The 55,697-nt window shown below is 64.5% G+C and carries 55 protein-coding genes (1 of these 55 running past the window's edge); 31 read left to right on the top strand and 24 right to left on the bottom strand.

Going from position 1 to position 55,697, the window contains the following annotated elements:
• Positions 1-790 carry the 5' portion of an EF-hand domain-containing protein gene (locus tag B5M41_RS14505; RefSeq protein ID WP_167718918.1) on the bottom strand. 170 nt of this gene lie to the left of the window's left edge, so only the first 790 of its 960 coding nucleotides appear in the window; it begins with the start codon at positions 788-790; its stop codon lies beyond the left edge, outside the window.
• A 138-nt stretch (positions 791-928) separates the two neighbouring features.
• Positions 929-1,624: a pyrimidine 5'-nucleotidase gene (locus B5M41_RS14500; protein ID WP_134647973.1), complete on the bottom strand. Its 696-nt coding sequence runs from the start codon at positions 1,622-1,624 to the stop codon at positions 929-931.
• Between the two features lie 101 nt (positions 1,625-1,725).
• Between B5M41_RS14500 and B5M41_RS14495 the strand changes: the two genes are divergently transcribed.
• Entirely contained in the window at positions 1,726-2,628 is a 903-nt protein-coding gene (locus B5M41_RS14495; RefSeq protein WP_134647971.1) for a DMT family transporter, read from the top strand.
• Positions 2,629-2,660: 32 nt separating this feature from the next.
• Here the strand turns inward: B5M41_RS14495 and argB are convergent, their stop codons facing one another.
• Positions 2,661-3,548, bottom strand: coding sequence for an acetylglutamate kinase (argB, locus tag B5M41_RS14490; protein WP_134647969.1), 888 nt, complete (start codon positions 3,546-3,548; stop codon positions 2,661-2,663).
• A 252-nt stretch (positions 3,549-3,800) separates the two neighbouring features.
• On the opposite strand from argB, the gene B5M41_RS14485 reads away from it, so the two are divergent.
• Positions 3,801-4,433 carry an anti-sigma factor gene (locus tag B5M41_RS14485; protein WP_134647967.1) on the top strand — a complete coding sequence of 211 codons (633 nt, stop codon included), beginning with the start codon at positions 3,801-3,803 and terminating at the stop codon, positions 4,431-4,433.
• Positions 4,434-4,460: 27 nt separating this feature from the next.
• Here B5M41_RS14485 and B5M41_RS14480 read toward each other — a convergent pair whose 3' ends face one another.
• On the bottom strand, positions 4,461-6,488 hold the full coding sequence (locus tag B5M41_RS14480; RefSeq protein WP_134647965.1) for a HAMP domain-containing methyl-accepting chemotaxis protein: 2,028 nt from the start codon (positions 6,486-6,488) through the stop codon (positions 4,461-4,463).
• A gap of 153 nt (positions 6,489-6,641) precedes the next feature.
• Here B5M41_RS14480 and B5M41_RS14470 point away from each other — a divergent pair, with 153 nt between their 5' ends.
• On the top strand, positions 6,642-7,370 hold the full coding sequence (locus B5M41_RS14470; protein ID WP_134647963.1) for a sulfate transporter family protein: 729 nt from the start codon (positions 6,642-6,644) through the stop codon (positions 7,368-7,370).
• A 54-nt stretch (positions 7,371-7,424) separates the two neighbouring features.
• On the opposite strand, the gene B5M41_RS14465 is transcribed toward B5M41_RS14470, so the two are convergent.
• Together B5M41_RS14465 and B5M41_RS14460 are read right to left on the bottom strand one after the other, a co-directional pair.
• On the bottom strand, positions 7,425-8,738 hold the full coding sequence (locus tag B5M41_RS14465) for a type I glutamate--ammonia ligase (protein WP_134647961.1): 1,314 nt from the start codon (positions 8,736-8,738) through the stop codon (positions 7,425-7,427).
• Positions 8,728-9,630, bottom strand: coding sequence for a MurR/RpiR family transcriptional regulator (locus B5M41_RS14460; protein WP_134647959.1), 903 nt, complete (start codon positions 9,628-9,630; stop codon positions 8,728-8,730). Before B5M41_RS14460 ends, B5M41_RS14465 begins: the two co-directional genes overlap by 11 nt.
• Positions 9,631-9,785: 155 nt before the next feature.
• Here B5M41_RS14460 and B5M41_RS14455 point away from each other — a divergent pair, with 155 nt between their 5' ends.
• The 9 genes from B5M41_RS14455 to B5M41_RS14415 all read left to right on the top strand — a co-directional run bounded on the left by B5M41_RS14455 (position 9,786) and on the right by B5M41_RS14415 (position 17,949).
• A complete protein-coding gene (locus tag B5M41_RS14455) occupies positions 9,786-10,601 on the top strand; it encodes an N-formylglutamate amidohydrolase (RefSeq protein WP_134647957.1) in 816 nt (271 codons plus the stop codon).
• The gene (locus tag B5M41_RS14450) at positions 10,591-11,241 is read left to right on the top strand and encodes a cysteine hydrolase family protein (protein ID WP_134647955.1); all 651 of its coding nucleotides are present in this window, start codon (positions 10,591-10,593) and stop codon (positions 11,239-11,241) included. Before B5M41_RS14455 ends, B5M41_RS14450 begins: the two co-directional genes overlap by 11 nt.
• Positions 11,242-11,364: 123 nt before the next feature.
• The gene (locus B5M41_RS14445; protein ID WP_134647953.1) at positions 11,365-12,534 is read left to right on the top strand and encodes an ABC transporter substrate-binding protein; all 1,170 of its coding nucleotides are present in this window, start codon (positions 11,365-11,367) and stop codon (positions 12,532-12,534) included.
• Between the two features lie 52 nt (positions 12,535-12,586).
• Positions 12,587-13,321, top strand: coding sequence for an ABC transporter ATP-binding protein (locus tag B5M41_RS14440; RefSeq protein ID WP_134647951.1), 735 nt, complete (start codon positions 12,587-12,589; stop codon positions 13,319-13,321).
• Complete coding sequence (locus B5M41_RS14435) at positions 13,314-14,021, top strand: ABC transporter ATP-binding protein (protein ID WP_134647949.1); 708 nt, start codon at positions 13,314-13,316, stop codon at positions 14,019-14,021. The genes B5M41_RS14440 and B5M41_RS14435 overlap by 8 nt, the downstream gene beginning before the upstream one ends.
• A gap of 3 nt (positions 14,022-14,024) precedes the next feature.
• Positions 14,025-14,915, top strand: coding sequence for a branched-chain amino acid ABC transporter permease (locus B5M41_RS14430; protein ID WP_134647947.1), 891 nt, complete (start codon positions 14,025-14,027; stop codon positions 14,913-14,915).
• 12 nt (positions 14,916-14,927) lie between these two features.
• Entirely contained in the window at positions 14,928-15,956 is a 1,029-nt protein-coding gene (locus B5M41_RS14425; RefSeq protein ID WP_134647945.1) for a branched-chain amino acid ABC transporter permease, read from the top strand.
• Positions 15,953-16,624, top strand: coding sequence for a cysteine hydrolase family protein (locus tag B5M41_RS14420; protein ID WP_134647943.1), 672 nt, complete (start codon positions 15,953-15,955; stop codon positions 16,622-16,624). The genes B5M41_RS14425 and B5M41_RS14420 overlap by 4 nt, the downstream gene beginning before the upstream one ends.
• A gap of 11 nt (positions 16,625-16,635) precedes the next feature.
• Complete coding sequence (locus B5M41_RS14415) at positions 16,636-17,949, top strand: aspartate aminotransferase family protein (RefSeq protein ID WP_134647941.1); 1,314 nt, start codon at positions 16,636-16,638, stop codon at positions 17,947-17,949.
• A gap of 9 nt (positions 17,950-17,958) precedes the next feature.
• On the opposite strand, the gene nth is transcribed toward B5M41_RS14415, so the two are convergent.
• On the bottom strand, positions 17,959-18,723 hold the full coding sequence (gene nth, locus B5M41_RS14410) for an endonuclease III (RefSeq protein WP_134647939.1): 765 nt from the start codon (positions 18,721-18,723) through the stop codon (positions 17,959-17,961).
• A gap of 22 nt (positions 18,724-18,745) precedes the next feature.
• On the opposite strand from nth, the gene B5M41_RS14405 reads away from it, so the two are divergent.
• The 3 genes from B5M41_RS14405 (at position 18,746) to B5M41_RS14395 (ending at position 20,980) form a co-directional block, all read left to right on the top strand.
• Positions 18,746-19,261 carry a DUF2244 domain-containing protein gene (locus tag B5M41_RS14405; RefSeq protein ID WP_134647937.1) on the top strand — a complete coding sequence of 172 codons (516 nt, stop codon included), beginning with the start codon at positions 18,746-18,748 and terminating at the stop codon, positions 19,259-19,261.
• A gap of 67 nt (positions 19,262-19,328) precedes the next feature.
• On the top strand, positions 19,329-20,201 hold the full coding sequence (locus B5M41_RS14400; RefSeq protein ID WP_134647935.1) for a methylated-DNA--[protein]-cysteine S-methyltransferase: 873 nt from the start codon (positions 19,329-19,331) through the stop codon (positions 20,199-20,201).
• A gap of 113 nt (positions 20,202-20,314) precedes the next feature.
• Positions 20,315-20,980: an OmpA family protein gene (locus B5M41_RS14395; RefSeq protein WP_134647933.1), complete on the top strand. Its 666-nt coding sequence runs from the start codon at positions 20,315-20,317 to the stop codon at positions 20,978-20,980.
• A gap of 6 nt (positions 20,981-20,986) precedes the next feature.
• On the opposite strand, the gene B5M41_RS14390 is transcribed toward B5M41_RS14395, so the two are convergent.
• Positions 20,987-21,454, bottom strand: coding sequence for a group III truncated hemoglobin (locus B5M41_RS14390; RefSeq protein WP_134647931.1), 468 nt, complete (start codon positions 21,452-21,454; stop codon positions 20,987-20,989).
• 58 nt (positions 21,455-21,512) lie between these two features.
• Positions 21,513-22,325: a C40 family peptidase gene (locus B5M41_RS14385; protein ID WP_134648218.1), complete on the bottom strand. Its 813-nt coding sequence runs from the start codon at positions 22,323-22,325 to the stop codon at positions 21,513-21,515.
• Positions 22,326-22,455: 130 nt separating this feature from the next.
• Here B5M41_RS14385 and mbfA point away from each other — a divergent pair, with 130 nt between their 5' ends.
• Positions 22,456-23,439: an iron exporter MbfA gene (gene mbfA / locus B5M41_RS14380; RefSeq protein WP_134647929.1), complete on the top strand. Its 984-nt coding sequence runs from the start codon at positions 22,456-22,458 to the stop codon at positions 23,437-23,439.
• 265 nt (positions 23,440-23,704) lie between these two features.
• Here the strand turns inward: mbfA and pheT are convergent, their stop codons facing one another.
• From pheT to infC, 6 genes are all read right to left on the bottom strand, one after another.
• The gene (pheT, locus tag B5M41_RS14375; RefSeq protein WP_134647927.1) at positions 23,705-26,131 is read right to left on the bottom strand and encodes a phenylalanine--tRNA ligase subunit beta; all 2,427 of its coding nucleotides are present in this window, start codon (positions 26,129-26,131) and stop codon (positions 23,705-23,707) included.
• Between the two features lie 22 nt (positions 26,132-26,153).
• Positions 26,154-27,239, bottom strand: coding sequence for a phenylalanine--tRNA ligase subunit alpha (gene pheS / locus B5M41_RS14370; RefSeq protein WP_134647925.1), 1,086 nt, complete (start codon positions 27,237-27,239; stop codon positions 26,154-26,156).
• Complete coding sequence (locus tag B5M41_RS14365) at positions 27,232-28,095, bottom strand: BUD32 family EKC/KEOPS complex subunit (protein WP_134647923.1); 864 nt, start codon at positions 28,093-28,095, stop codon at positions 27,232-27,234. The genes pheS and B5M41_RS14365 overlap by 8 nt, the downstream gene beginning before the upstream one ends.
• Before the next feature lie 87 nt (positions 28,096-28,182).
• On the bottom strand, positions 28,183-28,587 hold the full coding sequence (gene rplT / locus B5M41_RS14360) for a 50S ribosomal protein L20 (RefSeq protein ID WP_069060325.1): 405 nt from the start codon (positions 28,585-28,587) through the stop codon (positions 28,183-28,185).
• A 39-nt stretch (positions 28,588-28,626) separates the two neighbouring features.
• Positions 28,627-28,830 carry a 50S ribosomal protein L35 gene (rpmI, locus tag B5M41_RS14355; RefSeq protein WP_134647921.1) on the bottom strand — a complete coding sequence of 68 codons (204 nt, stop codon included), beginning with the start codon at positions 28,828-28,830 and terminating at the stop codon, positions 28,627-28,629.
• A gap of 228 nt (positions 28,831-29,058) precedes the next feature.
• On the bottom strand, positions 29,059-29,595 hold the full coding sequence (gene infC, locus B5M41_RS14350; RefSeq protein ID WP_134648216.1) for a translation initiation factor IF-3: 537 nt from the start codon (positions 29,593-29,595) through the stop codon (positions 29,059-29,061).
• Between the two features lie 236 nt (positions 29,596-29,831).
• On the opposite strand from infC, the gene B5M41_RS14345 reads away from it, so the two are divergent.
• Both B5M41_RS14345 and B5M41_RS14340 read left to right on the top strand, forming a co-directional pair.
• The gene (locus B5M41_RS14345) at positions 29,832-30,650 is read left to right on the top strand and encodes an alpha/beta hydrolase (RefSeq protein ID WP_134647919.1); all 819 of its coding nucleotides are present in this window, start codon (positions 29,832-29,834) and stop codon (positions 30,648-30,650) included.
• 116 nt (positions 30,651-30,766) lie between these two features.
• Positions 30,767-31,387, top strand: coding sequence for a transglutaminase-like cysteine peptidase (locus B5M41_RS14340; protein WP_134647917.1), 621 nt, complete (start codon positions 30,767-30,769; stop codon positions 31,385-31,387).
• 81 nt (positions 31,388-31,468) lie between these two features.
• Here the strand turns inward: B5M41_RS14340 and B5M41_RS14335 are convergent, their stop codons facing one another.
• Both B5M41_RS14335 and B5M41_RS14330 read right to left on the bottom strand, forming a co-directional pair.
• Complete coding sequence (locus B5M41_RS14335; RefSeq protein ID WP_134647915.1) at positions 31,469-32,128, bottom strand: peroxiredoxin; 660 nt, start codon at positions 32,126-32,128, stop codon at positions 31,469-31,471.
• Positions 32,129-32,386: 258 nt separating this feature from the next.
• A complete protein-coding gene (locus B5M41_RS14330; protein WP_230640090.1) occupies positions 32,387-32,968 on the bottom strand; it encodes an IMPACT family protein in 582 nt (193 codons plus the stop codon).
• A gap of 153 nt (positions 32,969-33,121) precedes the next feature.
• Between B5M41_RS14330 and B5M41_RS14325 the strand changes: the two genes are divergently transcribed.
• Positions 33,122-33,325 carry a hypothetical protein gene (locus tag B5M41_RS14325; protein WP_134647911.1) on the top strand — a complete coding sequence of 68 codons (204 nt, stop codon included), beginning with the start codon at positions 33,122-33,124 and terminating at the stop codon, positions 33,323-33,325.
• Between the two features lie 31 nt (positions 33,326-33,356).
• Here the strand turns inward: B5M41_RS14325 and B5M41_RS14320 are convergent, their stop codons facing one another.
• Positions 33,357-34,406, bottom strand: coding sequence for a glycoside hydrolase family 5 protein (locus B5M41_RS14320; RefSeq protein ID WP_134647909.1), 1,050 nt, complete (start codon positions 34,404-34,406; stop codon positions 33,357-33,359).
• Between the two features lie 169 nt (positions 34,407-34,575).
• Between B5M41_RS14320 and B5M41_RS14315 the strand changes: the two genes are divergently transcribed.
• Positions 34,576-36,384, top strand: coding sequence for an ABC transporter ATP-binding protein (locus tag B5M41_RS14315; RefSeq protein WP_134647907.1), 1,809 nt, complete (start codon positions 34,576-34,578; stop codon positions 36,382-36,384).
• A 7-nt stretch (positions 36,385-36,391) separates the two neighbouring features.
• On the opposite strand, the gene polA is transcribed toward B5M41_RS14315, so the two are convergent.
• Positions 36,392-39,379: a DNA polymerase I gene (polA, locus tag B5M41_RS14310; RefSeq protein WP_134647904.1), complete on the bottom strand. Its 2,988-nt coding sequence runs from the start codon at positions 39,377-39,379 to the stop codon at positions 36,392-36,394.
• 395 nt (positions 39,380-39,774) lie between these two features.
• On the opposite strand from polA, the gene B5M41_RS14305 reads away from it, so the two are divergent.
• The 5 genes from B5M41_RS14305 to B5M41_RS14285 all read left to right on the top strand — a co-directional run bounded on the left by B5M41_RS14305 (position 39,775) and on the right by B5M41_RS14285 (position 45,833).
• Positions 39,775-40,215: a MarR family winged helix-turn-helix transcriptional regulator gene (locus tag B5M41_RS14305; RefSeq protein ID WP_134647902.1), complete on the top strand. Its 441-nt coding sequence runs from the start codon at positions 39,775-39,777 to the stop codon at positions 40,213-40,215.
• Between the two features lie 132 nt (positions 40,216-40,347).
• Complete coding sequence (locus B5M41_RS14300; RefSeq protein ID WP_134647900.1) at positions 40,348-41,739, top strand: M20/M25/M40 family metallo-hydrolase; 1,392 nt, start codon at positions 40,348-40,350, stop codon at positions 41,737-41,739.
• Between the two features lie 191 nt (positions 41,740-41,930).
• Entirely contained in the window at positions 41,931-42,878 is a 948-nt protein-coding gene (locus B5M41_RS14295; RefSeq protein WP_134647898.1) for a lysylphosphatidylglycerol synthase domain-containing protein, read from the top strand.
• Between the two features lie 98 nt (positions 42,879-42,976).
• A complete protein-coding gene (locus B5M41_RS14290) occupies positions 42,977-43,450 on the top strand; it encodes a BA14K family protein (RefSeq protein WP_134647896.1) in 474 nt (157 codons plus the stop codon).
• Positions 43,451-43,607: 157 nt separating this feature from the next.
• Positions 43,608-45,833 carry a transglycosylase domain-containing protein gene (locus B5M41_RS14285; RefSeq protein ID WP_134647894.1) on the top strand — a complete coding sequence of 742 codons (2,226 nt, stop codon included), beginning with the start codon at positions 43,608-43,610 and terminating at the stop codon, positions 45,831-45,833.
• A gap of 33 nt (positions 45,834-45,866) precedes the next feature.
• Here B5M41_RS14285 and B5M41_RS14280 read toward each other — a convergent pair whose 3' ends face one another.
• Together B5M41_RS14280 and B5M41_RS14275 are read right to left on the bottom strand one after the other, a co-directional pair.
• Positions 45,867-46,235, bottom strand: coding sequence for a hypothetical protein (locus B5M41_RS14280; RefSeq protein ID WP_134647892.1), 369 nt, complete (start codon positions 46,233-46,235; stop codon positions 45,867-45,869).
• 1 nt (position 46,236) lies between these two features.
• Entirely contained in the window at positions 46,237-46,947 is a 711-nt protein-coding gene (locus B5M41_RS14275; protein ID WP_134647890.1) for a hypothetical protein, read from the bottom strand.
• 491 nt (positions 46,948-47,438) lie between these two features.
• Here B5M41_RS14275 and dnaK point away from each other — a divergent pair, with 491 nt between their 5' ends.
• Positions 47,439-49,340, top strand: a complete 1,902-nt coding sequence (gene dnaK / locus B5M41_RS14270) for a molecular chaperone DnaK (protein ID WP_134647888.1) — start codon at positions 47,439-47,441, stop codon at positions 49,338-49,340.
• Between the two features lie 241 nt (positions 49,341-49,581).
• Positions 49,582-50,718 (top strand): molecular chaperone DnaJ, encoded by a 1,137-nt coding sequence (dnaJ, locus tag B5M41_RS14265; RefSeq protein WP_134647886.1) that lies wholly within the window; start codon positions 49,582-49,584, stop codon positions 50,716-50,718.
• Between the two features lie 52 nt (positions 50,719-50,770).
• Here dnaJ and B5M41_RS14260 read toward each other — a convergent pair whose 3' ends face one another.
• Positions 50,771-51,007 (bottom strand): hypothetical protein, encoded by a 237-nt coding sequence (locus B5M41_RS14260; RefSeq protein WP_134647884.1) that lies wholly within the window; start codon positions 51,005-51,007, stop codon positions 50,771-50,773.
• Between the two features lie 97 nt (positions 51,008-51,104).
• Between B5M41_RS14260 and B5M41_RS14255 the strand changes: the two genes are divergently transcribed.
• Entirely contained in the window at positions 51,105-51,716 is a 612-nt protein-coding gene (locus B5M41_RS14255) for a TetR/AcrR family transcriptional regulator (RefSeq protein ID WP_134647882.1), read from the top strand.
• Between the two features lie 4 nt (positions 51,717-51,720).
• On the opposite strand, the gene B5M41_RS14250 is transcribed toward B5M41_RS14255, so the two are convergent.
• Positions 51,721-52,395 carry an HAD-IA family hydrolase gene (locus B5M41_RS14250; RefSeq protein WP_268998348.1) on the bottom strand — a complete coding sequence of 225 codons (675 nt, stop codon included), beginning with the start codon at positions 52,393-52,395 and terminating at the stop codon, positions 51,721-51,723.
• On the opposite strand from B5M41_RS14250, the gene B5M41_RS14245 reads away from it, so the two are divergent.
• The 3 genes from B5M41_RS14245 to B5M41_RS14235 are packed head-to-tail and all read left to right on the top strand — an operon-like array spanning position 52,382 to position 54,483.
• A complete protein-coding gene (locus B5M41_RS14245) occupies positions 52,382-52,561 on the top strand; it encodes a hypothetical protein (RefSeq protein ID WP_167722493.1) in 180 nt (59 codons plus the stop codon). The two genes, B5M41_RS14250 and B5M41_RS14245, sit on opposite strands and share 14 nt — an antisense overlap.
• A 36-nt stretch (positions 52,562-52,597) precedes the next feature.
• The gene (gene recF / locus B5M41_RS14240; RefSeq protein ID WP_134647880.1) at positions 52,598-53,722 is read left to right on the top strand and encodes a DNA replication/repair protein RecF; all 1,125 of its coding nucleotides are present in this window, start codon (positions 52,598-52,600) and stop codon (positions 53,720-53,722) included.
• A complete protein-coding gene (locus tag B5M41_RS14235) occupies positions 53,719-54,483 on the top strand; it encodes a molybdopterin-synthase adenylyltransferase MoeB (protein ID WP_134647878.1) in 765 nt (254 codons plus the stop codon). The genes recF and B5M41_RS14235 overlap by 4 nt, the downstream gene beginning before the upstream one ends.
• 22 nt (positions 54,484-54,505) lie before the next feature.
• Here B5M41_RS14235 and B5M41_RS14230 read toward each other — a convergent pair whose 3' ends face one another.
• Positions 54,506-55,510: a 2-hydroxyacid dehydrogenase gene (locus B5M41_RS14230; protein WP_134647876.1), complete on the bottom strand. Its 1,005-nt coding sequence runs from the start codon at positions 55,508-55,510 to the stop codon at positions 54,506-54,508.
• Between the last annotated feature and the right edge of the window lie 187 nt (positions 55,511-55,697).

Raw genomic sequence — 55,697 nt, 5'->3', positions numbered from 1 at the left:
TACGCGCGTCACGCATCGCCTGGCGCGCGGCGTCCTTCGCCTCGCCGTCAGTCGCCTTCACCGCCTGGAACGCCTTGCGGGCATCCCGGAACGCTTCGCGCCTGGCGTCCACTTCCGCCTTGGTCACTTCGCCGTTCCTGTCCGTATCGAACCGCTCGAAGGTCGTCGTGGCATAGGCGAGCATCTCGGCCTGCGAGATCTTGCCGTCCTTGTCGGTGTCGGCGCGCTCCAGCATGCGCTGCGCACGCTCTTCGCTCTTCTTGCCGTGCCACTTGCCCTTGCCGCCGGCATCGGCCACGTCGATGGCGCCATCCTTGTTGGTGTCGCGACGTTCGAAGATCCTTTCGGCGGCAGCCATGACCTCGGCTTCCGAGAGCGTGCCGTTTTTATCGGTATCGGCGCGGTCGAACATCTTGCCCGCACCCGGCAGCATGTAGGGGCCACCGGCGCGCAGTGTCTCGCGGGCCTTGTCCTTGTCCGCATCGGCGGCGGCGCGGATGGCCTTGCGGGCATCCCTGAACGCGGCGTGGCGCGCCTTGATCTCGTCCTTCGTCACCTGCCCGTCGCCATTGGCGTCGAAGGTCTTGAAGGCGGTGGCCGCATTGGCCTTGAATTCGGCAAGCGTCACCTTGCCGTCCTTGTCCGTATCCAGCCGTTCGATCATCGCGGCATGGCGGGCATGGTGCTTGCCGTGCTTGCCTTCGTGTTTGGCGGCGAAGGCCGGGGCGGCGAGGCCCGAGAAGATAAGGCTGGCGGCAACGGCGCCGAGAAGGAGTTCCTTTTTAGCCATGGTCGTTCCTGTCATCCATTGTCGTCCCTTGGGAGCGAAGGATAAAGGGAAAGACGGCCGTGGCCAGTTACAAATTGGTAATTGAACCCTTTGACGGGAAAGGGTTTTTTCCGTGTCAGGAATGTGGCCGGCCGAATGTCAGAGAAGCGCGTTCAGAAAGGCCGTGAGGTCGGAGGTCGCATAATCGATATGCTCGTCCTCTTCCGAACGCTTCTCCCAGGCATCCACGAATTCGTGGTTCTCGTTTTGCGGAATGAGCAGCACCGTCTTCATGCCGAGCGCCTTCGGCACGAGAAGATTGCGCGGCAGGTCCTCGAACATCACCGCCTGCTGCGTCTCGATGCGGTGCAGCGCCATGAACTTGTCATAGGTCGCGCCCGCCGGCTTGGGCATGTATTCGGCCGCCACGATGTCGAAGACGTCGTCGAAATGGTCGAGGATGCCGAGCGCCTTTGCGGCCATCTCGGCATGTTTGACGCTGCCATTGGTGAAGATGAACTTGCGGCCCGGCAGTGCCCGGATCGCCTCGCCCAGCGACAGGTCCGGCGACAGCACGCCGTAGTCGATGGCATGCGCCTTTTCCAGGAAGTCCAGCGGGTCGATGTCGTGGTGGATCATCAGGCCCTTCAGCGTCGTGCCGTGGTCGTAGTAATATTGCTTCTGCAGGGCGCGCGCGTCCTCGCGCGACAGGCCGAGCAGCGCCGAGACATAGGCCGTCATGTTCTTGTCGATCTGGGCGAAGAGATCGACGTGGTGCGGATAGAGCGTGTTGTCGAGGTCGAAGACCCAGTCACGCACATGGGCGAAGTCGGCTTTGTTCGGAAGATCGGTCATGGCCGCCTTATGCCATGGGCCCGCGCGGCGGCAAACGGAAATTTAAGGCGCCGCTTTGGCTGCCGATGGATTTGCGCAAACCGGCGTGCTAGCGGCAGTGCATGGAACTCTGGATCCCCATCACCATCGCCGCCGCCTTCCTGCAGAACCTGCGCTCGGCCCTGCAGAAGCATCTTCAGGGCTCGCTCGGTACGCGCGGCGCGAGCTTCGTGCGCTTCGGCTATGGTTTCCCGCTGGCAATCCTCTATGCGCTTTCGCTGCACTGGATCGCCGGCCTGGCGTTTCCGGCGCTCAACTGGACCTTCGCGGTCTGGACGGTGATCGGTGGTCTCGCGCAGATCTTCGCGACCATGCTGCTGGTCTATCTGTTCTCGCTCAGGAACTTCGCCGTCGGAACGGCCTATTCCAAGACGGAGCCGGTGCAGGCGGCGATCTTCGGCTTCATCCTGCTTGGCGAACGCATCACGCCCGGCGCCGTCGTCGCCATCATCGTCGGCGTCATCGGGGTCATGCTGATCTCGGTCGCCCGCGCGCCGCTGTCCTGGCGCAACACCTTCGCGGCGCTGACGGGCCGCACCGCGCTGATCGGCATCGCGTCGGGCGGCGTTTTCGGCGTGTCGGCGGTCGCCTATCGCAGCGCCGCCCTGTCACTGGACGGGCCGGGGCCGATCATGAGCGCGGCCGTGACGCTCGCCTGCGTGACGACCTTCCAGACGATCTTCATGCTCATCTGGATGCTGTGGAAGGACAAGAACGAGATCGTCCAGGTTCTCAAGAGCTGGCGGTCCTCGTCGCTGGTCGGCATCACCGGCGTCATGGGCTCGGCCTGCTGGATCACGGCGATGAGCCTCCAGCAGGTGGCCTATGTGCGCGCACTCGGCCAGATCGAACTGGTCTTCACCTTCATGGCCTCCTACTTCCTCTTCCACGAGCGGGTGAACCGCACGGAAGTGGCGGGATGCCTGCTGATCGTCTGCGGCATCCTCGGCCTGCTCTTCCTGTAGGCCCGGCGGCGCGGTGCCGCCGGTAAAAGCCGTCAGGGCACGATCAGCGTGCCGGCGCCATGCTCGGTGAAGAGTTCGAGCAGTACGGAATGGGCGGTCTTGCCGTTGAGGATGACCACGCCCTGCACGCCCGCCTTGATGGCGTCGATGCAGGTCTCGACCTTCGGGATCATGCCGCCGGAGATCGTGCCGTCCTTGATGAGCGCGCGCGCCTGCGCCACCGACAGTTCCTTGATCAGCTGGCCGTTCTTGTCGAGCACGCCCGGAACGTCCGTCAGGAAGAGCAGGCGCGTGGCGTTCAGCGAGCCGGCGATGGCGCCGGCAAAGGTGTCGGCATTGATGTTGTAGGTGTGGCCGTCGCGGCCGGGCGCGACCGGCGCGATGACCGGGATCATCTCGGACCTGGCGAGCAGGTCGATCAGCGTGCGGTCGACTTCCACCACTTCGCCGACGAAGCCGAGGTCCAGAACGCGCTCGATATTGCTGTCGGGATCGGTGACGGTCTTCTTGGCCTTCTCGGCAAAGACCATGTTGCCGTCCTTGCCGCACAGGCCGATCGCCCATTCGCCCGTCTGGTTGATGAGCGCGACGATCTCCTTGTTGATCGAGCCGGCGAGCACCATCTCGACGATCTCGACCGTCCTCTGGTCGGTGACGCGCAGGCCGCCTTCGAACTTCGATTCGATGCCCATCTTGGTCAGCATGGCGCCGATCTGCGGGCCGCCGCCATGCACGACGATGGGGTTGACGCCGGACTGCTTGAGAAGCGCGATGTCACTGGCGAAGGCTTTGCCCAGCTCCGGGTTGCCCATGGCGTGGCCGCCATATTTCACCACGATGGTCTTGTTCTCGTAGCGCTGCATGTAGGGCAGGGCCTGAACGAGAAGGCGGGCTTGGTTTTCGCTATCGGATTGGGACATGGCGGCCTCTCGGGAATGGGTGGGCGCCTGTTTAACGCATGTTTTGTGACGATGGAATGATCCTCTTTTCACAATACGCGGGGCCGGCGCGAGAAAGCGCTTTTCATCGCGTCAGCGTCGATGGCGCAACGGCATGGGGAAGATTATGATGTCCAGGCGTGCTTGCTATGGCAAAATGCCTCCGCGCGTTCCTATATGTAAGAAAACCACCGTTGCGCGCCCTCTGCGCGAACCGAGAGAGTACACAAGGCGATGACGGCATTCGGCCGAGATATGGGCGAGACCCGCTGCGACGAAGTGATCGCCGGCGAATATGTGCTCGGCGCGCTTTCCCAGGAGGACTGCCGCAAGGTCGAGGCGCGGCTGGCATCCGACCGGCGCTTTGCCGCGATGGTCGGGCGCTGGCGGGAAACGCTCTCCACCTTCGGCGACGACGCGACGCCGCATGCCCCATCCGATGCCGGCTTCGGCGGTCACCGGCAGGTCCTGCATATGGGACCGTGCGATGCAGTGTTTACCGGCAAGGTCTCCGGCGGCTGCTGGAATTCCCTTGGCTTCTGGCGCGGGCTTGCCTTTGCGGGCGTTGCCGTTGCGGCCGGGCTCGTCCTGTCGCTTGGCGGCTTGCTCACGCAGCGGCCCGCCGGTGCCGGCCGCCCCGTGTCCGACGCCACGGGCGAACGAGGCGCAATCGACCATTTCGTGCATTACGAAGAGACGAACGGCGCGCTCCGCCTCACGCCGGTTTCCGATGTGGGTGAAAAGAAGCGGCCGCTCGAAGTCTGGCTGAAAAAGGAAGGCGAGGCGCCGGTGTCTTTGGGCGTCGTGCCCCGAACGGCGGGAAGCGCGCTCATCCTGTCACATCAGGGCCAGCCGCCTGAAAAGTGAGACGACGCCGGTAAGCCGCCTTCTGTCTCAGAACTCCTCCCAGTCCCCGCCCGATCCGGTGTCCTGGCGTGCGCCAAAGGCCCCGGCGAGCTTCTCGTTGAGCGCGAGCGCGGGAGAGGACACGGCACGGGACTGGCTGGAGGCGGCCTTGACGTTCCACTGGCCCGGGGATTTGCGCACCGGAGCCGGCGTGGCAGCGACCGGCGCGGCCGGTGTCGTGGGCACGACATGCAAATGTGCCTGCATGGTGCGGCTCGATGCCGACGACGTGCCGCCCACATTGAAGCGGCTGATCAGCGCGTTCAGCGCCTGAACCTCTGCGGCGAGCCCATGGCTGGCGGCCGTGGTTTCCTCGACCATGGCGGCATTCTTCTGCGTGCCCTGGTCCATGCTGTTGACGGCGGTGTTGATTTCCTGAAGACCCACGGACTGCTCGCGTGCCGCCTCGACGATAGCGGCCACGTGGCTGTTGATCTCCTGCACCTCGGTGACGATGGTCTGCAACGCGCGGCCGGTGTCGCCGACCAGGGAGACACCGGTGCGGACCTGATCGCCCGATGTGGTGATCAGCGACTTGATCTCCTTGGCGGCCTTGGCCGAGCGCTGCGCCAGCTCGCGGACTTCCTGCGCCACGACCGCAAAGCCCTTGCCGGCCTCGCCCGCGCGGGCGGCTTCCACGCCGGCATTCAGCGCCAGAAGATTGGTCTGGAAGGCGATATCGTCGATCACGCCGATGATGCTGGTGATCTCGCTGGAGGATTTCTCGATTTCGTTCATGGCCGCGACGGCGCGCCGCACGATCTCGCCCGATTTTTCGGCACCGGCGCGTGTGCGCGCAACGAGGTCGCCGGCTTCCTCCGCGCGCCGGGTCGAATCCTTGACGGTCGTCGTGATCTCTTCCAGCGCGGCGGCGGTCTCCTCGACGGAAGCGGCCTGCTGTTCGGTGCGGCGCGACAGGTCGTCGGCGGCCGAACGAATCTGGCTTGCGCCCGCGTCGATCGCCGCGGCGTTCTCGCCCACTTCGCGCAGCGCATCGCTGAGGCGCGAGACGGAGGCGTTGAAGTCTGCCCGCAGCCGGTCGAGATCGCCCTCGAAGGGCTCGTCGATGCGGCAGGTCATGTCCCCGGCGGCAAGCCTGCCCAGGGCGTTGGCAAGGCTTGCGACGGCCTGCTGGACCTGGCCGCTGTCGCGCGTGCGTTCCGCCTCGCGCGCCTGCCGGTCGCTTTCGGCCCGACGGCGGTCGTCTTCGGCCTGGCGTTCGAGACGCTGGCGCTCGGCGGCGTTGTCACGGAAAACGGCGACGGTGCCGGCCATGTCGCCGATCTCGTCCTTGCGGCCGGCGCTGGGAATGGTGACGACCGTATCGCCGTCGGCCAGCCGCTTCATCGCGCCTGCAAGGCCGTTGAGCGGCCGCACGACGCGACGGTTGACCAGGAAGATCGCGGCAATGGCGAGGCCCATCGCGGCAGCGAGCGAAGCCCAGGTCAGCGCGAAGGCGGAGCCTTCCTCGGCGCGCGCGGTCTCGATCGTTTCGTCGGTCACCGTCTGGGTGTGTGCCACGAGCGCGTTGAGGGCCGCGGTGATCGCATCGGCGCTCGCCTTCATCGAACCCTTGTAGATGTCGAGCGCCGGCCCCTTGGCGCCGATGGCGGAGAACTGCACGAGCTTGGCGGCTTCGTCGAGATAGGTCGTCAGCGTCGTCTTGATGGTGTCGATCCCGGCGATCGCCGCCGCATCGCCGCTATTGTCGGCGGCATGGGTCTTCACCATGGCCTCGAAGGCTTCCGCGCGTTCCTTGATGCGCGCCTCGATGCGGCCGATCTCGTCCGGGTCCATCGAAAGCAGATGTTCCGCGTAGATCGCATTGAGATCGGAGAAGGCATGGCTCAGTTGCAGGATGGCGCTCAGCTGCGGCATGCGATCGGTGCCGATACGCTCGATATGGCCGGTCATCGCAGACAGCGACCGGAAGGCGACCGCCCCTTGCAGCGCCCCCAGAACGACCATCAGAAGGAAGAGCGCCGGCAGGAGCCTGCTGATCCGGACATTATGCATGACAGTTCCCTGGTTTTCTCGAAGACGCGCTTTGTGCGGTTGCGCGAAAGTCTAGGGCCCGTCGTTTAACGCGGCCTTAATGGGCCGTGCTCATCTCCTGCCTTGCCGGCCGGTTTTCCACACCCTACATGCCAGATCGAACAGGAGTTTTCGATGATCCTCGACGCCGCCCGGCTTGCGCTTGCCAACCTCTTCGCCCCCGAAACGCGCAGCGTCTTCTGGAAGGTCCTGGGCCTGACGATCCTCGCCCTCGTCGTGGTGTGGTTCGGTCTGCGCGAAAGCTTCATCGCCTTCGCCTGGCCGTGGCTGCAAGGCGCATTCATGCCGGACCTGCCGCAATGGGCCGGCTGGCTCACCTTCGTGTTCGGCATCGTCGCCAGCATCGGGCTCGCGCTCGGACTGGCGCTGCTGCTGGCGCCGGTGACCGCCATCATCGCCGGCTTCTTCCTCGACGATGTCGCCGAGGTCATCGAGAAGAGGGATTATCCCGCCGATAAGCCGGGCGTTCCGCTGCCCATGGGCCAGGCCATCGCCGGGTCGGTCAAGTTCCTCGGCATCGTGCTCGTCGGCAACCTCGTCGCGCTGTTCCTGCTCTTCATTCCCGGCGTCAACCTCATCGCCTTCTTCGCCGTCAACGGCTACCTGCTCGGCCGGGAATTCTTCGAGTTCGCCGCCATGCGCCATCGCTCGCCGCAGGAGGCGCGGCAGTTTCGTGAAAAGCACTTTTCCACGGTCCTGATCGCCGGCCTGCTGGTCGCGGCCTTCCTGGCGATCCCGATCGTCAATCTTCTCACGCCGCTTTTCGCCGCCGGCCTGATGGTGCACCTGCACAAGGCCTTGAGCCGCAAGGACCCCGGCTTCGCGCTTCCGCAGGCGCGGTAAAGAAAAGCCGGTACGTCACCGTGCCGGCTTTCGATCATCGTATGGCGGTTCGGCTCAGTAGGCGTCTTCGTACGCCGCGCAGATTTCCGCCTGCGTCTTGCCGGCGAGATAGGCGATCTCGCCTTCCTTGTGCTTGACATAGACGTCCGCGAAGCCCTCCGGGAACCAGCTGCACACCGTCTCGTTGCCGCGGAACCGCTGCAAGGCCGCTTCCAGCGTCTGCGGCAGGCGGACATAGCCGCGGGCGGCAAGGGCGTCCGTGCCGAGCAGCGAAAGGTCTTCCTGGGTGGCCTCCGGCACGGCGAGGCCTTCCTCGATGCCCTGCACGCCGGCATGGACGATGGCGGCAAGCGCCAGATGCGGGTTCGCCGCACCGTCCGCCGCGCGGAATTCGAAGTTGAACTGTGCGGCGCGCGCGATGTCGCTGATATCGGAGACCGGGCATATGCGCACCGACGCTTCACGATCCCGGAAGCCGAGATTGTTGAAGGCAGCACTCCAGCGATGCGGCGTCAGCCGCAGGTAGGACACGACGCTCGGCGCGGTGATGGCGATGATCGAATCGAGATATTTCAGGATGCCGGCCACGAACTTGCCCGCGACGTCCGAAAGCTCGTGCTTGCCGGCGGGATCGTGGGTCACGGGATTGCCGGATGCGTCCAGCATGCTCATGTGGACATGCACGCCATTGCCGACGCCGGCCGGATCGCGGATCGGCGTGAAGGTCGGGTCGTAGCCGAGCTCGCGCGCGACGAGGCCGACGATCTCCCGCGTGATGATGGAATGGTCGGCGATGGTCACGCCCTTCTGCGGGCCCATCGTCACCTCGAACTGTCCGGCGCCGAACTCCTTGAGGATCGTGTCGGGCGTCACGCCGGCGGTGCGCATGCCGGCGATGATCGCCTCGCAGAAGTGCCGCTCCCGCTGGAAGCCGCCCAACGTGAAGGCGCCGCCCACTTCGGACACCAGATGCTTGATCTGGAATTCATGTTCGAAGGCGCCGTAGAGCGTCACGCCCGCCACCTTTTGCAGGCGTTCGAGCGCGGCTTCGAGGATCGAGCGCGTGCAGAATTCCCATGGCCTGCCATCGGTGTAGCGGATATTGCCGAGCACGAAATTCTCGTTCGGCGCGCCGTCCTCGCTTTCGATGCTGACACTGGTTGCCGGATCGGGAATGAGCACGAGGTCGCCCAGCGAGCCGAAGGGGCTTTCGGCGATGGCGTCGAAGCAGGTGATCTGGACATTGGTCGGCGTCCAGCCCACGCCGCGCTTCAGGCGCTTTTCCATCTGTGCCAGCGGAAAGGCCTTGCCGCGCACCTTGCCCGAAAGGTCGCCGCAGCAGGCAACCATCATTTCTTCACGTTTCATCGTCGTCCCCGTTGATCGTATCCTGGTCGTAGCCCGGCATGGAGAAGCGTACGCCGTCCCAATCCCTGATGCGTTTCTGCGTCGCCTCCCAATCGGCCTCGGAGACGCGCACGATGAGCGCCTCGACGAGAACGATTGCGGCCGTCACCGTATCCCAGGCCGTGCCGGCCTCGATCGGCAGGGCGACGATGTGGTCGGCACTGCGGGCGGCCGGCGACATCCACTTGTCGGTGATCACGACGATGGTCGCGCCGCGCGCTTGCGCGATCGTCTCGGCAAGGCGTGCAAGGCTGAGCTGGTAGCGCCGGAAATCGAACAGCAGCACGACATCCTTCTTGCGCATGCGCAACACGTGTTCCGGCCAGAACTCGGGATTGTCGGACATGTGGTAGATGCCGCTGCGGATCTGCCGCAGATGGATAGACAGGAAGGACGCGACATTATTGCTGACGCGGCCGCCGAGCAGGAAGATGTTGCGCGAGGGATCGGCGATCAGGTCGGCGAGGATATCGAACTGCGCCTGGGAAACCGTGGCCGCCATCTCCTGCGTGACGGAGGCGATGCGCCGCACGTACTCCGACAGGAACTCCGAATGGCCGACCGGCGTCTGCCGCGTCTTCAGGTCGAGCGGCGAACGCTGCCCTTCCTTCAGCTCGGCAATGAGCTGGCGTTGCAGGTCCTGGAACCCGCTGCAGCCGATCTTGCTGACGAAGCGGGTGATCGAGGGCGCGCTGACTCCGGTTTTCGCCGCCAGTTCCTGAATGTTCTCGAGCCCCGTGAAGGGGTAGTCGGCAAGGATGGCATTGGCGATCTTGCGCTCGCTGGCCGTGAGCTGCCCGGCAGCCTCCCGGATCCGCGTGCGGACCGTCGTCGACGATTTCCCATCGCTCATAGGTATGTTCCCGTTCTTGGGGCGGATATTTGCGCCATGAAAAAAATTAGTCAAATGGAAAAATCGGATTGACTATGATTGGAAAATTTCTTTGACTGGCTGTCATCGAAGCCCTCGTGCCGGCCCATGCCGATGCGATCGACGGATACCATTTCATGCTCAGTCTTGCAGATAGCGACATGTCCAGATTGCTGAATGCTGGCGACCCGGACCCCGTGGAATGGATCAACGCGACCGGGCGTTCGCCGATCTTCCTGACCTGCGAGCATGCCGGCCGCGCCGTGCCTGCCGCGCTCGGCGATCTGGGCGTCGCATCCGCGGAAATGGACCGGCACATCGCCTACGACGTCGGTGCCGAAGGGCTTGCCCGCAGGCTTGCGGAACGGCTCGATGCCGCTCTCATCCTCCAGCGCTACAGCCGCCTGGTGATCGACTGCAACCGTCCGTTCGAAGCGGAAGACTGCGTTCTCAAGCGGAGCGACGGAACGCTCATTCCCGCCAATGCCAATGTTTCCGACGCGCAGCGGCGTGGCCGCTTCGTGGAAATCCACCAGCCCCTGCATGAAGCGATCTCCGTTGCGCTGGAGCGGCGGCAAGCGGCCGGCGGGCCGCTCGTCCTCGTTTCCGTGCACAGCTTCACGCCCGTCATGCGCGCGACCGGCGCGGTGCGCGATTTCGAACTCGGCCTGCTCTACAACAGGGACGCACGCTTTGCGGAGCGCCTTGCAGAAACCTTCAGCGCGGCGAATGCCGACGTGACGGTCAAGCTCAACGCGCCCTACCACGTCGACGATGTCTCCGACTACACGATCCCGGTGCACGGCGAACGGCGCGGCATTCCGCATGTGTTGCTCGAAGTGCGCAACGACCTCATCCACGATGCGAGCGGTCAGGAGGCATGGGCCGAGCGCCTTGCCGGTCCGCTTCTCCTCGCAGCCCAAAGCCTTGAAGGATCCTCCGATGGCCGCTGACCATCCCTCCACCCGCAACCTGCCGCTCGATCCGGCCGCATCCGCCATTCTCTTCATCGACGTGCAGAACTTCTCCGTACGCCGTGACGGCGGCGAGTTCAAGGACGTCTCCGACGCCGATATCGAGGGCAAGTACGGCTACTATTTCAAGCGCATCCACGAGGTCGCCATTCCGAACATGCAGCGCCTCCTGGCCGGCTTCCGCAAGGCCGGCATCGAGGTTCTGCACACGACGATCGAAAGCCTGACGAAGGACGGCCGCGACCGCAGCCTCGACTACAAGATCACCGGCTTCAACGTTCCGAAGGGCTCGTGGGACGGCAAGGTCATCGACGAGCTGGCGCCGCTGGAGGATGAGATCGTCCTGCCCAAGAGCTCGTCGAGCGTCTTCGTCTCCACCCATGTCGACTACATCCTGCGCAATCTCGGCGTACGGCAGATCGTGCTCTGCGGCCTCCTGACGGACCAGTGCGTGGAATCGGCGGTGCGCGATGCCTGCGACCTCAACTACCTCGTGACGCTCGTGCCCGATGCCTGCGGCACCTATTCGCAGGAGCGGCACGACTTCTCGATCAATGCGATCAAGGGCTATTGCCGGCAGATCTCGACCGACGATCTGCTCAAGGAAATCGGGCAGTAAGCGGCCCGGCACAATCACGCGACGGGATCAACCAAGGAGCTTTCAGGCGGGCCGCACAAAACAAGAAAAAGGCCGGACCGCATTCCATTCACAGCCGCAAGGCGTTCATCAAGGGGAACGATCATGATGAAAACATCCAAATTGCTTCTGGCGGCGGGCCTTGTGCTCGCCTCCTCCTCCGCCTTTGCCGATGACGACAAGATCGTCATCGGCGGCGCGCTGTCCATGACGGGTATCCAGGCTCCGCTCGACACGCCCGGCTTCAACGGCGCGCAGGTCGCGGTGAAGTACCTGAACGATAATGGCGGCGTCCTCGGCAAGAAGATCGAGTTCATCAATATCGACGGCAAGTCCGATCCGGTCACGGTCGGCAACGTCGCCGTCGAACTGATCGACAAGGGCGCCCAGGTCATCGTCGCGCCCTGCGATTTCGATTTCGGCTCGCCGGCCAGCCGCGAGGCGCAGTCCGCCGATATCGTCGGCATCTCGACCTGCGCCTCCGACCCGCTCTATTCCTCGTGGTCGCTCGGCGACAAGCAGTTCACGCTCTCCATGTGGAACACCACGATGGGCGCGACGGCTGCCGATTTCGCGGTGAAGGAAAAGGGCTGGAAGACGGCTTATGTCGTCACCGACCAGTTCATCGCCTACACCAAGTCGCTCTCCAAGTACTTCGTCGAGCAGTTCAAGGCTGACGGCGGTGAAATCCTGCTGGAAGACACCTACACGAACGGCGACAACAACTTCTCCGCCCAGCTCTCGCGCCTCCAGGCGCTCGGCAAGAAGCCCGACGTCATCTTCGTCTCGTCCTACGGCACGGATATCGGCGTGATCATCCGCGCGCTGCGCGAAGTCGGCTACGATGCGCCGGTTCTCGGCGGCGACGCCTATGACGATCCGGCCATGCATGAAGCGCTCGGCGAGAAGTTCGGCAACGACGTCTACTTCGTCACCCACACCTGGATGGGCGCGGGCGCCGATCCGGAAATGGAGAAGTTCATCGGCCTCTACAAGGAGATGTTCGGCAAGGATCCGGATACTTCCTTCGTCTCGACGGGCTGGGACACGATCATGATGATCGCCCAGGCCATCACGGCGGCCGGCACGACGGAAGGTGCGGCACTCGCCAAGGCGCTTGAAGACGGCCATTTCAAGCTGCTCACCGGCGAACTCGACTACGGTACGGCCGAAGAGGGCCACGTTCCCAACAAGGCCGCCGCGGTGATCGAACTCAAGGCCGGCAAGCCGACCTTCGTCGGCTGGCGCAAGCCGGAATCGCTGCCGAAGCCCTGATCCCTGCCGTCCGGGCCGGCGCATCAGCCGGCCCATACCTTTCGGAAAAGCCATGTCTGAAGCACGTCTTGCGGTAAACGACGTGTCGGTGGAATTCACCGGCCTCCGCGCTCTCGACCATGTCTCGCTCTCCGTCGCCACCGGCGAGGTTCTGGGCCTCATCGGGCCGAACGGCTCCGGCAAGACGACGATGATCAATGCGATCACCGGCCAGGTGAAGCTCGCCGGCGGCACGATCACCGCCGGCGATGTCACGCTGTCGGGCCTGTCGCCCCGCGATATCGCGCTGGCCGGCGTGAGCCGATCGTTCCAGATCGTGCGCCTGTTCAACGGCATGACCGTGCTGGAGAATGTGGAGGCTGCGGCCCTCGCCAAGGGTGTCTCCCGCGCCGTCAGTACTGAGCGGGCTGTCGGGCTGCTCGATGAGCTCGGCCTGGCGGACAAGGCGGACGAACTCGGCGAGAGCCTGAGCTACGGCGACAAGCGCCGTGTCGAGATCGCCCGGGCACTGGCAGCCGAACCACGCTTCCTGCTGCTCGACGAACCGGCCGCCGGCATGAACGACGCCGAGACAGAGACATTGCTGCACACATTGTCCGAGCTGCCCAAGACCCGCGGCCTCGGCCTCATCATCATCGACCATGACATGGGTCTCATCATGCGGCTCTGCCACCGCCTGCACGTCCTGGCCTCGGGTCGCACCATCGCGGAAGGAGACGCCGCCCACGTGCGCAGCCATCCGGCCGTCGTGGAAGCCTATCTCGGCAAGGGGGCGGCCCATGCTTGATGTGCGCGACCTTTCCGTCAGCTACGGCACGATCCGCGCCGTGCGCGGCATCACCTTCACCGTGGGCAAGGGCGAACTCGTCAGCCTGCTCGGCGCAAACGGCGCGGGCAAGTCCTCCACCATCAAGGCCATCGCCGGCGCGCTGAAGACATCCGGCGGCGCGGTCACGCTGGAAGGCAGGGACATCACCTCGGCCAATCCCGAGCAGGTCATCCGCGCGGGGCTTGCCACCGTGCCGGAAACCCGCGACGTCTTCCCGGACCTGACCGTCGCCGAGAACCTGATGCTCGGCGCCTATATCCATCGCCGCGACCACGCCGGCAACCGCGAGAACCTCGACAGGCTGCACACGCTCTTTCCGCGTCTTGCCGAACGCGCCGCGCAGGCGGCGGGCACGCTGTCCGGCGGCGAACAGCAGATGCTGGTCATCGCCCGCGCGCTGATGGCGCGCCCGAGCGTGCTGCTTCTCGACGAACCCTCGCTCGGTCTGGCGCCCGCCATCGTCGAGCGCATCTTCGAGATGATAGAGACGCTGAAGAAATCCGGCCTGACCATCCTGCTCGTCGAGCAGAACGTGAACCAGGCGCTCGCCGTCGCCGACCGCGCCTATGTCATGCGGCTCGGCGCGATCGTCGCGTCCGGCACGGCAGACGAGATCCGCTCGACCAGCGATCTCAGCGCGCATTATCTGGGAGGCTGATCCATGGCTTTCGCGATCCAGTTCGTCATCGACGTGCTCAGCCTCGGCGGCGCCTATGCGCTGATGGCGCTGGGCCTCGTCATCATCTACGGCATCCTGCGGCTGGTGAACTTTGCCTATGGCGAACTCATCATGGTCGCCGGCTACACCATGTTCCTGACCAGCGGCTCCGGCCTGCCCTGGCTGCTCATGGCGGTCCTTGCCGTCGTCATGGCCATCGTCTTCGGCATCCTCACCGACTATGTCGCCTTCCGCCCGGTCCGCGCGAAATCGGTGACGGCGGTGCTGATCACCTCCTTCGCCTTCTCGAACCTGCTGCAGAACGCGGCCCTGCTCTTCATCTCGCCGCGCCCGCGCAATGTGCCGCTGCCGGATATCTTCTCGCAGACGGTCTCGATCGGCGGGGCGATCACGCCGGTGCGCAATCTCATCACCATCGCCGCCTCGATCGTGCTGCTGGCCGCCGTCGCGTTTCTCATGCGCAAGACGACGCTCGGCATCGCCATGCGCGCGGCCGCCACGAACTTCACCATGGCGCGCATGCTCGGCGTCCCGGCCAACCTGATCATCTCCTCGGCCTTCGCGCTGTCGGGCTTCCTGGCCGGCGTCGTCGGGCTGTTGTGGATAGGGCGCATCGGCACGGTCGTGCCCGGCGTCGGCCTGGAGCCGCTCCTCGTCGCCTTCATCGCCACCGTCATCGGCGGCATGCGCAGCCTGCCGGGCGCGGTGGTCGGCGGCTTCCTTCTGGCGCTCATCGATACCACGCTCAACTACACCCTGTCGCAGGATCTCCTGAAGTTCCGCGATGCCTTCACCTTCAGCCTCGTGATCCTGATCCTGCTGTGGCGGCCTGAGGGCCTGATCAAGGGTCCGGCCAGCGGCCAGCGGACCTGAGGAGCGGAACCCATGAAACATTCCTATCTCACCGCCCTCATCCTGATCGCCGTCATCGCCGTCATCGCCGTCGGCAGCCAGATGATCGGCATCCGGCTTTACGACCGCATTGCCACGAACCTCCTGATTTCGCTCGTTCTCGTCATCGGCCTGCAGACCTTCATGGGCAATTCGGGCCTGCTATCCTTCGCCCATATCGGCTTCATGGGGCTCGGCGCCTACACCTCGGCCGTGCTGACGATTCCGGCGCAGATGAAGGGCATGGCGCTGCCGGATCTCTACGAGTTCATGAAGGTCGTGGAAATCTCGCCGCTGCTCGCCATGCTGGCCGCCGGCGTGGTCGCGGCCCTCGTCGCCGCCGTCGTCGCCTACCCGCTGATGCGGCTTTCGGATGCGGCCGCCGTCATCACCTCCTTTGCGCTCCTCGTCGTGCTCTATACGGTCATGAACAACTGGAGCGCGCTCACCAACGGTCCGCGCACGCTGTTCGGACTGCCCAAGACGACGGAAATGCCGATTGCCGCCATCGTGGCCGCGGTCGTCGTGGTCGTCGCGCTGGCCTTCAAGGAATCGCGCACCGGCAAGCTGCTGCGGGCCTCGCGCGAGGACGAGGTCGCCGCAGCGGCGCTCGGCGCGAACATTCCGCACCTGCGCTGGCGCGCCTTCATCCTGGCGGCCTTCATCGCGGGCATCGGCGGTGCGCTCTGGGGGCATTTCATCACGTCCTTCGCGCCCAAGGCCTTCTACCTCAAGGAAACCTTCCTCATCATCACCATGCTGGTGATCGGCGGCGCCAACACCGTCACCGGCGCGGTTGCCGGCACGGTCCTCATCACCGTCGCCTATGAGGGGCTGCGCGGCACGGAAGCCACGCTCAACGCGGCGTCCTCCGGTTCCGGCCAGGTCATCGGCCTGACGGAGATCGTGCTCGCGCTCGCCATGATCGCCGTGATGATCGTCCGGCCGGGCGGTCTCTTCCCCAACCGCGAGATCGGCCACATCCTCACCCGCAGCCGCCGAAAGAAGGAGAAGACCGCATGACCTGGAAGACCGCCTACCGCTCCTTCTACTATGCGAATGCGGAAGAGCCCGAGGATATCGCGCTTGATCCGGAAACGACGGCGCTGCTCGTCATCGACATCCAGAACACCTATCTCGATCCCAAGGATACGCCCGAGGAAACCGCGCGCTGGCAGCCGTTCTACGACCGCATGCGCCAGACGGTCATTCCCAACACGGCCCGGCTGATCGATGAATGCCGCAAGCGCAAGGTGGAGGTGATCTTCGCGCGCATCGCCTGCCTCAAGCCCGATGGCCGCGACCGCTCGCTCAGCCAGAAGAAGCCCGGCTTCAACTACCTGCTGCTGCCCAAGGACCTGCCGGAAGGGCAGGTCGTGCCGGAACTCGAGCCGCGCGCGGACGAGATCGTCATCACCAAGACGACGGACAGCGCCCTGACCGGCACGAACCTGCGCCTCATCCTGCACAATATGGGCATCAAGGATGTCATCTGCTGCGGCATCTTCACCGACCAGTGCGTCTCCTCGACCGTGCGCAGCCTTGCCGACGAGAGCTTCGGCGTTGTCGTCGTCGATGATTGCGGCGCGGCCGCGACGGACGAGCTGCACAAGCGCGAGCTTGAGATCATCAACATGATCTACTGCCACGTCGTCCAGCTCGACGAGATCCTGACCTTCTTCAAGAAGTAAGGGGAAAGCCCATGTCCGGCCTCTATGCACGTGAACGACAGTCGGTGTCCTCGATGGCGCATCTGCGGTTCTTCCCGCAGGCGGTCGTCGGCGGCAGCGGCGCGTATCTCACGGCAGACGACGGACGGCGGCTTCTCGATTTCGCCGCGTCCTGGGGTGCCGCGAGCCTCGGGCATTCCCACCCCGCGGTGCGGGCTGCGGTCGACCGTGCGCTCTCCGACCAGGCGGGAGCGAGCTACCTTTCGTCGGCGAACGAAGCCTGCGTGCTGCTTGCCGAAAAGCTCCTGTCGCTGGTGCCGGAGCGGGCGCGTGGCCGCGTCTGGTTCGGCCATTCCGGCTCGGATGCCAACGAGACCGTCGCGCGCATGGTGGTCGCGGCGACGGGCCGGCCCCGCATTCTCGCCTTCGACGGCGCCTATCACGGCGGCACGGTCGGCTCCATGGCCGTCTCCGGGCACCCGGCGCAACAGGGCACACGCGCTGCCGGCCTGACGCTCGTTCCCTATCCCAACAGCTATGCCGCTGATACGCCGCAGGCGGCGAGCGAGGCAGCCCTTGCCCATCTCGACCAGCTTTTCGAAACAAAGATCGCGCCGGACGAGATTGCCGCCTTCTTCATCGAGCCCATCCAGTCAGACGGCGGCATGCTGGTGCCGCCGGACGGTTTCTTCAAGGCCGTGGAGGAGCGTTGCCGCAGGCACGGCATCCTCATCGTCTCGGACGAGGTGAAGGTGGGGCTCGGCCGTTCGGGGCGCTTCAACGCCTTCGACCATTCCGGCATCGAGCCCGACATCGTCGTCTTCGGAAAGGGCCTTGGCGGCGGGTTGCCGATCTCCGCGGTTGTCGGGCCGGAGGCGATCATGAACCATGCGGTGGCGTTCTCGCTCCAGACGGTGCACGGCAATCCCGTCTGCGCGGCCGCCGCACTCGCCGTGCTGGAGACCATCGAGCGCGACCGCCTGACCGAGAATGCAGCCCGAACCGGTCGTGTGTTGCGCGACGGGCTGAATGCGCTCGCGCGGCGTCACGCCTTGATCGGTGATGTGCGCGGGCATGGCCTTGCGCTCGGCGTGGAACTCGTCGGCGATCGCGCCGGCCGAACGCCCGCAACGCGGGAGACCGCCCTGACGGTCTACCGCGCCTTCCAGCTCGGCCTCGTGCTTTATTATGTCGGTGTGCGGTCGAACGTGCTCGAATTCACGCCGCCGCTGACGCTGACCGAGAGCGAGGCGCGCGAAGGCCTCGCCATTCTCGACCAGGCCCTTACCGATGTCGCCGCGGGGCGGGTCGATGAGGCCCTTCTTGCGGATTTCGCGGGCTGGTAGCCCTGGCGATCAGGGCGTCGGACCGAACAGCTGGGGCGGCAGCTCGACAAGCGGGGCCGGCACGTCGCAGGTCTTTTCCGGCGCCTTGCACAGATCGGCGATGACGCAGCGCTCGCATTCGGGCTTGCGCGCCTTGCAACAGTACCGCCCGTGCAGGATCAGCCAGTGATGGGCGTGGTAGAGATACTCGTCCGGGATGAGGCGGATGAGCTTGTCCTCCACCTCGTCGGGCGTCTTGCCGGGGGCGAGGCGCAGGCGGTTGGCGATACGGAAAATATGCGTATCGACCGCCATGGTCGATTGCCCGAAGGCCATGGACAGCACCACATTGGCCGTCTTGCGCCCCACGCCCGGCAGCATCACCAACTCCTCACGGGTGCGTGGCACCTCGCCGCCGAAACGGTCGATCAGCATCTGGCTGAGCGCGATCACGTTCTTGGCCTTGTTGCGATAAAGGCCGATCGTCTTGATGTAGTCGCGCAGCTTCTCCTCGCCCAGCGCCAGCATCTTCTCCGGCGTGTCGGCCACCTGGAACAGCGCGCGCGTCGCCTTGTTGACGCCGGCATCGGTGGCCTGGGCGGAGAGAGCGACTGCAACGACGAGCGTGAACGGGTTCACATGCTCGAGCTCGCCCTTCGGCTCCGGCCGCTGGATGGAAAAGCGGCGGAACATCTCGCGCAGCTCGTCCTGCGAATAAATGCTTTTCGGGCGCGCCGGCGCCTTGCGGCGGGCGGGCGCGGCAGCTGTCGACTTTTTGATCTTTCCGTTTTCCATGATGCTTCTATAGTCATGCGCCATGACACAAGGCAACGCCGACACGAGCATGGCCGACATGAGCATGAACGAGCGCCCGGTCTTCTCGGCCGAGCTGCATCCCTATCGTTCGCTCGGCCGCCACGGTCATCGCATCTTCTTCCTCATCGCCGGCGTTCTCAGCCTTGCGCATGTGGCCGTGTTCCTGATCTCGGGCGCGTGGCCGGTCGCCCTGTTCTTCGGCCTCGATTTCCTCGTTCTCTTCGGCGCCTTCTGGCTCAACAACCGGGCAGCGAAGGCGCGCGAACTGGTGTCGCTGTCGCGCACCAGCATCTCCATCCGCAAGATCAGCCCGTCCGGCCGCGAGACGCAATATGCCTTCAATCCGTTCTGGGCGCGTTTCCTTGTTTCCCGCAAGCCGAAGATCGGCATTACCGCCATGCATGTGCGCGGCAATGGGCGCGAGACCGATGTCGGCACCTTCCTGCCGCTCGACGACCGCGAGCGCTTCGCCTCGGCCTTTTCGGGTGCGCTCGCCCGCGTGAAGCGCGGTTACTGACGGGCCGGCAGGAATCGGGTGGCGGGCACGCCGCGGGCGTGCTTTTGTGGCGGCACAGGAGACGATCATGAACATTGCCGCGACCTTGCAGACCGATATCACCCCCGATGGCCAGGACTATGCGACCGTCCGGCAGGTCATCGAGATGATCACCGAGGATTACCGCGACCAGCCGGGCCTCGAAGACATTGCCGTCCGCCTCGGCCAGTCGCCGAGTCAGTTGCAGAAGACCTTCACGCGCTGGGCGGGCCTTTCGCCGAAGGCCTTCCTCCAGGCCGTGACGCTCGACCATGCCAAGCGCCTGCTGCGTCAGGAGGAGCTGCCGTTGCTCGAAACGAGCTTCGAGGTCGGCCTCTCTGGGCCCGGACGGCTGCACGATCTCTTCGTCACGCATGAAGCCATGTCGCCGGGCGAGTGGAAGGCGCGGGGGGCGGGGTTGACGATCCGCTACGGCCTGCATCCGTCGCCCTTCGGCACGGCGCTTGTGATGATCACCGACCGCGGGCTTGCCGGCCTCGCCTTTACCGACCAGCCGGACGGGGCGGATGCTTTCGAGGACATGTCGTCCCGCTGGCCGAACGCCCATTATGTCGAGGATGCCGAGGCGACCGCGGCCTACGCGGCCCGCATCTTCGATCCCGCCCGCTGGAACCCGGACGAGCCGCTGCGCGTCGTGCTGATCGGGTCGGATTTCCAGGTTCGCGTCTGGGAGGCGCTGCTGCGCATCCCGATGGGCTGCGCCGTCACCTATTCGTCGATTGCCGAAAAGCTCGGACAGCCGACCGCCTCGCGCGCCGTCGGTGCCGCGGTGGGCCGCAACCCGATCTCCTTCGTGGTGCCCTGCCACCGCGCACTCGGCAAGAGCGGCGCCCTGACCGGCTACCATTGGGGCCTGACACGCAAGCGCGCGATGCTCGGCTGGGAATCGGGACGGGCCTGACGGTGACAGTGACCGGCTTTGTGTGCCCGGAATGCCGCGATGGCGCCCCTCTTTCATGTTCCCGCCGCAATCGTTAGGTTGAAGCAGAATCATCGAAGTCTCCGGGGACCCACATGTATAAAAAGGCTCTGCTCGTCGCGCTCGCCGCGACCTATCTTTCCGCCTGCACGACGACCGATCCCTATACGGGCGAGCAGAAGGTTTCCAACACGGCGGGCGGCGCAGCCATCGGCGCCGGCATGGGCGCCGTCGCCGGTCTCCTCGTCGGCAACAATCCGGTGCAGCGCCGCAACGCGGCCCTGATCGGCGCGGGTATCGGCGCGCTGGCCGGCGGCGCCATCGGCAATTACATGGATACGCAGGAATCCGAGCTGCGCGCGCAGCTTCAGGGCACCGGCGTTTCGGTTACGCGTAACGGCGACCGCATCATCCTGAACATGCCCTCGAACGTCACCTTCGCGACGGACCAGGACCAGGTCATTCCGCCGTTCTATCCGACGCTCGATTCCGTCGCGACCGTGCTGCGCAAGTTCGACAAGACGCTGATCGATGTCGACGGTCATACCGACTCGGTCGGCAATGCCGGCTACAATCAGGATCTGTCCGAGCGCCGCGCCAATTCCGTGGCCAATTATCTCGCGGCGCGCGGTGTCGATCCCCGCCGCATGTCGGCCATGGGCTACGGCCTCACGCGTCCGATCGCCTCGAATGCATCGGAAATGGGCCGCGCGCAGAACCGCCGCGTCGAAATCTCGATCTCCCCGCTGCGTCAGGGCTGATCCGCGTCAGGCGCGCCTGAGCGCCGGATCGTCGTCGGCCGGGTTGTAGAAGAGGGAGAGCACCAGGCTCTTCGCGATCCGCTCGGCCGTCGCCATGAACCAGGCCTTCGCCTCGGGCGAGGGCGCGATATCGTCGAGCGTGGCGGAAAACAGACCAAGCCAGGTCTGGAACAGCGGCGGGTTCATGCCCGCGACACCCTGGTGCGCCATGACGGGCTTGCCGCCATAGCCGCCGTCCTTGAAGGCGACGGCAGACCAGAAGCGGTTCATCTTTTCCATATGCTCCGGCCAGCGTCCGGCCAGCCGCCCGTCGAAGACGGGACCAAGCTCCGGATGGGCCCGCACGCGGCCGTAGAAGGTGTCCACCAACAGCGGAATGAAATCGGCGGTGATGCCGATGGCGTGCATTTCGGCCTCCGCGCGGGCGCGGATGGCGGCGAAATGGGACTGGCGGTCGGGGTCTTGCTCTGTCATGCCGGCAAGATAGGTGCCGCCTGCGGCCTGCGCAATCCGGCCGATCGCCGCAGAGGTTTCAGGGTCCCTTGCGCTCCGGCGCCCATTCCAGCCGCTTGTAGTCGAAACCATATTTCAGCGTGGGTTTGACGATCTCGAAATAGGGCGAGAGGTCGAAGTCGCGCGGCGTATAGAGCGAGTGGTGGCGGATATGCAGGATCTCTTCGCGTGAATAGGGAGAGGTCGCCGCCGCCCGGCCGGGCGCGCGCGTAACCTCCGGCAGGATCGGGTAGCGGATGGCCTCGAAAGCCATGGCGATCAGCGTCGAACAGATCGCCCGCGTCGGATCGCCCGAGCCGAAGGCGATCATACGGCGGCGCCAGCGCACCGGCACGGGCGGCGTCGGCAGGAAGTAGCGCAGCATGTCGGTGATGTTCTTCAGGTCGTATTTGAGCCCGAGACGCGAGACCATGAAGCCGACCAGCGTATCGCGGTCTTCGGGCGTCAGCCCGACCGGACGGCAGATGCGCGTATTGTAGGTGCGGTACTTGGTAAGCGGCACCGCCACGCAGCCTTCGCCAATATTGACCTCGATAAGCTGCGGCCGTTCCATCGTCGGTCGCGCCGCCTGGTCGAGCGTCAGCGGGATTTCGTCGCCGACGAAGAGAGCCGCGTGGGACCAGGTCGATTGCGTCAGGTACTTGATCGCCGCGGAGACCTTCTGGTTGCCCTCCACCAGCAACACGTCGCCGGGGCGCAGCGTGCGCGCCAGCGTTTCAGGGTCGGAGGGCGTATAGGGCTCGTAGCCCGAGGTCTGGCTTTGCAGTCGGTCGGCGAGACGGCGGCCGATACGATCGAGCAGCGTGTCGCGGCTTGCGGAAAGCGGCTTCAGTCCGGCGGTCACGTCTCGTCCCTTGCTGTCATACCGGCTCACTCTAGCGTCCCGCCGCACCGCATGTCGAGCTTGACGCAGAGACGGCAAGTCCTATATTTAGAATAATTCTAAACTGGAATGGCCGCCGATGTTCTCCCGTCTCCTCCGCCCTGGCAAACGCAGTCTCGAATCGCTCAGCGAGCAGGAAATCCTGGCACTCGCCATCTCCTCGGAAGAGGATGACGGGCGCATCTACCTCGCCTATGCCGATGCCCTGCGCGAGGCCTATCCCCATTCGGCCCGCGTCTTCGAAGAGATGGCGGCGGAGGAAAGCCACCACCGCCAGATGTTGATCGATCGCCACATCGCCCGCTTCGGCGATCGCATCCCGCTGGTACGGCGCGAGTTCGTTCGCGACTTCCCGGAGCGCAAGCCGGACTGGTTGATCGCCAACATGTCGCTGGAGGCGATCCGTGAACAGGCGGAAGCGATGGAGGTCTCGGCGCACCATTTCTACCTCACGGCCGCCGCCCGCACGCAGGACGCAGCCACGCGCAAGCTTCTGGGTGATCTGGCGCTGGCGGAGAAGTCGCACGAATCGCTCGCCCGGCGGCTTGGCGAGCAGCACACACCCGCCGACGTGAAGGCGCAGGAAGACCAGACGGCCCGCCGGCAATTCATCCTCACCTATGTGCAGCCCGGTCTGGCCGGCCTGATGGACGGCTCGGTCTCGACGCTCGCGCCGATTTTCGCCGCCGCCTTCGCCACACAGGACACCTGGCAGACCTTCCTCGTCGGCCTCTCGGCTTCGGTCGGTGCGGGCATTTCGATGGGGTTCACGGAAGCCGCCCATGACGACGGCAAGCTGTCGGGACGCGGTTCGCCGATCAAGCGCGGCTTGGCCTCAGGAATCATGACGGCGCTGGGCGGGCTGGGCCACGCGCTGCCCTACCTGATCCCGAACTTCACGCTGGCGACAACCATCGCCGTCCTGGTCGTGTTCGTGGAATTGTGGACCATCGCCTTCATCCAGAACCGGTATATGGAGACCCCGTTCCTGCGCGCGGCGATGCAGGTGGTGCTGGGCGGCAGCCTCGTTCTGGCCGCCGGTATCCTCATCGGAAATGCCTAGGCGGAAGCGCCGCCTTAGCGGCGGGTCATCCGGTTCATGTCGCGCACGACCCAGCGGTAGAAGAGATAAACGCCAAAGGCCATGGCGGCCAGCGGCAGAAGATTGGCGACAGAATCCATTTCGACCTCAATTGACCTCCCCTGCGAGGCAATTAAGCGGTCGTTAACCAGACTGCAATGCTGAAAACGGCGATGGTGCGTTCACAAAACGCGACCATCGTTCATGAAAAGCAAAACGGGGCGTCTCCGCCCCGTTTTCACTTGGATCAGGCGCGCAGCGTGCCGCCGGTTGTTTTCAAAACATTGCCGACGATCCTTGCCGTCAGCGCCTCGAAATCCTCGTCCGTCAGCGTCTTGTCGACGGGCTGGATGACGACCTCGATGGCGACGGACTTCTTGCCCTCACCAAGCGAAGCGCCCTCGAACACGTCGAAGACGTTGACGGCGGAGATCAGCTTGCGGTCGGCGCCGGTCGCGGCGCGGACGATCGCACCCGCTTCCACCGTCTTGTCGACGACAAAGGCGAAGTCGCGCTTCACGGCCTGGAAGGGCGAAAGGTCGAGCGCCGGCTTGGTGCGCGTCGCCTTCTTCTTCGGCTCGGGCATGGCATCGATGAAGATCTCGAAGCCGCAAAGCGCACCGGAGACGTCCAGCGCGCCAAGCGTCTTCGGATGGAACTCGCCGAAATAGCCGAGCACGATCTTCGGACCCATCTTGATGGTTCCCGAACGGCCCGGATGATACCAGCCCGGCGCGCCGGGCTCGATCTGCACATTGCCCATCGGCAGGCCACAGGCCTCGATCACGGCGAGCGCATCGGCCTTGGCGTCGTAGACATCGACCGGCTTGCCGCCGCCCTTGGCGGCATTCGACCAGAGGCGGCCGGAACCGGCGAGCGTCGCCGTGCCGCGCCGCACACCGCCGGCAACCCGGCGCTGGCCCTCGGGGCGGTCGTTCTCATAGGTGCCGGAGACTTCGAACAGCGCGACGTCACCGTAGCCCTTGTCGGCATTGCGCTGGGCGGCTGCAAGCAGGCCCGGCAGCAGCGAAGGGCGCATGTCGGACATGTCCGATGCAATCGGGTTCGACAGCGCCAGCGACGGCGCGCCACCACCGAACAGCTCGGCATGGGCCTTCGGGATGAAGGACCAGGTGACGGCTTCCAGCATGCCGCGGGCGGCCAGCGCCCGCTTGGCAAGGCGCGTGCGGATCTGCAGCGTCGTCAGGATGCGGCCATTGACCGCCGCATGGCTTTCGAGCGCCGCCGGCTTGATGTTGTCGACACCGTGGATGCGCATGACCTCTTCGACAAGGTCCGCCTTGCCGTCGACATCAGGACGCCAGGAGGGGACGGCGACCGAGACGCGCTCGCCCGACCCCGTCACGGTGAAGCCAAGACGGGTGAGGATATTGGCGCTTTCGGCTTCGGACACGTCGAGGCCCGTCAGGCGCTTCACTTCCGAGAAGGGGAAGTCCACGACCTTGGGGGTGTAGCCCTTGTAGCCGACGACATCGGCCTTGGCCGGTACGCCGCCGCACAGTTCCAGCACGAGTTCGGTCGCGCGCTCGAGGCCGGGAACCATATATTCCGGGTCCACGCCGCGCTCGAAGCGATAGCGTGCATCGGTGATGATGCCGTGCGAACGGCCGGTCTTGGCGATGTTCATCGGGTCCCAGAGGGCCGATTCGATCAGCACGTCGACGGTGTTTTCGTCGCAGCCCGAATGTTCGCCGCCCATGATGCCGCCGATGGACTCGACGCCGTTGTCGTCGGAAATGACGACGTTAGCCGGATTCAGCGTGTATTCGCGCGTATCGAGCGCCAGCACCTTCTCGCCCTCTCCGGCGCGGCGCACGACGAGGTCGCCCTTCACCTTGGCGGCATCGAAGACGTGCAGCGGACGGCCCTGGTCGAAGGTCATGTAGTTGGTGATGTCGACGAGCGCGTTGATCGGGCGAAGGCCGATGGCGATGAGCCGCTGCTGCATCCAGCGCGGGCTCGGGCCGTTCCTGACGCCGCGCACGAGGCGCAACGCAAAGCCGGGGCACAGATGATCGTCGCCGCCCAGTTCCAGCTTCACCTTGACCGGCGTCTCGCCCTCGACCTTGAAGGACGCCGCCTTCGGCGTCTTGAGCGTGCCGAGGCCGGAGGCGGCGAGGTCGCGGGCGATGCCGTAGATGCTCGTGCAGTCCGGCCGGTTCGGCGTCAGGTTGATCTCGATGACAGGATCGTCAAGCCCGGCATAGCCGGCATAGCTCGCGCCCACAGGCGCATCCGCCGGAAGCTCGATGATGCCGTCGTGGTTGTCGGAAATCTCCAGTTCCTTTTCCGAGCACATCATGCCGCGGCTTTCGACACCGCGGATGTTGCCGACCGAAAGCGTGACATCGATGCCGGGCACGTAGGTCCCGGGGGCGGCGAAGGCGCCGATGAGGCCGGCGCGCGCGTTCGGCGCACCGCAGACGACCTGGATCGGATCGCCCTTGCCGGTATCGACCATCAGCACGCGCAGCTTGTCGGCGTTGGGATGCTGCTCGGCCGAGACGACCTTGGCGATGACGAAGGGCTTGAACGCCGCCTTGTCGTCGACATCTTCCACTTCAAGGCCGATCGCCGTCAGCTTCTCGCAGATCTCGTCGAGCGAGGCGTCGGTGTCGAGATGGTCCTTCAGCCAGGAGAGCGTGAATTTCATGATTTTTCCCCTTGGATGCCGGTTATGCGCTCAGCCCGCCGAACAAGGTCGGCATGTCGAGCGGGCGGAAGCCGTAGTGGCTGAGCCAGCGGACATCGGCGTTGAAGAAGTCGCGCAGGTCGGGCATGCCGTATTTCAGCATGGCGATGCGGTCGAGGCCCATGCCCCAGGCAAAGCCCTGGTATTCGTCCGGATCGAGACCGCCGGCGCGCAGCACGTTCGGGTGAACCATGCCGCAGCCGAGGATTTCCATCCAGTCGGTGCCTTCGCCGAACTTGACGATCGGGCCGGACGAGCGGTCGCACTGGATGTCCACCTCGAAGGACGGCTCGGTGAACGGGAAGAACGACGGGCGGAAGCGCATGGTGACGCTGTCGACCTCGAAGAAGGCCTTGCAGAACTCTTCGAGCACCCAGCGCATATTGGCGACATTGGCCTTCCTGTCGACCACGAGGCCTTCGACCTGGTGGAACATCGGCGAATGGGTCGCGTCGCTGTCCTGGCGATAGGTCTTGCCGGGAATGATGATGCGGATCGGCGGCTTTTGCGCTTCCATCGTGCGCACCTGCACGGGTGAGGTGTGCGTGCGCAGCACCTTGCGGTCGCCGTTCTCGTCCGCCGGGAAGAAGAACGTGTCGTGCATCTCGCGGGCCGGGTGCCCTTCGGGGAAGTTCAGCGCCGTGAAGTTGTAGTAGTCGGTCTCGACATCGGGGCCTTCGGCGATCGAGAATCCCATATCGGCGAAAATGGCGGTGATCTCGTCGACGATCTGGCTGATCGGATGGATGCGGCCGCGTTCGGCAGGCGACGAGCGCACCGGCAGGCTCACATCGACGGTCTCGGCCTTGAGGCGGGCATCGATGGCCGCGTCGCGCAGCGCCGTCTTGCGCGCGTTGATCGCGTCGGTGACGCGCGTCTTCAGCGCATTGATGGCCGCGCCGCGCGTCTGGCGCTCTTCCGGCGACATGGTGCCGAGCGTCTTCAGGAGTTCGGAGACGGAGCCCTTCTTGCCGAGTGCGGCGACGCGCACGGCTTCGATCGCCGCTTCATCGGAGGCGGCTGCGACATCGGCCAGAAGCCCGGATTCCAGTGTTTCGAGTTCAGTCATCTTTACCTGCTTTGCTTGCATCGGCCGCGCGAGGGGCCAGGAGAACCTCGGACAGATAGCCGGTTGCGGCGAGGAAGCGCCGCAGATCACTACCCATGTGAACGCGCCCGATCAATCGGGTCGGCGACAAAAACTTGGCCAGGAACCGGATCATGGTCGCCAGCGCCGCCTCGGTTTCGGGCGGTGCGGCGGCGCGCCACGCGCCATAGGCTTGCCGCGCCGTGGCCTCGCCCAGGCGGGCGCGATCCGTCAGCTGGAGAAAGAGCAGCCACAGGTCGCGGGCCTGCGCATCGGCAAGCGGCATGGCGGCCTCCGGCTCCTCCTCGAAATCCATGAAGCCGATCCCGTCCCCTGCCACGAAGAAATCGCGCGGGTGCGGCCGGCCATGGCAGAGACCCTTGGCATGCAGCGCGCCGAGATCGGCGGCGCAGCGCACCAAAAGCGCGTCATGGGCAGCCGGGTCGGTATCGCGCAAGGCATCCAGGCGGGCCGTGACGGTCGGCGCGACGTCCGACAGCACCAGCGCGTTTCCGGAGGCGTAGAGCACCTGCGGCACCGGTATGCCGTGGGCGGCGAAGGTCTCGATACGGCGGATCTCGCGTGCCGTCATGCCCTTGCTGTCGAGCGCGGGGGAGGGGCGCAGGAACGGCAGGCCGAACAGGCTGGCCAAGCCCGTCTGCGCCTTCGTCCAGACCGGCGGACGCTCCGTGCCGTAGCGCTTGATCCAGACGGCGCCGAACGACAGGTCCACGCGCTCCACCCGGCGCGTCTCGCGGGTCAGCGCGGCAAGCAGCGTCTCGATGTCCCCATCGGTCATATGGGGGATATTGCCGAGCGCGGTGTGCCTGCCATCCATGGTTGGAAATCCTGCCGTCAAAAGAAAAACCCGCACCGGTTCCCCGGCGCGGGTTTCACAACGAATGAAAGTGGTTGTGAGCGCCGGTTAGTTTACGGCGGCCTCAAACTCGTTCTTCGTGCCGGCGTCCTTGAGGTATTCCAGAGCCTTCTTGGAGGCAGCGACGAGCGCGCCGAAAGCTTCGGTCTCATGGATCGCCATGTCGGAAAGGACCTTGCGGTCGACTTCGATGCCGGCCTTGTTCAGGCCGTCGATGAAGCGGCCATAGGTCAGGCCATGCTCGCGGACGGCAGCGTTGATGCGCTGGATCCAGAGAGCGCGGAAGTTGCGCTTGTTGACCTTGCGGTCGCGGTAGGCGAACTGCTTCGAACGGTCAACCGCGGCCTTGGCGGCGCGGATGGTGTTCTTGCGGCGGCCGTAGAAACCCTTGGCTGCCTTCAGCGTCTTCTTGTGCTTGGCGTGCGAGGTGACGCCGCGTTTTACACGTGCCATGTCATGATCTCCTTAACGTATCAAATTGCTCGAGAAGTCTCAGAGACCGTTCGGCAGGTAGTTCTTGATGACCTTCTTGCCATCGGCTTCGGCCAGCACCATGGTGCCGCGCGCGTCGCGAATGAACTTGTTGGTACGCTTGATCATGCCGTGGCGCTTGCCGGCTGCGGCGGCCAGGACCTTGCCCGACGCGGTGATCTTGAACCGCTTCTTGGCAGACGATTTCGTCTTCATCTTGGGCATTTTGCTACTCCATTCTTCTTGAATTCGAGCCGCGTGACGATGCACGGCTCCAGCGTAAAGAACGGCCACGGCATGCCCTGCCGGACCGTTCGGACGGCGGCTTGTAACCGATGTCCTTTAAAAGCGCAACCGGAATCCTCGTCTGCCGCGGGTTCGGGGCGCGGAAATGGAAAAGCCGCCCCGGAAGGCGGCTTTGATCCGTTCAGCGCGGGGCGCCGAGAAAGGGGCTCACCGCGGGGCGAGCACCATCATCATCTGGCGTCCCTCGAGCTTCGGCTCGGCTTCGACCTTGGCGATCGTCAGAGTGTCTTCCTTGACCTGCTGGAGAAGCTTCATGCCGAGTTCCTGGTGGGCCATTTCACGGCCGCGGAACTTCAGCGTCACCTTCACCTTGTCGCCTTCTTCGAAGAAGCGGTTCATCGCCTTCATCTTCACGTCGTAGTCGTGCGTGTCGATGTTCGGGCGCATCTTGATTTCTTTGATCTCGACGATCTTCTGCTTCTTGCGCGCTTCGGCCGCCTTCTTCTGGTTGGCGTATTTCAGCTTGCCGAGGTCAAGGATCTTGCAGACGGGCGGTTCGGAGTTCGGCGCGATCTCCACGAGATCGAGGCCGGCCTCTTCAGCCATGCGGAGTGCCTGATCGGTGGGGACGGTGCCGTGGTTCTGGCCTTCGGCATCGATGAGCTGGACGCGGGGAACCCGAATTTCCTTGTTGGAGCGCGGCCCGTCCTTGACGGGGGCTTCCGCTTTGAATGGTCTGCGAATGGTCGTGTTCTCCTCGAACTGTTTCGAAAGTGTATGAATCTGCGCGTCGACCAGGACATTTGCCCGCCTGCCGGCGTTTTTTCGGCAATGTGTTGATCGCGCTTGTGAAGTCAATAGCACGGCGCGCGGAAAAAATCACCACCTGTCCTTGCGCTTGCGAATCTGGTCTAGGTCTGGCGCAAGAGCCGGTTTCGCGGGTGGTTTTTCGCAGCCGGGCGCAGGAACGGGAGATAGGCATGACGGGCGCGAACGGCAATGGGCAGGCGGCGGAATTCATCACGGTGGGCACCGGCGACGCGGCGCGGCGCATCGCCATCGCGCTCCAGCCGCCCGCTGCCGGCAATGATCTCGCGCACTTCGTCTGGCTCGGCGGCTATCGGTCCGACATGTCCGGCACCAAGGCTGTCGAGCTCGCCGGCCTTGCCGCACGCCTCGGCACCGGCTGCCTGCGCTTCGACTATTCCGGCCACGGTGCATCCGGCGGCGCCTTCGTCGACGGCACGATCTCGCGCTGGCTGGAGGAATCGCTCGCAGCCATAAAGCACGCGGCCGGCGCCATCGGAGCCCGGCGCATCGTTCTCGTCGGCTCGTCGATGGGCGGCTGGATCGCCCTGCGCGCCGTCGCCGAGCTTGCCCGCCAGAGCGACATCGACATCGCCGGCCTCGTGCTGATCGCGCCCGCGCCGGATTTCACCTCCGAACTCATAGAACCGAACCTCACCGATGCCGAGCGCACCGCGCTGGCCGAGCGCGGCCAGTTCGAGGAACCGACACCCTACGGTCCCGACCCGAATATCTATACGCTCAAGCTCATCGAGGACGGCAGGAACAACCGCGTCCTGACCGGTGCCATCGAGACCGGCTGCCCGGTCCATATCCTGCAGGGCATGGCCGATCCTGACGTGCCCTATGCCCACGCCGTGCGGCTGATGGAGCACCTGTCCGGCGACGACGTGGTGCTGACGATGATCCGCGATGGCGATCACCGCCTGTCACAGCCGCAGGATATCGCCAAGATCCTCGAGGCCGCCGAAACGCTGGCGCGCGGGCAATAGTGGCGCCGGCGTGTCGCGCCGGTCACATCTTAACCATATTCCAGCATCGCCAATTCTGATGATTGACGAGAGGGCCGGCCGACCGTTAACTCTTTATTAACGATAGGGGACGGTTCATGGCACGAATGATTGGTGCAAAGGCTGGGGCTGCGGCGTTTCTCGCAGTGCTCGTCTCTTCTTCCTCGGCCTTTACCGCGCCGGTCTCGGCGCTTTCCATGACGACAGGCGGCATCACCTCGCAGCCGATCGGCCATTACGAATTCTGTCAGAGCCACGCATCCGAATGCCGCGCCGGCGCGCGCGCCCAGGCGCCCGCCAAGGTCACGGAGTTCGGCTGGGAGACGGTCCGCCAGATCAATGCCCGCGTCAACCGCGACATCACGCCGATGACGGACAAGGAACTCTACGGCAAGGACGAGTTCTGGACCTATCCCGACGGCGGCGCCGGTGACTGCGAGGACTTTGTGCTCCTCAAGCGCCGCATGCTGATGGAAAAAGGTTTCGCGGCGGGCGACCTGCTGATCACCGTCGTTCGCAAGCCCGATGGCGAAGGCCATGCCGTTCTCACCGTGCGCACCACGCAGGGCGATTTCGTCCTCGACAATCTCAACAACGATGTGAAGCTCTGGACCGAAACGTCCTACCGCTACCTGAAGCGCCAGGCCTCGTTCCACGCCGGCCGCTGGGTCTCCATCGAAAACGGCGATGCCGTCATGGTTTCGTCGGTCGGCCAGTAAGGCCGCACGTTTCGACATATCTCGAAAAGAAAAACCCCGCTGTTCAGGCGGGGTTTTCTCTGTTGCGGTGACGGCCAGATATCAGGCGGCCGGCTGCTTGGTCTTGCGCAGGTACGGCAGCACCGTGTCGAAGGAACCGAAGCGCGCGATGGCATCCTCGTTCGAAACGGCGGCGGTGATGATGACGTCGTCGCCCTGCTGCCAGTTGGCCGGGGTTGCGACCTGGTGCTTGCTGGTGAGCTGGATGGAATCGATGGCGCGCAGGATTTCCGGGAAGTTGCGGCCGGTCGTCATCGGGTAGGTGAGGATCAGCTTGATCTTCTTGTCGGGACCGATGACGAAGACGGAGCGCACCGTCGCGTTGTCGGCGGGCGTGCGGCCTTCAGAGCTCTCGCCGGCAGCGGCGGGCAGCATGTCGTAGAGCTTGGCGACGGCGAGGTCCTTGTCGCCGATCAGCGGGTAGTCCACGTCGAAGCCGGTGGCCGTACGGATATCGGCCTTCCACTTGGAATGGCTTTCGACCGGATCGACGGAGATGCCGATGATCTTGACGCCGCGCTTGCGGAATTCGCCCTCGATGCCGGCCATGGCGCCCAGCTCCGTGGTGCAGACGGGCGTGAAGTTCTTCGGGTGCGAGAAGAGAACGGCCCAGCCGTCGCCGATCCATTCATGGAAGTTGATGGTGCCGGCGGTGGTTTCGGCGGTGAAGTCCGGAGCGATATCGTTGATGCGAAGGCTCATGTCTCGTCCTCTCTGTCTTGCAGGGTCGCAGGCACAGGCCCGCGGAAAGTGTAACCGTGGCGGTAGATAGACCGAAAAGGCCGGATTGCCTATAGCGGTCCGGTGTCATCCTGCACGCCCCGGTGGCTGCAACTTTTCGTCATTTCAAGGGGTTGGGAGAAGGCTTTCGGCGAGACCCGGCCGACGCGCCAAATCGTTCCGCCACGCGTGCTTGTGGTGGAAAGGCGATTTTATTTCACCTTTGGCCTGAAATGACGTTCAGGCGCCGAATTCGGCACGTCCGCTCGTCAGGTCGATGACAAGGCGGCTGGTCTCCTCGGCCTGTTCGGCCGGAACGCGGAAGACGAGCCGTGCGCCGCTCTCGTGAAACGCCTCGTCGTCCATCAGGAGGCCGGGCAGGGCGGCAAGCCGGGCCTTGACCAGCGCGAGGTCGGAGAAGCCGAGCGAGACGGCAAGCGTGGTGCGTTCGACATATTCCGTCTTGGCGGCGGCGCGCAGGCAGAGTGCCGCCGTGCCGCCATAGGCGCGGATGAGGCCGCCGCTGCCGAGAAGGATGCCGCCGAACCAGCGTGTCACCACGACGAGCGTCCGGTCCAGCGCCTGTCCGTCGATCGCCTGGAGAATGGGTTTTCCGGCGGTGCCGCTCGGTTCGCCGTCGTCGCTGAAACGGTAGGCCTGGCCGATGCGCCAGGCCCAGCAATTGTGGTTGGCGGAAGGATCGGAAACCTCCGCCAGCCGCGCTTTCGCGTCCGCCTCGGTGTCGACAGGACAGCCAATGGCGATGAACCGGCTCTTGCGGATCTCCTGCTCGAAACGTTCGGTCTGGTCGAGTGTGTACAAGCGGCGGTTTCCGGTGGCGTCCACGCCGTCTCGTAGCGCTTCGCGGCACGCCGCATCAAGCATAGAATAGATTACCAATTTTATGGACTATTGACAGTCGCCACGTTTTTGCCATGATGATGACCGGATCTTAACCAGAACGGAAGCGATGGCATGATGTATCTCGGTGGCGTGACGCTCGGCTACTTCAACCTCTATCCGGTCGGCTTTCAGCCGAAGACCGAAGACACCCGGTCTGCCGGCAACTCAAGTGAAACCGAGGCTGCGGATGGAACGCAGGAAACCCTGCCGCTCGAAGGCAGCCGCCTTTCCTCCGCGCGTCGTCCGGTGCAGTGGCCGACACACGTCTTCTTTTGATTTTGAGCGCGCCGCTTCGAGGCGGTGATGGTCAGGGCAGCGACGGGCAGGTTCCCGCTTTTGCGGGAAGCGCGCCGCCGCTGACGAGGGCGGCAAGCTGCGGGCGGTCGCCATCGGCTGTGGGCTGGATGTTCAGTGGCTCGCTGGCCGGCCACCAGTCTCCCGCGGCCCAATAGGTCCAGCCGGTCCACACGGCGTTTTCGCGATGGACCAGTGCGGTCATGCGGGCGAGACCATCGAGGCAGGCCGGCTCGGCCGATCCGCCGAATTCTCCCAGAAAACCACGCTTGCCGTTGCGCTTCAGCCAGTCGGTGAAGCGCTCCAGGGCCTTCACGGCATCGTCGGCGCGCTCGCAGGTGCTCGCCTTGCCGGAAAAATCCCCATCGAGATATTGGTGCACCTCGTAGGCATTGTTGTCGGCCGGGTCCTGGATGCCGAGCATGACCGTGCCGTTGGCGCCGCCGTCCCGCTCCTCTTCCCAGCTGTGTGCACCGGTCCAGATCGTGCCGGGCACCAGCACCAGATTGTTCGCGCCCGTCTCGCGGATCGCCGCGATGGCGGCGTTGGCGGAGGCAAGCCATTGTGTCGCCGGCACGTCGTGCGGCTCGTTCATCAGCCCGAACTGCACGCCCGCATCCTGCTTGTAATCAGCCGCAAGCCGGCTCCAGAAATCGGCGAAGGCGCTGTCCGGCACGGCGGCCGAACCGATCTGCTGGTCACCGTAATAGGCGTAGTTGTGCGGATCGAGGATGACCGTCATGCCGGCCTTGCGCAGGGCCTTGACCGTATCGGAGAGGCGCTTGCGCTCCGCCTTGTCGAAGCTTCGGTTGAGCCGCGGCTGGAGGCGCTCCCATTTGAACGGAAGGCGCACCGCATTGAAGCCCTTGTCCGCGAAATAGGTGATCGTCTCGTCGGAAGGATAGGCATAGTCCTTGCCGTAGGTGCCCCGCCCCTGGCCGAATTCCGCGCCCGCGAGATTGATGCCCGAAAGGCAGGCCGCGCTCGCCTGAAGGGGAAGTGCAATTGCCGTCATAGCCGCCACCAGCCGAAGAACCGGCGTCGTACCGGATGAGGATCGCATGCCATTTCTCCGTGCCGTTCGTCGCGGGGGATAACACTCCGATGGCCTTAAGGCGACGTTAAGGCGCGCTGCCGGGCCGCAGACAGGATTAAGAGATTGCAACCGCCGGTCCGCCCGGATAGAGGCGAAGGCCTCCACGCCTCGTCCCTTGCCGACAACAGGTTGCCTCATGTCCGTATCACCGCCTTCAGCGCCTTTCTCCTCCGGCAGACGCCATCCGCTGCGGGTGCTGCTTTCGCTCGTCAGCGAGGAGAAAGGCCGCGTCACCAGGGCGGTCGCGGCGTCCGTCATCAACAAGATCTTCGACGTGATGCCGGAAATCCTCATCGGTATCGCGCTGGACGTGGTGGTGCGCGGCAAGGATTCCTTCGTGGCGCAGGTCGGCATCACCGATCCCGTGCATCAGCTGACGCTGCTCGGCATCGCCACCTTCCTCATCTGGTTCGGGGAATCGCTCTTCGAGTATTTCTACCAGATCCTGTGGCGCGGCCTGGCGCAGGACGTGCAGCATCGCCTGCGCATTATGTGCTACGACCATGCCCAGCATCTGCCCACGAGCTTCTACGAGGAAAACCGGTCGGGCGATCTCGTGGCCGTGCTGAACGACGATATCAACCAGCTCGAGCGTTTCCTCGACCGGGGGGCGAATGAGCTGATCCAGACCTTTGCCGCCGTCATCCTCGTCGGGGCGGTGTTCTTCATCGTCAGCCCGCTGATCGCCGTCGTCGCGTTCACGCCGGTTCCTGTGATCATCGCGGGGGCCTTCTGGTTCCAGCGCCGCGCCCAGGCGCGTTACGATGCGGTGCGCGCGCGCGCCGGCGGGCTTGGCGCGCGGCTCACCACCAACCTGCAGGGGCTCCAGACCATTCGCGCCTTCGGTGCGGAGGCCCGCGAGACGGCGGCCCTGACCAAGGAAAGCCGGGCCTATGTCGACGCCAACCGGGCGGCGATCCGCGTCTCCTCCGCTTTCATCCCGATCATCCGCATGGCGATCCTGTCCGGCTTCCTCGCCACCTTCCTCATCGGCGGCTGGCTGACGCTGACTGGCCAGATGCAGGTGGGCGCCTATGGCCTGCTCGTCTTCCTAACCCAGCGTCTGCTCTGGCCGATGACTCATCTTGCCGAAATCGCCGATCTTTACGAGCGCGCCATGGCCTCGACGCGCCGTATCCTGCGCCTGCTCGACGAGCCGCGCGGCGAGCCGCATGGCACGCACGATGCGCCTGTGTCCGGCCGCTTCGAATTGGAAGGCGTCGGCTTCCGCTATGCGACCAGCCCCGGCGGCGTCACCGATATCAATCTTGCGATCCGCGCGGGCGAGACGGTCGCGCTGGTCGGGCCGACAGGCAGTGGCAAGTCGACGCTCATCAAGCTGCTCGGCCTGTTCATCCGCCCGCAGAAGGGCGTGATCCGCCTCGATGGCGTGCCGCTGGCAGATTGGTCGGGCGAGCGCCTGCGCAGGAGCATGGCCTGGGTGCCGCAGGAGGTGACACTGTTCTCCGGCTCGATCGCCGACAACATCGCCTATGGCAAGCCGTCCGCAAGCCGCGAGAAGGTCGAGGCGGCGGCCCGGCTTGCCGAGGCCGACGGCTTCATCCGCGCGCTCCCGGACGGTTACGAAAGCCAGATCGGAGAATATGGCCAGAAGCTTTCCGGCGGCCAGCGCCAGCGTATCGCGCTTGCCCGCGCGTTGCTGATCGATCCTGCCATCCTCATTCTGGACGAGGCGACAAGCGCCGTCGACAATGAGACCGAAGCGGCGATCCAGCGCTCGCTGGCCAGGATGAAGGGCCAGCGCACCGTCATTCTCGTGGCGCACCGGCTGAGCACGGTCGTCCATGCCGATGCCATCCACGTGATGGACGATGGCCGCATCATCCAGTCCGGCCCGCACGACCGGCTCGTCGAATGCCCCGGCCTTTACCGCACGCTCTGGAACATCCAGACAGGGCACGCGGAGATGAACGAGACGGTATAACTACCGCTCAGTGCGCCTCGTCCCAGTTATGGGCGGCGCGCGCATCCACCTTCAGCGGCACCTTCATGGAAAGCGCCGGCATCGAGGCGTTTTCCATGATGTCGACGATGACGGGGATCGTCTTTTCGACTTCGCCGTCCTCGACCTCGAAGATCAGTTCGTCATGCACCTGCAGCAGCATGCGGGCCGAAAGGCCCGCGGCGGCAAGCGCCGGCTCCATCTTCACCATGGCGCGTCGGATGATGTCGGCCGCCGAACCCTGGATGGGCGCGTTGATCGCCGCGCGTTCGTTGAAGGCGCGCACGGACGGATTGGACGACTTGATCTCGGGATAGTGCGCGCGGCGGCCGAAGATCGTCTCGACATAGCCGTGCTCGCGCGCAAAGGCCTTCGTGCTGTCCATATAGTCCTTGATGCCCGGGAAGCGCTCGAAATACTTCTTGATATATTCGCCGGCCTCCGAGCGCTCGATGGAGAGCTGGTTGGCCAGGCCGAAGGCCGAGATGCCGTAGATGATGCCGAAGTTGATCGCTTTGGCGCGCCGGCGCACTTCGCCCGGCATGCCCTCGACGGGAACGCCGAACATCTCCGATGCCGTCATCGCATGAATGTCGATGCCATCGGCAAAGGCCTGTTTCAGCTGCGGGATATCGGCGACATGGGCAAGCACGCGCAGCTCGATCTGGCTGTAGTCGGCCGAGACCAGCTTGTTGCCGGGCGTCGAGACGAAGGCCGTGCGGATCTTGCGCCCTTCCGCCGTACGGACCGGAATGTTCTGCAGGTTCGGCTCGGAGGAGGAGAGGCGGCCGGTCGTCGTGGAGGCGAGCGCATAGGAGGTGTGCACCCGCTTGGTCTGAGGATGCACGAAGCCCGGCAGCGCGTCGGTATAGGTCGATTTCAGCTTGGTGAGCTGGCGCCAGTCGACGATCTTGCGCGGCAGCGGAATGCCCTGCGCGGCGAGGTCCTCGAGCACCTGCGCGGAGGTGGACCATTGGCCGGTCTTGGTCTTGGAAGCGCCCGACAGGCCCATCTTGCCGAACAGGATGTCGCCGAGTTGCTTGGGCGAGCCGATGTTGAAGCGCTCGCCGGCCAGTTCGTAGATTTCCTCCTCGAAGCGGGCGGCCCCCTGGGCCAGCTCGCCGGAAAGGCGCGACAGGACCTGCCTGTCGACGGTGATGCCGCGCTCTTCCATGCGCGCCAGCACCGGCACCAGCGGGCGCTCCAGCCGTTCATAGACGGTCGTCATGCGTTCCGCCGCCAGGCGCGGCTTCAGCACATGCCACAGGCGCAGCGTCACGTCGGCGTCCTCGGCCGCATAGGCGGTAGCGCGGGCAATATCGACCATGTCGAAGGTCTGCGCCCCCTTGCCGGAACCGGCGACGTCCTTGTAGGCGATCGGCTTGTGACCGAGCCAGCGCTCCGAAAGCGTATCCATGCCGTGCGTGCCGGCGCCCGCATCGAGCGCATAGGACATCAGCATCGTGTCGTCGAAACTCTGCATGGTGATGCCGTGGCGGCGCATGACGAGGTAGTCGTATTTCAGGTTCTGCGCGACCTTCAGGACCGATGGGTCCTCCAGCAGCGCCTTCAACCGTTCGAGCGCCGCGCGGATCGGGATCTGGCCCTCCGCAAGCCCCCCGCCGAGCAGGTCGCCGACGCCGGTCTTGTGATTGAGCGGCACATAGCAGGCGCGGATGACCGTACCGGTCGGGTCCTTCGCATTGTCGGCGACGGCAAGCGAGAAGCCGCACAGCTCCGCCTGCATCGCATCGAGCGAGGTCGTCTCCGTGTCGAAGCCGACGAGGCCGGTCTCGCGCGCGGCGGCAATCCAGCGGTCGAGGCTTGCGAGATCGCGCACCGTCTCATAGGCCGCGTGGTCGATCGGCGCCGCGGAGAAGCGCTCCGCGCGCCCGCGGGCAAGCGCGCTAGGCGTGTTGGCGTCCGCGCCGGCGGTAGGCAGCAGCGTCGCGGCCGCTTCGGCCGCCGTCTCCTCGCCGTCGAGTTCAAGCGCCGGGCCGGCGACATCGCCCTTGTCGAGATCGGGGCCATGGGCTTCCGCACCCCATTCGACCGGCACATCGGCCGCATCGATGGCGCCGGCGTCGCAATCGCAGGCTTCGGCGACGCGGCGGGTAAGCGTGGTGAATTCCATGGCCTTGAGGAAGGCGATCAGCCGCGGGCCGTCCTGCGCGTGGAGGATCAGCTCGTCGAGCGCCATGTCGAGCGGCGTGTCCGTCTTGAGCGTCACGAGCTGGCGCGAGAGCAGGACGAGTTCACGGTTCGCGACGATGTTCTCGCGGCGCTTGACCTGCTTGATCTCTTCGGCGCGGGCCAGCAGCGTGTCGAGGTCGCCGTACTCTTCCAGGAGCTGGGCGGCGGTCTTCGGGCCGATGCCGGGCACGCCCGGCACGTTGTCGGTCGAATCGCCCGTCAGCGACTGGAGGTCGATCATCTTTTCCGGCGGCACGCCCCATTTCTCGATGACCTCGGGGATGGAGATCTGCTTGTCCTTCATGCCGTCGTACATCGAGACGTTCTGCGTCACGAGCTGCATGAGGTCCTTGTCGGACGAGACGATGGTGACGTCGGCCCCGTCGGCTTCGGCAAGGCGGGCATAGGTGGCGATCAGATCGTCGGCCTCGTAGCCTTCCTTCTCGATGCAGGGCAGGTTGAAGGCGCGTGTCGCATGGCGGATGAGGCCGAACTGCGGAATGAGATCTTCCGGCGGCGCGGTGCGGTTTGCCTTGTATTGGTCATAAAGTTCGTTGCGGAAGGTCTTCGAGGAGTAGTCGAAGATCACGGCGAAGTGGGTCGGCGTCACGCCCACATCCGTGTTGCGCGCATCCTTCAAGATCTTCCACAGCATGTTGCAGAAACCCGAGACGGCATTGACCGGCAGCCCGTCCGATTTGCGGTTGAGCGGCGGGATGGCGTGGAAGGCGCGGAAAATGAAGCCGGAGCCGTCGACGAGGAAGAGATGATCACCTTTTTTCATGGGGTGAATGGATAGCGCGGGCGGCTTTCCGCGTCCATCTTTCATTGTGCTCGCAAAGGCCTTTCACGGGGCTGAAAAGCCTCACGCGAACGTTACCAATTTGTAATTCTGGCGGGCACTTGGCTCCCTTGAAAAGCCACATTCGGAGCCACAATTATTCATCAACGGCACCTGATCAAAGCCGTTGTCTGGCACACGGCCTGTCCCCCGCCGCGCCAGACAAAGGACAAAGGCCTCATCCCCCTCTCCGGGCCTTTGTCCATAATTCGAAGAAGCCGCCGCGACAAGCCTCCTGTCGTCGGCGGCTTCTCGTTTTCGGGCCCCTTCTCGTTTTCGGGCCCAAGGATCGCAGGCTATGCATTGTCTTCTGCCCTCAACCGGCATAGCTTCCGTGCATGGACTTTGACCGGACGGCGTCGGCGGCATACCTCGCCAATCTCCTGGCGAAGGCGGCGTCCCGTGCCCTTCAGGCGCGGGCGGACGGAGCGGGCTTCGCCCCCGGGCAGTTTCCCGTCCTGCTCGAATTGTGGAACGGCGACGGCCTCACCCAGCGCGAACTTCTCGACCGCCTCGACATCGAGCAGGCGACGATGGCCAACACGCTCGCCCGCATGCAGCGCGACGGCCTGATCTCGCGCCGGCGTCATCCCAGCGACCGGCGCGCGCAACTCATCTTCCTCACGCCGCGCGGCAAGGCGCTGCGCGAAACGGCCATGACGGCGGCCAGCCAGACGGAGGACGCTCTCTTCCAGGGTTTCCGTCGTTTCGAGCGCGAGCTCCTGCTTGAATACATGCGCATGCTGCTTGCCAATCTCGGCCGCGATCCGCGCGTGTGACCGTCGCGCAAGCGTTATACGATTTGCCCTCCCCGACGCGATCGGTCTAATGTCGGCACGAACATATCTGATTTGCCGCATGAAGGCCCGGGCGTTTCCACGCCCGGCGCGGTATTCTCCGGGGATTCTACCATGACCAACATTCTGCCCGTCCTCGATCACGCCATTGCCGGCGTCCCGGCCAGCCTCGAACGCCTGTTCGAACTGGTGCGCATCAAGTCCATCTCCACCGATCCGGCCTTCAAGGCCGAATGCCGCCGGGCGGCCGAGTGGCTGGTGGCGGAACTGCGCTCGCTCGGCTTCGACGCGACGGTGCGTGACACCCCCGGACATCCCATGGTCGTCGCCCATCACGATGGCGCCAAACCCGATGCGCCGCATGTCCTGTTCTACGGCCATTACGACGTCCAGCCGGTCGATCCGCTGAACCTCTGGGACAACGATCCCTTCGAGCCGGCCGTCCGCGACGCTGCCGGCGGCCGCCGCGTCATCACGGGCCGCGGCACATCCGACGACAAGGGCCAGCTGATGACCTTCGTCGAAGCCTGCCGGGCCTACAAGGAAACGGTGGGCGCGCTGCCCTGCCGCGTTTCCATCCTCTTCGAAGGCGAGGAGGAGTCCGGCTCTCCGTCGCTGAAGCCGTTCCTCGAGGCCAATGCCGCCGAGCTGAAGGCCGACTTCGCACTGGTCTGCGATACAAATATGTGGGACGGCGATACGCCGGCCATTTCGGGCGGGCTGCGTGGCCTCGTCGGCGAGGAGATCGTCATCAAGGCGGCCGATCGCGACCTGCATTCCGGCTATTTCGGTGGTGCGGCGGCAAACCCGATCCATATCCTCGCGGACATCCTCGCCGGCCTGCATGACGAGACCGGGCGCGTCGCTCTGGATGGTTTCTACGACGGCGTCGAGGAGACGCCCACCCAGATCAAGGCGGCCTGGGAGACGCTCGGCAAGACCGCCGAAAGCTTCCTCGGCGAGGTCGGGCTTTCCATTCCCTCCGGCGAAAAGGGCCGCTCCGTGCTCGAACTCACCTGGGCGCGCCCGACGGCGGAGGTCAACGGCATCACCGGTGGCTATACGGGCGAAGGGTTCAAGACCGTGATTGCGGCGGAAGCCTCGGCAAAGGTGTCCTTCCGCCTCGTCGGCAAGCAGGACCCGGCGCAGGTGCGTGATGCCTTCCGCGCCTATGTGCGCTCCAGGATCCCGGCCGATTGCTCGGTGACGTTCCACGCCCATGGCGGGTCGCCGGCAATCCAGCTGCCCTACGATTCGACGCTGCTGAACAAGGCCAAGTCGGCGCTTTCCGACGAATGGCCCAATCCCGCCGTCATCATCGGCATGGGCGGATCCATTCCCATCGTCGGCGATTTCCAGAAGATGCTTGGCATGGATTCGCTTCTCGTCGGCTTCGGCCTGGCGGACGACCGCATCCATTCGCCGAACGAGAAATACGAGTTGCGCTCCTTCGAGAAGGGTATCCGCTCCTGGGTGCGGATTCTTGCGGCGCTCGCCGCGCGTTGACGCAGATGTGATCGCGAAAGGGATCGGCTTTAATCGCACAAGCGGAAAGACTGGCCTACGGACAAGAGAAAGCCTGCATCGCCGCGTGCGATGACAGGCGCGCAAAACGGGGAAAGGATGAGGATGGCGTCACGATGGATCGCGAAAAACCCTTGCCGCAACAGCATGATGCCGGCAGGAGGCGAGGCGGGATGAAGCGTTTGAAGAAGTTCTTCTGGCCGCTCGTCAGCACGCTCGCCATCGCTCTGTCCATCTACATTCTCTACAAGGACCTGCGCGGTCTTTCCCTTGATGAGTTCGTCGCCAGCATCCACGCCATCCCGACATCGGGATGGCTGCTGGCCTGTGTCGCGACACTCGTGGCCTATGCGGCGCTTGCGGCCTACGACCATCTCGCGCTGGAACATCTCGGCCACCGCATCTCGCTGTGGTACATCACGCTCACCTCGTTCACGACCTATGCGCTGTCGCACAATATCGGCGCCTCGGTATTCTCCGGCGCGCTGGTGCGCTACCGCGCCTATACGTCGAAGGGGTTGACGGGATCGGAGGTCGGCGTTCTCGTCGCCTTCTGCTCCTTCACCTTCGCGCTCGGCACGGTGATGCTGTTCGGCCTCGTCCTGGTGCTGGAGCCGGAGATCATCGAGCGCTTCGCCGATTTTCTGCCGCTGGAAGCGGCCTATTCGACGGGCTTCGTCATCCTGGCCCTGGTGGCGCTCTATGTCGTGGGCAGCCTCGTGGGTTTCCGGCCGATCAACACCCGGTGGCTGAAGCTTGAATATCCCAAGCCCTCGCTGGTCTTCCGCCAGCTCTTCATCGCGCCCATCGAGCTGATCGGCGCGGCGGCGATCATCTATTTCGTGCTGCCGGCGGAGGGCAATCCGGGCTTCTTCATCATCCTCGGCATCTTTCTCGCGTCCTTTTCGGTGGCGCTGCTGTCGCATGCTCCCGGCGGCATCGGCGTGCTGGAGTTGGTGTTCATCGCCGGCCTGCCGGATATGGATCCGGCGGCGGTACTCGCCGCGCTCGCCGTCTTCCGGCTGTTCTACCTGATCATCCCCTTCGTCATGGCGCTGGTGGTGATCCTGATCTATGAGCGATCCCGTTACCTCGCGCGGGTGCGGGAAGGCGAAGACTAGGCACGGATCTTTCCGGTTCATACTGCGTTCATTCGAATTATTTCATTCTATGAACCGTCTGAACAACATGAAGAACTCTGAACAGTAGGGAGACCGCCATGAAGACATCGATCAAGACCGGCCTTTCGGCCGTCGTGGCCGCGGCCATGTTTGCAACGTCCTTTGTGGCGGTGCCGGCCATCGCCATGCCGCTGCCGAAGGCCGGCGTCTCGCAGTCCACGGACGTCGAGCAGGTGCAGTACTATCGCGAACGTCATTATCGGGATCGTGACCGCCGCGCGTGGCGCGAGGATCGTCGCGGCTGGCACAACGGCCATCGCGGTTATCGTGAACACCGCCGCGGCTATCGCCGCCATTCGGATGGCTGGTGGTATCCGCTGGCTGCCTTCGGCGCCGGTGCCATCATCGGCGGTGCGATTGCCAATGACGGTTACTCGCGTCCGCGCGAAGCCGGTATCAATCCGCGCCACACCGACTGGTGCTACGCGCAGTACCGCTCCTACCGGGCTTACGACAACACGTTCCAGCCCAACTATGGCCCGCGCCGCGAGTGCCTTTCGCCTTACTATTGAGGCAGTTTCCTCGGGCGGCCTTCGGGCCGCCCGTTCTCTTCACGCCGATTTGGCTCAAAGTCACGGCGACGTGTTCACCGCTTCTTAACGACCCCTTAAATCGCCGCATTTAAAGTCCATCGGACGACGACGTTTCCGAGGGCATATCCGACCGCTTATGGCATCCAACCGAAAATCCCAGCGCATCGAACCGTCTTTCCGGGGTTCCGGGCGACGAGACGACGACGATGATTTCCACGTCGGCGCAGAGGATCGTGTTGTCGATGGCGGCCGCAAGGGCCGCGGCAAAGCCCGCAAGGCGCCGCGTGAGAAACGCGCCTCGTCGCGCCGGCGCGGCGCGTCCGGCGGCTTCTTCGGCCTTATCCGCCGCCTGTTCTACTGGTGTATCGTGCTGGGTATCTGGGGCGCGATCGGCGTGGGCGGCCTCGTGCTCTATTACGGCGCGCGCATGCCGAGCGCCACGAGCTGGGCCATTCCCGATCGCCCGCCGAACATCAAGATCCTGGCCGTCAACGGCGAGGCCATCGCAAACCGCGGAATGACCGGCGGCGAGGCGCTGTCGCTGGAAAACATGTCGCCCTACATTCCCCAGGCGGTGATCGCCATCGAGGACCGGCGCTTCTACTCGCATTTCGGCATCGATCCGCTGGGGCTTGCCCGCGCCATGCTGACGAACGTCACGTCCGGCCGCATGGTGCAGGGCGGCTCGACGCTGACGCAGCAGCTCGCCAAGAACATGTTCCTCTCGCCCGACCGCACGCTGGAGCGCAAGGTGCAGGAAGTGCTGCTCGCCATCTGGCTCGAGCACAAATACAGCAAGGACCAGATCCTTGCGATGTATCTCAACCGCGTCTTCTTCGGCTCGAATTCCTATGGCGTCGAGGCCGCGTCGCGTCGCTACTTCAACAAGTCCGCCCGCGATGTGAATCTCGGCGAGGCGGCGCTTCTGGCCGGTCTGCTGAAGGCGCCGTCGCGCCTGTCGCCCGCCCGCGACCCGGAAGCCGCCGAGGCCCGCGCGCAGGTGGTGCTGGGCGCGATGCGCGAGGAAGGCTTCGTCACCGACACCGAGATCAAGACCGCGATGTCGCAGACGCCCGCGCGGGCGAAGAGCTATTGGTCAGGCGCCCAGTACTATGCCGCCGACATGGTGATGGCGCAGCTGCCGGGCATGATCGGCGACGTCAAGGAAGACCTCGTCATCGATACAACCATCGACCTCGATCTCGAAAAGAAGGCCGAGGAGACGCTTACCTCCCTGCTCGACAAGAGCGGTGCGAAATCCAACGTCTCCCAGGCCGCCCTCGTTTCCATCGACGGCACGGGCGCCATCCGTGCGCTGGTCGGCGGGCGGGATTACGCCACGAGCCAGTTCGACCGGGCGTCCAAGGCCAAGCGCCAGCCCGGCTCCGCCTTCAAGCCCTTCGTCTACGCCGCCGCCCTCGAAGCGGGCCGTTCGCCGCTGTCGGTGCGCAACGATGCGCCCGTCCGGATCGGCAACTGGACGCCCGAGAACTATGATCAGAAATACCGCGGCGAGGTAACGCTCGCCTCCGCGCTTGCCCATTCGCTGAACACGATCGCGGCCCAGCTCGTCATGGAGGTCGGTCCGAACGATGTCGTCAAGCTGGCGCGCCGGCTCGGTATCGAATCGGAGTTGCAGGCCAATGCCTCGATTGCGCTCGGCACATCCGAAGTCACGCTAGTGGAGCTGACATCGGCCTATGCGCCCTTCATGAACGGTGGCTACAAGGCGACGCCGCACATCATCCGCCGCATCTCCACCGCCGAAGGCAAGGTGCTCTACGAGAACACCTACGACAATCCGCCCCGCGTTCTCGAACCCAACATCGTCTCGATGATGAACGGCATGATGATGCGGGTCATCACCGAGGGCACCGGCAAGGCGGCGCGCATTCCCGGCTGGCAGGCGGCGGGCAAATCGGGAACGACGCAATCCTTCCGCGACGCGCTCTTCGTCGGTTATACCAGCAACCTGACGACGGGCGTCTGGTTCGGCAACGACAACGGCGATTCCATGAAGAAGGTCACCGGCGGCGGGCTTCCGGCCCAGGCCTGGAGCCAGTTCATGACCGCCGCCCACGCCGGGCTGACACCGTCGCCGCTCTTCGGAACGGCAGGTGGCGATCCCCTGCAGGAGGGCACGCAGCCCGTGCCGCAGGAAGGCGGCGACGAACTGTTCGACGTCATCTCCCGCACGCTGGGTGTCGACGAGCGCCCGGCAGAAGGTGGCGCGGCCGTCGCGAGCGAGCAGACGGGCTCCGTACCCTTTGACGACGGCCTGACGCCACCCGCCGATGTGGGCGAACAGCGTCAGCCGGCCACGCGGCGCACGACGCTGCTGGATGTGCTTCTGGGGGGATAAAGGGCTGCTGCTTGTGAGCTTTTCCTTCTAGACCTACCCCCAGGCGACGATCACATTCTCAGGCTCCCTAGGGTGATCGATCCAGACGCGGATTCTTGTTCTGACGGTAGGCACGGGAATGCTGGCAAATTCCGGCTCGTTTGCATCGAAGAAGACAAGCTTTTTGTCGGGCGTGTTGAGAATGCCGTCAAACGTGGGTGGCGTCGACATCGGTATTTCCCAGGCTGCACCAACAGTAAAATTGGTGTCGCCGTCATTCCAATACGTACACGGAATGCTCACGCAGTCAGGAGTAAATGGAATAATCCTCTCCCTGAAATCGTAGGGAACATCGCGCATATTGCGGCTCGCGAGGTACACGCTGTTGTATTCGGGTGCTATGCTGAAGTGAAGAATGGCCATTTCAGAATTTTCCGCCACTTACGATGCCGCCCTGTGCATTGCTGCAGAAAAGGCAATGAGGATATATGCGTGTAGGTGTACCTAGTGAAGTTGGCACTTGATGATCTCCTACATACCCTCCTTTCTTAGTCCCGGGTATCTTAGTGCCGCATCGGTGGCAGCCAAATTTGCGACCGATGCGATTTATCTCGTCCTGTTCGGCGCGCGTAAGTCGCCGATTGGTGGATGGAGCGACGATCCATTCCGATGCAAAAGGCCCTGGGCCGATGCGTTTTACCGTCAATTCATATACCCTGAAGTGCGCCTCTCTCATTACAGCTTCATTCGCTCTGATCAGGCCTTCGACAGACTCGAAAAGCTGTGATGGTGGCTTCCAGTTCGGGTCGATTTTTCTGACGGCACGTATCGCCTCCTGCATCTGGCTCGTACTGACCGCCAGTCGCGCCTCTTGCGCGGGCGTGATGGGTTGCCATCTGCCGAGAATGCGCACCTGGCCGTTGCCGCGCGGACCGCGGCGGCTGACGAGGATGGGGCGGTCTCCATTGCCTTCAGCCGTCCATTGTCCTCCATCGGGATTTCCCGCCGGGATGCGCGGCTGGTCGGCGCGGAAGCCCGCCTTCAGATGGAGGGACAAGGTGAGCGCGCGCATTTCGACATTGAGCGCTGCGTACTGGTAGCGTGACTGTATAAGATCTGGGTCCGTCGGGATCATGTCTTGCGCATCCACCGGCAATTTCAAACAAGGCAATGGTGAGGGCGGTGGAGGGGACGGGGATAAAGTGGCGTCAAAAAATCTGCGCGAAATTCGATGCCTTTAGCAAGGCATTGAAACGATTTATTATTTTCGAAGATACCTCTAAGGACGTGCGGGTTGCACGTCCCCGGCCGAAGATAGCGAGGCGAACCGCGGCCACACGCTCGTGCCACTGTTTGAAAGGACGCGCAGATTCACGAGCAATGGCTTGAATCGCGACCGCGATTGCGCTTGATTGCAGCGTGCGAGGACGGGCCGGCATTCCTGCGCCGGACGTGCTGATTTTGCGCGCTTTGCGGCCTTGCGATGTCTTGCAGTCGTCTGGAGGGGTCCTTATATACCCCGCAAGGCTACGGATCAGTCCGGGCTTTCGCTAAGACCATACCATTAGGGGCTGCCAAAAGAATGCCTGAATGGGTTCCGGCAGTTCGCTTGAAGGAGAGAATGACATGGCTAAAGTAATCGGTATCGACCTCGGGACGACCAATTCCTGCGTATCCGTCATGGACGGCAAGGACGCGAAGGTCATTGAAAATGCGGAAGGCGCGCGTACGACCCCTTCGATCGTCGCCTTCAACGATGATGGCGAGCGCCTGACCGGCCAGCCGGCAAAGCGCCAGGCCGTCACCAACCCGGAAAACACCCTGTTCGCAGTGAAGCGCCTTATCGGCCGCCGCTACGACGACAAGCTCGTCGAGAAGGACAAGGGTCTCGTTCCCTACAAGATCATCAAGGGCGACAATGGCGACGCCTGGGTCGAGGCGCAGGGCAAGGGTTACTCCCCCTCGCAGATCTCCGCGATGATCCTTCAGAAGATGAAGGAAACCGCTGAATCCTACCTCGGCGAAAAGGTCACGCAGGCCGTCATCACGGTTCCCGCCTACTTCAACGACGCGCAGCGCCAGGCAACCAAGGATGCCGGCAAGATCGCCGGTCTTGAAGTTCTGCGCATCATCAACGAGCCGACGGCTGCGGCACTCGCCTACGGCCTCGACAAGAAGGACGGCAAGACCATCGCCGTCTACGACCTTGGCGGCGGCACGTTCGATATCTCGGTTCTGGAAATCGGCGACGGCGTCTTCGAAGTGAAGTCGACGAACGGCGATACCTTCCTTGGCGGTGAAGACTTCGACATGCGTCTGGTCAACTACCTCGCCGACGAGTTCAAGAAGGACCAGGGCATCGACCTGAAGAACGACAAGCTCGCCCTGCAGCGCCTCAAGGAAGCTGCCGAAAAGGCCAAGATCGAGCTCTCGTCCTCGCAGCAGACCGAAATCAACCTGCCGTTCATCACGGCGGATGCCTCCGGCCCGAAGCACCTGACGATGAAGCTGACGCGCGCCAAGTTCGAAGCTCTGGTCGATGACCTCGTCCAGCGCACCGTCGCACCTTGCAAGGCAGCCCTCAAGGATGCCGGCGTCACGGCGGCCGAGATCGACGAAGTCGTTCTCGTCGGCGGCATGAGCCGCATGCCGAAGGTGCAGGAAGTCGTCAAGCAGCTGTTCGGCAAGGAGCCGCACAAGGGCGTGAACCCGGATGAAGTGGTCGCCATGGGCGCCGCCATCCAGGCCGGCGTTCTCCAGGGCGACGTCAAGGACGTTCTGCTCCTCGACGTGACCCCGCTGTCTCTCGGCATCGAAACGCTGGGCGGCGTCTTCACCCGTCTGATCGAGCGCAACACGACGATCCCGACGAAGAAGTCGCAGACCTTCTCGACCGCCGAGGACAACCAGTCGGCCGTGACCATCCGCGTCTCGCAGGGCGAGCGCGAAATGGCAGCCGACAACAAGCTGCTCGGCCAGTTCGACCTCGTCGGCATTCCGCCGGCACCGCGCGGCATGCCGCAGATCGAAGTCACCTTCGATATCGACGCCAACGGCATCGTGCAGGTTTCGGCCAAGGACAAGGGCACCGGCAAGGAGCACCAGATCCGCATCCAGGCTTCCGGTGGTCTGTCCGACGCCGACATCGAGAAGATGGTCAAGGACGCCGAAGCCAATGCCGAGGCCGACAAGAAGCGCCGTGAGGCCGTCGAGGCCAAGAACCAGGCCGAAAGCCTGATCCACTCGTCGGAAAAGTCCCTCAAGGACTACGGCGACAAGGTCACGGAAGCCGACCGCAAGGCCATCGAGGACGCGATTGCCGACCTCAAGACCGCCGTCGAAGCGTCCGAGCCGGACGCCGAGGACATCAAGGCCAAGACCAACACGCTCATGGAAGTTTCCATGAAGCTCGGTCAGGCCATCTACGAGGCGCAGCAGGCCGAAGAGGCCGCATCCTCGGGTGATGCCGGCGACAACGTCGTCGACGCCGATTACGAGGAAGTCAAGGACGACAAGAAGTCGGCCTAAGCCTCCAGAGATGCCGGCCGCGTTCTTCGCGGCCGGTGCAGTTGGATAGCAGGAAGGCGGAAGTCAGCGCGAAGGGAAACAAGGCACCATGATCACTCCCGTTTTTCGCGGCGACGATGTCATGGCCTTTCCTTCGCCGGCTTCCGCCTTTTTGCATGCGCATTTTTCGCTTGCGCAGGCTAAGGCAAGCTTCCAGGTCCATAACAAGAAGACCGTTCCCACGAAACGGACGTGAACCCGAATGGCAAAAGCTGATTTTTACGAGACGCTGGGTGTCTCCAAGACCGCCGACGAGAAGGAGCTGAAGAGCGCCTTCCGCAAGATGGCGATGAAGTATCACCCGGACAAGAATCCCGGCGATGCCTCTGCCGAACAGAAGTTCAAGGACGTCAACGAGGCCTATGAGACGCTCAAGGACCCGCAGAAGCGCGCGGCCTATGACCGTTATGGCCACGCCGCCTTCGAGCAGGGCGGCATGGGCGGTGGCGGCTTCGGCGGCGGCGGTGGCTTCCAGGGCGGCGGCTTCTCCGACATCTTCGAGGACATCTTCGGCGAGATGATGGGCGGCGGTCGCCAGCGGCGTTCGGCCAGTGGGCGCGAGCGCGGCGGCGACCTGCGCTACAACATGGAAATCTCGCTGGAAGAGGCATACGCCGGCAAGACCGCGCAGATCCGCGTGCCGACGTCGATCACCTGTGACGTCTGTTCCGGCTCCGGCGCCAAGCCCGGCACCAGCCCCAAGACCTGCGCCACCTGCCAGGGCTCCGGGCGCGTGCGTGCCGCACAGGGCTTCTTCTCCGTCGAGCGCACCTGCCCGACCTGCCATGGCCGCGGCCAGACGATCAGCGATCCCTGCACGAAATGCCACGGCAACGGACGTGTCACGGAAGAGCGCTCGCTGTCGGTCAATATTCCCGCCGGCATCGAGGACGGCACGCGCATCCGGCTGTCCGGTGAAGGCGAGGCAGGTCTTCGCGGCGGCCCCGCGGGCGACCTCTATATCTTCCTGTCGGTAAGGCCGCACGAGTTCTTCCAGCGCGACGGCGCGGATCTCTACTGTGCCGTGCCGATCTCCATGACGACGGCGGCGCTCGGCGGCACCTTCGATGTCGCGACGCTCGACGGGACGAAGTCGCGCGTCTCGGTGCCGGAGGGCACGCAGGCCGGCAAGCAGTTCCGCCTCAAGGGCAAGGGCATGCCGGTGCTGCGTTCGTCGCAGGTCGGCGATCTCTATATCCAGATCCAGATCGAGACGCCGCAGAAGCTGACCAAACGCCAGCGGGAATTGCTCCGGGAATTCGAGGAGATTTCCTCGAAGGACAACAATCCGGAATCAGCGGGTTTCTTCGCCCGGATGAAGGAATTCTTCGACGGCTGAGCCACGCTGAAGGACAAACAAGAAGCCGGGGTGCGATGCGCCCCGGCTTTTTTTATGCCGCACGCAGGATGAAGTTCGCGAAACGCTTCTGCACGAAGGGCGAGACGACGAACACGATGGAGAACACCATCACCGGCGCGATGACCGCCGTACGCTGCCAGATCGTCCACCGCTCGGTGAGCGGCAGGACGATATAGAGGATTGTCGTAATCAGCGGATAGACGGGCACGAGCATGGCAAGGGCGAGATGCAGCTTGGAAAGTTTGCGGGGAGAAGATGTGTCGGACATGGGAGGACCTTTATAGAACGGAACGTTTCGTTTATATAGAAACGAAACGTTCCGTTCAAGTCCCCGCCGTGCTAGAAACGCAAAAAAGGAAAATGCCATGTCAGAGACAGACAACAGCCCGGCCCGCCGCTCGATCGGCGCCACCCGCAATCCGGCAAGCCAGGAGGCCATTCTGGCGGCGGCTGAGGCTGTCCTTCTGGAAAACGGCCTCAACGGCTTCTCCATAGAGGCGGTCGCCAAGCGCGCGCGTGCCGGCAAGCCGACGATCTACCGCTGGTGGCCGTCGCAGGCGGCCCTTCTGCTGGATGTCTACCACAGCCGCAAGCACATCAATTTCATCTTTCCCGACACGGGCAATGTGCGGGACGATCTGCGGGCCTATCTCTCGGGTCTGCTGACCACGTGGCGCGAACACACCAGCGGCGCCGTGTTCCGCAGCCTCGTGGCGAAGGCGCAGGGCGAGCCGGCGGCACTGGCCGCGCTTTCCGCCTATATGGCAGACCGGCGCGCGCAGAGCGGGGAGATCATTCGCATGGCGCAGGCGCGTGGCGAGGTGCGGGCCGATGCCGATCCCGAGCTGATGACGGAAATATTGGCGAGCTTTGCCTGGGGCCGCCTGCTGACGGACAGGCTGGAGGTTTCCGACACGGATATCGACGCCGTCGTCGACGCCGTCCTTACCGGGATTGCGGCAAATCCCTCCGCATGAACCCTCAGCCGGCCGTATAGGCGAGCCGCAGCGTGCCGTCGGCGCCGACGACGGGTGCGACGCCGAGATAGTTCGCGAGCTGCGGGTGGCCCGTCTCGATCGGATGATCGTGCGTGGCGGTGATCACGGCGACATTGGCACCGGCGCTCTCCCCGGCAAGGATACCCGCGGGCACATCCTCGAACACCAGGCAATCGGCGGGATCGAAGCCAAGCCGCGCCGCACCCAGCTTGTAGCCATCCGGCGCCGGCTTGCCCTTCGTGACGTCCTCTGCCGTCACGAGAACGTCCGGCAGCGGAATGCCGGCGGCCGCGAGGCGGCGGCGGGCGAGGGCCACCGGTGCGGACGTCACGATGGCCCAGCGTTCCCGGGGCAGGGCCGTCAGGAAGGCGATGGCGCCGGGCAGGGCTACGACGCCCTCCACATCCTCGATTTCCTGCCGCTCGACCTCCAGGGCTTCCGCCTCGGCGTCCACACCCGGCAAACCGAGCTGGGTTATGGTGTCGATGCCGCGCTTGCCGTGCATCATCGGCAGGAAGGTCGCCACGTCGAGCCCGTGCTTCAGCGCCCAGCGCGACCAGACGCGTTCGGCGGCAGCAATCGAATTGATGAGCGTCCCATCCATATCGAAGAGGAAGGCCGAGAAACTGCGGTCGAAAACGGGCGTGGCGTTGGGCAAGACAGAACCTGTTGAACTGGGAGAGGATGCATGGCGCGGGCCTTTCGATTACCCGCTTGAGGTCGCGCAGGCAACCTCTCTTGCACGATTGGCCGGGCAGGCCTTGGTTGCGGACGGTCACGACACCATCTTTCTGTTGTTGCCCGACGAATATGCCCGCAAGTGATTCCACTCGCATGAAAAATGCTCTAGCTCTCAAGCCATGCCGCACAAGGTTTCCCTTTCCCGCCTCAAGCTCACGGATTTCCGTAACTATGCGAGCCTGTCGCTGCCGCTCGACGGCCGGCATGTCGTGCTGACGGGGCAGAACGGTGCCGGCAAGACGAACCTCATGGAGGCGGTGTCATTCCTGTCGCCAGGCCGCGGCCTGCGCCGCGCCGCCTATGGCGATATCCCGCGCGCCGGCAGCGCCGGCGGTTTTTCCGTCTTCGCCACGCTGGACGGCATGCTGGGCGAGGTGGATATCGGCACCGGCACCGAAGGCGGCGAGGAAGGTCAGGCCCGAAAGCTGCGCCTCAACGGCACGCCGGCCCGCACCGTCGATGAGCTTCTCGATCATCTGCGCGTGGTCTGGCTGACCCCGTCGATGGACGGCCTGTTCACCGGCCCTTCCGCCGACCGGCGCCGGTTTCTCGATCGCCTCGTGCTGTCGCTCGATCCCGAGCATGGCCGTCGCGCTGCGGATTTCGAAAAGGCGATGCGCGGCCGCAATCGTCTCTTGTCCGAGCCGCGGCCCGATCCGGCTTGGCTGACCGCGCTGGAAAAGCAGATGGCCGAGCTTGGTATCGCCATGGCCCATGCGCGCCACGAACTGGTGGGGCTGCTGTCCGGCCTCGTTGAGGCGGCGCGTGACGACGGGCCGTTTCCATCCGCCACGATGCGGCTGTCCGGCTTCCTGAATGAGGAATGGCAGCGCCCCGCCTATGAGATCGAGGATATCTATCTCGGCCTGCTGCAGGACGGTCGTTACCGTGATGCCGCCGCCGGCCGCACGCTGGAAGGCCCTCACCGTGCCGACCTCCTCATCCGCCACCGCGAAAAGGACATGGAGGCCGAGCGCTGCTCGACGGGCGAGCAGAAGGCACTGCTCGTCGGCCTCATCCTGGCCCATGCGGGGCTTGTCGGCGGCATGACCGGGCACGCGCCGGTGCTGCTGCTCGACGAGATCGCCGCGCATCTCGACGAGGGCCGCCGCGCCGCACTGTTCGACCGCGTCGATGCACTTGGCGGCCAGGCTTTCATGACCGGCACGGACCGGTCGATGTTCGATGCGCTCGGCGAGCGCGCCCAGTTCCTCACCGTCTCGAACGGAGGCATCCTGCCATGACCGATCCGCTGAGCCCCGAAGAAATCGACCGCTACCGTCGCCATATCGTGCTGGCCGAAATCGGCGGCGCGGGCCAGCAGAGGCTGAAACAGGCGAGTGTGCTTGTCGTCGGCGCAGGCGGGCTGGGCGCGCCGGTTATCCAGTATCTTGCCGCCGCCGGCATCGGCCATATCGGCGTCATCGACGACGACACGGTTTCGCTCTCCAACCTGCAGCGCCAGGTGATTCACGACACGGCCGGCCTCGGGGCGCCGAAGGTCGAGAGTGCGGCGGCCGCCGTCGCGCGTCTCAACCCGCATGTCCGCTTCACCGGCATCGCGAAGCGCATCGACGTAGAGAATGCCGCAGGTCTGTTAGCCGGCTATGATATCCTCGTGGACGGCTCCGACAACTTCGATACGCGCTACACGTCCGCCGATGCGGCGGAGGCGGCCGGCATTCCGCTCGTTACCGGCGCTGTCGGTCGCTTCGATGGTTCGCTGACGGTGCTGAAACCCTATGAGGCCGGCGCGGACGGTGTGCTCTATCCCGGCTACCGCGATCTCTTCCCCTCAGCCCCGCCGCCGGGCGTCGTGCCCGCCTGCGCGGAAGCCGGCATCGTCGGCGCGCTGACGGGCGTCATCGGCACGCTGATGGCGATGGAGGTGATCAAGCTCGTCACCGGCGCCGGCGAGCCGCTGGTCGGCCGCCTGCTGCTCTATGACGGGCTGGCGGCCCGGTTCGAAACGCTGAAATATCGGCGGCGGAACAGCGGTACTTGATTGCTGCGGTGGGTGCCACCCGCTACACCCGCCCCGGCAGCACGCGATCGGGCGGGCGATGGCCGTCGAAGAAGGTGCGGATGTTGATCACGACCTTCTCGCCCATGTCGACACGGCCTTCGATGGTCGCCGAACTCATATGCGGCAGGAGGACGACTTTACCTTCCGCCGCCAGCTTCAGAAGCTTCGGATTGACCGATGGCTCGTTTTCGAACACGTCGAGACCGGCGCCGGCGATCTTGCCCTCGCGCAGGCACTTGATCAGCGCCGTCTCGTCGATGATGCCGCCGCGCGCCGTGTTGACGATGTAGCTCGTCGGCTGCATCAGCTCGAGCCGGCGGGCCGAAAGCAGGTGATAGGTCGCGGGCGTCGACGGGCAGTTGACCGAGACGATATCGACGCGCGCCAGCATCTGGTCGAGGCTGTCCCAGTAGGTCGCCTCCAGCGCGTCTTCCGTGTCGGGGCGCACGCGGTGGCGGTTGTGGTAGTGGATGGAGAGGCCGAAGGCCTTGGCGCGCTTGGCGACGGCCGTGCCGATGCGGCCCATGCCGACGATGCCGAGGCGCTTGCCCCAGATGCGCCGGCCGAGCATCCAGGTCGGCGACCAGCCGGCCCATTCGCCCTTGCGGTCCGTCAGGATGCGCGCACCTTCGGCCAGGCGCCGGGGTGCCGCCAGGATGAGCGCCATCGTCATGTCGGCGGTGTCCTCGGTCAGTACGTTCGGCGTGTTGGTGACCGTGATGCCGCGCCTTGCGGCCGCTTCCACGTCGACATTGTCGACGCCGTTCGAAAAGCAGGCGATGAGCTTCAGCTGCGGGCCCGCCTGCTCGATGAGGGCCGCATCGATCCGGTCGCCCAGCGTGGGAACGAGAACATCCGCGCTTTTGACGGCCGCGACCAGCTCGGGCTGGCTGCGCGGCGTGTCGTCGATGTTGAGTTCCGCGTCGAACAGCTCGCGCATCCGTGTCTCCACCACCTCGGGAAGGCGGCGGGTGATATAGACCTTCGGTTTTTTCTTCTGGGTCATGGGATGTTCCGGCGTCCTGTTGACGGGTCCTTAACCAAGTTGGGCAAGGATTGCTTCATCAGGGGCATTTTCTACCAGACCCGGTCGCGAAGACAATCCGCTCAGGAAGCGGTCCCCGCGATTTGCCGCCGCGTGCCGGTTCTGCAGCCCGATGCCCTCCTCTGTTCGTGCGGATTTGCCATGCGTA

This window comes from Shinella sumterensis, from assembly GCF_004514425.2.
Classification (GTDB): domain Bacteria; phylum Pseudomonadota; class Alphaproteobacteria; order Rhizobiales; family Rhizobiaceae; genus Shinella; species Shinella sumterensis.
The sequence above is the reverse complement of the archived record's forward strand: the minus strand, read 5'-3'. Positions and strand labels throughout refer to the sequence as shown.

Coding starts and splice junctions, on each gene's coding strand:
- rpmI (WP_134647921.1), bottom strand. CDS start 28,830: ATGCCCAAGATGAAGACGAAATCGTCTGCCAAGAAGCGGTTCAAGATC.
- B5M41_RS14325 (WP_134647911.1), top strand. CDS start 33,122: ATGATGTATCTCGGTGGCGTGACGCTCGGCTACTTCAACCTCTATCCG.
- B5M41_RS14395 (WP_134647933.1), top strand. CDS start 20,315: ATGTATAAAAAGGCTCTGCTCGTCGCGCTCGCCGCGACCTATCTTTCC.
- B5M41_RS14340 (WP_134647917.1), top strand. CDS start 30,767: ATGGCACGAATGATTGGTGCAAAGGCTGGGGCTGCGGCGTTTCTCGCA.
- B5M41_RS14255 (WP_134647882.1), top strand. CDS start 51,105: ATGTCAGAGACAGACAACAGCCCGGCCCGCCGCTCGATCGGCGCCACC.
- B5M41_RS14445 (WP_134647953.1), top strand. CDS start 11,365: ATGATGAAAACATCCAAATTGCTTCTGGCGGCGGGCCTTGTGCTCGCC.
- B5M41_RS14295 (WP_134647898.1), top strand. CDS start 41,931: ATGAAGCGTTTGAAGAAGTTCTTCTGGCCGCTCGTCAGCACGCTCGCC.
- B5M41_RS14260 (WP_134647884.1), bottom strand. CDS start 51,007: ATGTCCGACACATCTTCTCCCCGCAAACTTTCCAAGCTGCATCTCGCC.
- B5M41_RS14305 (WP_134647902.1), top strand. CDS start 39,775: ATGGACTTTGACCGGACGGCGTCGGCGGCATACCTCGCCAATCTCCTG.
- B5M41_RS14365 (WP_134647923.1), bottom strand. CDS start 28,095: ATGGATGGCAGGCACACCGCGCTCGGCAATATCCCCCATATGACCGAT.
- dnaK (WP_134647888.1), top strand. CDS start 47,439: ATGGCTAAAGTAATCGGTATCGACCTCGGGACGACCAATTCCTGCGTA.
- B5M41_RS14465 (WP_134647961.1), bottom strand. CDS start 8,738: ATGAAACGTGAAGAAATGATGGTTGCCTGCTGCGGCGACCTTTCGGGC.
- B5M41_RS14290 (WP_134647896.1), top strand. CDS start 42,977: ATGAAGACATCGATCAAGACCGGCCTTTCGGCCGTCGTGGCCGCGGCC.
- B5M41_RS14275 (WP_134647890.1), bottom strand. CDS start 46,947: ATGATCCCGACGGACCCAGATCTTATACAGTCACGCTACCAGTACGCA.
- B5M41_RS14440 (WP_134647951.1), top strand. CDS start 12,587: ATGTCTGAAGCACGTCTTGCGGTAAACGACGTGTCGGTGGAATTCACC.
- rplT (WP_069060325.1), bottom strand. CDS start 28,587: ATGGCACGTGTAAAACGCGGCGTCACCTCGCACGCCAAGCACAAGAAG.
- B5M41_RS14335 (WP_134647915.1), bottom strand. CDS start 32,128: ATGAGCCTTCGCATCAACGATATCGCTCCGGACTTCACCGCCGAAACC.
- B5M41_RS14480 (WP_134647965.1), bottom strand. CDS start 6,488: ATGCATAATGTCCGGATCAGCAGGCTCCTGCCGGCGCTCTTCCTTCTG.
- B5M41_RS14400 (WP_134647935.1), top strand. CDS start 19,329: ATGAACATTGCCGCGACCTTGCAGACCGATATCACCCCCGATGGCCAG.
- polA (WP_134647904.1), bottom strand. CDS start 39,379: ATGAAAAAAGGTGATCATCTCTTCCTCGTCGACGGCTCCGGCTTCATT.
- B5M41_RS14485 (WP_134647967.1), top strand. CDS start 3,801: ATGACGGCATTCGGCCGAGATATGGGCGAGACCCGCTGCGACGAAGTG.
- B5M41_RS14470 (WP_134647963.1), top strand. CDS start 6,642: ATGATCCTCGACGCCGCCCGGCTTGCGCTTGCCAACCTCTTCGCCCCC.
- B5M41_RS14300 (WP_134647900.1), top strand. CDS start 40,348: ATGACCAACATTCTGCCCGTCCTCGATCACGCCATTGCCGGCGTCCCG.
- B5M41_RS14430 (WP_134647947.1), top strand. CDS start 14,025: ATGGCTTTCGCGATCCAGTTCGTCATCGACGTGCTCAGCCTCGGCGGC.
- pheT (WP_134647927.1), bottom strand. CDS start 26,131: ATGAAATTCACGCTCTCCTGGCTGAAGGACCATCTCGACACCGACGCC.
- B5M41_RS14315 (WP_134647907.1), top strand. CDS start 34,576: ATGTCCGTATCACCGCCTTCAGCGCCTTTCTCCTCCGGCAGACGCCAT.
- argB (WP_134647969.1), bottom strand. CDS start 3,548: ATGTCCCAATCCGATAGCGAAAACCAAGCCCGCCTTCTCGTTCAGGCC.
- B5M41_RS14420 (WP_134647943.1), top strand. CDS start 15,953: ATGACCTGGAAGACCGCCTACCGCTCCTTCTACTATGCGAATGCGGAA.
- pheS (WP_134647925.1), bottom strand. CDS start 27,239: ATGACTGAACTCGAAACACTGGAATCCGGGCTTCTGGCCGATGTCGCA.
- B5M41_RS14500 (WP_134647973.1), bottom strand. CDS start 1,624: ATGACCGATCTTCCGAACAAAGCCGACTTCGCCCATGTGCGTGACTGG.
- B5M41_RS14415 (WP_134647941.1), top strand. CDS start 16,636: ATGTCCGGCCTCTATGCACGTGAACGACAGTCGGTGTCCTCGATGGCG.
- B5M41_RS14450 (WP_134647955.1), top strand. CDS start 10,591: ATGGCCGCTGACCATCCCTCCACCCGCAACCTGCCGCTCGATCCGGCC.
- B5M41_RS14495 (WP_134647971.1), top strand. CDS start 1,726: ATGGAACTCTGGATCCCCATCACCATCGCCGCCGCCTTCCTGCAGAAC.
- B5M41_RS14320 (WP_134647909.1), bottom strand. CDS start 34,406: ATGCGATCCTCATCCGGTACGACGCCGGTTCTTCGGCTGGTGGCGGCT.
- mbfA (WP_134647929.1), top strand. CDS start 22,456: ATGTTCTCCCGTCTCCTCCGCCCTGGCAAACGCAGTCTCGAATCGCTC.
- B5M41_RS14455 (WP_134647957.1), top strand. CDS start 9,786: ATGCTCAGTCTTGCAGATAGCGACATGTCCAGATTGCTGAATGCTGGC.
- B5M41_RS14435 (WP_134647949.1), top strand. CDS start 13,314: ATGCTTGATGTGCGCGACCTTTCCGTCAGCTACGGCACGATCCGCGCC.
- B5M41_RS14280 (WP_134647892.1), bottom strand. CDS start 46,235: ATGGCCATTCTTCACTTCAGCATAGCACCCGAATACAACAGCGTGTAC.
- B5M41_RS14405 (WP_134647937.1), top strand. CDS start 18,746: ATGACACAAGGCAACGCCGACACGAGCATGGCCGACATGAGCATGAAC.
- B5M41_RS14230 (WP_134647876.1), bottom strand. CDS start 55,510: ATGACCCAGAAGAAAAAACCGAAGGTCTATATCACCCGCCGCCTTCCC.
- B5M41_RS14235 (WP_134647878.1), top strand. CDS start 53,719: ATGACCGATCCGCTGAGCCCCGAAGAAATCGACCGCTACCGTCGCCAT.
- B5M41_RS14285 (WP_134647894.1), top strand. CDS start 43,608: ATGGCATCCAACCGAAAATCCCAGCGCATCGAACCGTCTTTCCGGGGT.
- B5M41_RS14345 (WP_134647919.1), top strand. CDS start 29,832: ATGACGGGCGCGAACGGCAATGGGCAGGCGGCGGAATTCATCACGGTG.
- B5M41_RS14460 (WP_134647959.1), bottom strand. CDS start 9,630: ATGAGCGATGGGAAATCGTCGACGACGGTCCGCACGCGGATCCGGGAG.
- B5M41_RS14425 (WP_134647945.1), top strand. CDS start 14,928: ATGAAACATTCCTATCTCACCGCCCTCATCCTGATCGCCGTCATCGCC.
- B5M41_RS14390 (WP_134647931.1), bottom strand. CDS start 21,454: ATGACAGAGCAAGACCCCGACCGCCAGTCCCATTTCGCCGCCATCCGC.
- nth (WP_134647939.1), bottom strand. CDS start 18,723: ATGGAAAACGGAAAGATCAAAAAGTCGACAGCTGCCGCGCCCGCCCGC.
- dnaJ (WP_134647886.1), top strand. CDS start 49,582: ATGGCAAAAGCTGATTTTTACGAGACGCTGGGTGTCTCCAAGACCGCC.
- recF (WP_134647880.1), top strand. CDS start 52,598: ATGCCGCACAAGGTTTCCCTTTCCCGCCTCAAGCTCACGGATTTCCGT.